The 56,636-nt window shown below is 61.5% G+C and carries 51 protein-coding genes, 2 tRNA genes and 1 other annotated feature (2 of these 54 only partly in view); of the genes, 28 read left to right on the forward strand and 25 right to left on the reverse strand.

Going from position 1 to position 56,636, the window contains the following annotated elements; genetic code table 11:
• Positions 1–553, forward strand: the end of a protein-coding gene (locus ACVDHI_RS01865) for a BCCT family transporter (RefSeq protein ID WP_201925694.1). Its footprint begins 1,472 nt before the window's first position; the window shows 553 of its 2,025 coding nt (coding positions 1,473–2,025); the start codon falls outside the window, past its left edge; it ends in the stop codon at positions 551–553.
• Positions 554–713: 160 nt separating this feature from the next.
• On the opposite strand, the gene ACVDHI_RS01870 is transcribed toward ACVDHI_RS01865, so the two are convergent.
• A complete protein-coding gene (locus ACVDHI_RS01870; RefSeq protein WP_447211621.1) occupies positions 714–1,082 on the reverse strand; it encodes a hypothetical protein in 369 nt (122 codons plus the stop codon).
• Positions 1,083–1,697: 615 nt separating this feature from the next.
• Here ACVDHI_RS01870 and ACVDHI_RS01875 point away from each other — a divergent pair.
• Complete coding sequence (locus ACVDHI_RS01875) at positions 1,698–2,798, forward strand: ATP-binding protein (protein ID WP_161653712.1); 1,101 nt, start codon at positions 1,698–1,700, stop codon at positions 2,796–2,798.
• Positions 2,799–2,814: 16 nt separating this feature from the next.
• Positions 2,815–3,810 (forward strand): hypothetical protein, encoded by a 996-nt coding sequence (locus ACVDHI_RS01880; protein WP_447211622.1) that lies wholly within the window; start codon positions 2,815–2,817, stop codon positions 3,808–3,810.
• A gap of 512 nt (positions 3,811–4,322) precedes the next feature.
• Here the strand turns inward: ACVDHI_RS01880 and ACVDHI_RS01885 are convergent.
• From ACVDHI_RS01885 to ACVDHI_RS01920, 8 genes are all read right to left on the reverse strand, one after another.
• The gene (locus ACVDHI_RS01885) at positions 4,323–4,841 is read right to left on the reverse strand and encodes a GNAT family N-acetyltransferase (protein ID WP_167825981.1); all 519 of its coding nucleotides are present in this window, start codon (positions 4,839–4,841) and stop codon (positions 4,323–4,325) included.
• Between the two features lie 165 nt (positions 4,842–5,006).
• The gene (locus ACVDHI_RS01890; protein ID WP_161653714.1) at positions 5,007–5,570 is read right to left on the reverse strand and encodes a helix-turn-helix domain-containing protein; all 564 of its coding nucleotides are present in this window, start codon (positions 5,568–5,570) and stop codon (positions 5,007–5,009) included.
• A gap of 415 nt (positions 5,571–5,985) precedes the next feature.
• Positions 5,986–6,252, reverse strand: coding sequence for a hypothetical protein (locus tag ACVDHI_RS01895; RefSeq protein ID WP_039039361.1), 267 nt, complete (start codon positions 6,250–6,252; stop codon positions 5,986–5,988).
• Positions 6,253–6,748: 496 nt separating this feature from the next.
• Positions 6,749–7,171 (reverse strand): YybH family protein, encoded by a 423-nt coding sequence (locus ACVDHI_RS01900; RefSeq protein WP_103260514.1) that lies wholly within the window; start codon positions 7,169–7,171, stop codon positions 6,749–6,751.
• A gap of 124 nt (positions 7,172–7,295) precedes the next feature.
• On the reverse strand, positions 7,296–8,570 hold the full coding sequence (gene thrC, locus ACVDHI_RS01905) for a threonine synthase (RefSeq protein ID WP_049636630.1): 1,275 nt from the start codon (positions 8,568–8,570) through the stop codon (positions 7,296–7,298).
• A complete protein-coding gene (gene thrB, locus ACVDHI_RS01910) occupies positions 8,567–9,547 on the reverse strand; it encodes a homoserine kinase (protein WP_010673589.1) in 981 nt (326 codons plus the stop codon). The genes thrC and thrB overlap by 4 nt, the downstream gene beginning before the upstream one ends.
• A gap of 13 nt (positions 9,548–9,560) precedes the next feature.
• On the reverse strand, positions 9,561–12,020 hold the full coding sequence (gene thrA, locus ACVDHI_RS01915; RefSeq protein WP_042878884.1) for a bifunctional aspartate kinase/homoserine dehydrogenase I: 2,460 nt from the start codon (positions 12,018–12,020) through the stop codon (positions 9,561–9,563).
• A gap of 57 nt (positions 12,021–12,077) precedes the next feature.
• Positions 12,078–12,211: a sequence feature (Thr leader region), on the reverse strand.
• Positions 12,212–12,280: 69 nt separating this feature from the next.
• Positions 12,281–12,988: a tRNA/rRNA methyltransferase gene (locus ACVDHI_RS01920; RefSeq protein ID WP_039039357.1), complete on the reverse strand. Its 708-nt coding sequence runs from the start codon at positions 12,986–12,988 to the stop codon at positions 12,281–12,283.
• A gap of 195 nt (positions 12,989–13,183) precedes the next feature.
• On the opposite strand from ACVDHI_RS01920, the gene aceK reads away from it, so the two are divergent.
• A complete protein-coding gene (gene aceK, locus ACVDHI_RS01925) occupies positions 13,184–14,911 on the forward strand; it encodes a bifunctional isocitrate dehydrogenase kinase/phosphatase (RefSeq protein ID WP_447211623.1) in 1,728 nt (575 codons plus the stop codon).
• A 102-nt stretch (positions 14,912–15,013) separates the two neighbouring features.
• Here aceK and ACVDHI_RS01930 read toward each other — a convergent pair whose 3' ends face one another.
• Positions 15,014–15,403 (reverse strand): META domain-containing protein, encoded by a 390-nt coding sequence (locus ACVDHI_RS01930; protein ID WP_039039356.1) that lies wholly within the window; start codon positions 15,401–15,403, stop codon positions 15,014–15,016.
• A gap of 166 nt (positions 15,404–15,569) precedes the next feature.
• Here ACVDHI_RS01930 and ACVDHI_RS01935 point away from each other — a divergent pair, with 166 nt between their 5' ends.
• Positions 15,570–16,046 carry a hypothetical protein gene (locus ACVDHI_RS01935; protein ID WP_039039355.1) on the forward strand — a complete coding sequence of 159 codons (477 nt, stop codon included), beginning with the start codon at positions 15,570–15,572 and terminating at the stop codon, positions 16,044–16,046.
• A gap of 3 nt (positions 16,047–16,049) precedes the next feature.
• On the opposite strand, the gene ACVDHI_RS01940 is transcribed toward ACVDHI_RS01935, so the two are convergent.
• Complete coding sequence (locus tag ACVDHI_RS01940) at positions 16,050–16,529, reverse strand: putative 4-hydroxy-4-methyl-2-oxoglutarate aldolase (RefSeq protein ID WP_048208766.1); 480 nt, start codon at positions 16,527–16,529, stop codon at positions 16,050–16,052.
• A gap of 107 nt (positions 16,530–16,636) precedes the next feature.
• Positions 16,637–17,035 (reverse strand): DUF3293 domain-containing protein, encoded by a 399-nt coding sequence (locus ACVDHI_RS01945; protein WP_082180751.1) that lies wholly within the window; start codon positions 17,033–17,035, stop codon positions 16,637–16,639.
• A gap of 385 nt (positions 17,036–17,420) precedes the next feature.
• Between ACVDHI_RS01945 and arcA the strand changes: the two genes are divergently transcribed.
• The gene (arcA, locus tag ACVDHI_RS01950) at positions 17,421–18,140 is read left to right on the forward strand and encodes a two-component system response regulator ArcA (protein WP_010673581.1); all 720 of its coding nucleotides are present in this window, start codon (positions 17,421–17,423) and stop codon (positions 18,138–18,140) included.
• Between the two features lie 147 nt (positions 18,141–18,287).
• On the opposite strand, the gene ACVDHI_RS01955 is transcribed toward arcA, so the two are convergent.
• A tRNA-Gly gene (locus ACVDHI_RS01955) sits at positions 18,288–18,362 on the reverse strand.
• Positions 18,363–18,456: 94 nt separating this feature from the next.
• Positions 18,457–18,530 (reverse strand) — tRNA-Gly (locus ACVDHI_RS01960).
• 201 nt (positions 18,531–18,731) lie between these two features.
• Here ACVDHI_RS01960 and cydD point away from each other — a divergent pair.
• The 4 genes from cydD (at position 18,732) to ACVDHI_RS01980 (ending at position 23,119) form a co-directional block, all read left to right on the forward strand.
• The gene (cydD, locus tag ACVDHI_RS01965; protein WP_447211624.1) at positions 18,732–20,507 is read left to right on the forward strand and encodes a heme ABC transporter permease/ATP-binding protein CydD; all 1,776 of its coding nucleotides are present in this window, start codon (positions 18,732–18,734) and stop codon (positions 20,505–20,507) included.
• On the forward strand, positions 20,500–22,245 hold the full coding sequence (gene cydC, locus ACVDHI_RS01970) for a heme ABC transporter ATP-binding protein/permease CydC (RefSeq protein WP_447211625.1): 1,746 nt from the start codon (positions 20,500–20,502) through the stop codon (positions 22,243–22,245). Before cydD ends, cydC begins: the two co-directional genes overlap by 8 nt.
• Before the next feature lie 107 nt (positions 22,246–22,352).
• Positions 22,353–22,724, forward strand: coding sequence for an Rcs stress response system protein RcsF (gene rcsF / locus ACVDHI_RS01975; RefSeq protein WP_010673578.1), 372 nt, complete (start codon positions 22,353–22,355; stop codon positions 22,722–22,724).
• 8 nt (positions 22,725–22,732) lie between these two features.
• Positions 22,733–23,119 carry a DUF488 domain-containing protein gene (locus ACVDHI_RS01980; protein ID WP_039039351.1) on the forward strand — a complete coding sequence of 129 codons (387 nt, stop codon included), beginning with the start codon at positions 22,733–22,735 and terminating at the stop codon, positions 23,117–23,119.
• A 71-nt stretch (positions 23,120–23,190) separates the two neighbouring features.
• On the opposite strand, the gene ACVDHI_RS01985 is transcribed toward ACVDHI_RS01980, so the two are convergent.
• Positions 23,191–24,186, reverse strand: coding sequence for an NAD-dependent epimerase/dehydratase family protein (locus ACVDHI_RS01985; protein ID WP_111736036.1), 996 nt, complete (start codon positions 24,184–24,186; stop codon positions 23,191–23,193).
• 316 nt (positions 24,187–24,502) lie between these two features.
• Between ACVDHI_RS01985 and tsaA the strand changes: the two genes are divergently transcribed.
• Entirely contained in the window at positions 24,503–25,207 is a 705-nt protein-coding gene (gene tsaA / locus ACVDHI_RS01990; protein ID WP_447211626.1) for a tRNA (N6-threonylcarbamoyladenosine(37)-N6)-methyltransferase TrmO, read from the forward strand.
• 70 nt (positions 25,208–25,277) lie between these two features.
• Here tsaA and ACVDHI_RS01995 read toward each other — a convergent pair whose 3' ends face one another.
• The 3 genes from ACVDHI_RS01995 to ACVDHI_RS02005 are packed head-to-tail and all read right to left on the reverse strand — an operon-like array spanning position 25,278 to position 28,461.
• Positions 25,278–26,399 carry a beta-ketoacyl-ACP synthase III gene (locus ACVDHI_RS01995; RefSeq protein WP_039039348.1) on the reverse strand — a complete coding sequence of 374 codons (1,122 nt, stop codon included), beginning with the start codon at positions 26,397–26,399 and terminating at the stop codon, positions 25,278–25,280.
• Positions 26,400–26,454: 55 nt separating this feature from the next.
• A complete protein-coding gene (locus ACVDHI_RS02000) occupies positions 26,455–27,618 on the reverse strand; it encodes a vWA domain-containing protein (RefSeq protein ID WP_323891611.1) in 1,164 nt (387 codons plus the stop codon).
• Positions 27,619–28,461, reverse strand: a complete 843-nt coding sequence (locus tag ACVDHI_RS02005; protein ID WP_041213299.1) for an AAA family ATPase — start codon at positions 28,459–28,461, stop codon at positions 27,619–27,621.
• Positions 28,462–28,624: 163 nt separating this feature from the next.
• On the opposite strand from ACVDHI_RS02005, the gene cysK reads away from it, so the two are divergent.
• The 5 genes from cysK to ACVDHI_RS02030 all read left to right on the forward strand — a co-directional run bounded on the left by cysK (position 28,625) and on the right by ACVDHI_RS02030 (position 33,419).
• Positions 28,625–29,593 carry a cysteine synthase A gene (gene cysK, locus ACVDHI_RS02010; RefSeq protein WP_010673571.1) on the forward strand — a complete coding sequence of 323 codons (969 nt, stop codon included), beginning with the start codon at positions 28,625–28,627 and terminating at the stop codon, positions 29,591–29,593.
• 443 nt (positions 29,594–30,036) lie between these two features.
• On the forward strand, positions 30,037–30,294 hold the full coding sequence (locus ACVDHI_RS02015) for an HPr family phosphocarrier protein (protein ID WP_005303128.1): 258 nt from the start codon (positions 30,037–30,039) through the stop codon (positions 30,292–30,294).
• Positions 30,295–30,338: 44 nt separating this feature from the next.
• Complete coding sequence (gene ptsI, locus ACVDHI_RS02020; protein WP_041213301.1) at positions 30,339–32,066, forward strand: phosphoenolpyruvate-protein phosphotransferase PtsI; 1,728 nt, start codon at positions 30,339–30,341, stop codon at positions 32,064–32,066.
• Between the two features lie 43 nt (positions 32,067–32,109).
• Entirely contained in the window at positions 32,110–32,619 is a 510-nt protein-coding gene (gene crr, locus ACVDHI_RS02025; RefSeq protein ID WP_010673569.1) for a PTS glucose transporter subunit IIA, read from the forward strand.
• Between the two features lie 254 nt (positions 32,620–32,873).
• Positions 32,874–33,419, forward strand: coding sequence for a cytochrome b (locus tag ACVDHI_RS02030; protein ID WP_039039343.1), 546 nt, complete (start codon positions 32,874–32,876; stop codon positions 33,417–33,419).
• A gap of 81 nt (positions 33,420–33,500) precedes the next feature.
• Here the strand turns inward: ACVDHI_RS02030 and ACVDHI_RS02035 are convergent, their stop codons facing one another.
• The 3 genes from ACVDHI_RS02035 to ACVDHI_RS02045 form a co-directional block, all read right to left on the reverse strand.
• Positions 33,501–37,256 carry an AAA family ATPase gene (locus tag ACVDHI_RS02035; protein WP_447211627.1) on the reverse strand — a complete coding sequence of 1,252 codons (3,756 nt, stop codon included), beginning with the start codon at positions 37,254–37,256 and terminating at the stop codon, positions 33,501–33,503.
• The gene (locus ACVDHI_RS02040) at positions 37,253–38,479 is read right to left on the reverse strand and encodes an exonuclease SbcCD subunit D C-terminal domain-containing protein (protein WP_447211628.1); all 1,227 of its coding nucleotides are present in this window, start codon (positions 38,477–38,479) and stop codon (positions 37,253–37,255) included. Before ACVDHI_RS02040 ends, ACVDHI_RS02035 begins: the two co-directional genes overlap by 4 nt.
• Before the next feature lie 110 nt (positions 38,480–38,589).
• Positions 38,590–39,018 carry a GNAT family N-acetyltransferase gene (locus tag ACVDHI_RS02045; RefSeq protein ID WP_010673565.1) on the reverse strand — a complete coding sequence of 143 codons (429 nt, stop codon included), beginning with the start codon at positions 39,016–39,018 and terminating at the stop codon, positions 38,590–38,592.
• 179 nt (positions 39,019–39,197) lie between these two features.
• Here ACVDHI_RS02045 and rdgC point away from each other — a divergent pair, with 179 nt between their 5' ends.
• Positions 39,198–40,109, forward strand: a complete 912-nt coding sequence (gene rdgC, locus ACVDHI_RS02050) for a recombination-associated protein RdgC (RefSeq protein ID WP_010673564.1) — start codon at positions 39,198–39,200, stop codon at positions 40,107–40,109.
• 156 nt (positions 40,110–40,265) lie between these two features.
• Here rdgC and ACVDHI_RS02055 read toward each other — a convergent pair whose 3' ends face one another.
• Positions 40,266–40,883 carry an arylesterase gene (locus ACVDHI_RS02055; RefSeq protein ID WP_202016617.1) on the reverse strand — a complete coding sequence of 206 codons (618 nt, stop codon included), beginning with the start codon at positions 40,881–40,883 and terminating at the stop codon, positions 40,266–40,268.
• 112 nt (positions 40,884–40,995) lie between these two features.
• Between ACVDHI_RS02055 and ggt the strand changes: the two genes are divergently transcribed.
• Positions 40,996–42,777 (forward strand): gamma-glutamyltransferase, encoded by a 1,782-nt coding sequence (gene ggt / locus ACVDHI_RS02060; protein WP_447211629.1) that lies wholly within the window; start codon positions 40,996–40,998, stop codon positions 42,775–42,777.
• Between the two features lie 374 nt (positions 42,778–43,151).
• Positions 43,152–44,783, forward strand: coding sequence for a YbaL family putative K(+) efflux transporter (gene ybaL / locus ACVDHI_RS02065; RefSeq protein WP_447211630.1), 1,632 nt, complete (start codon positions 43,152–43,154; stop codon positions 44,781–44,783).
• A gap of 98 nt (positions 44,784–44,881) precedes the next feature.
• Here ybaL and ACVDHI_RS02070 read toward each other — a convergent pair whose 3' ends face one another.
• Complete coding sequence (locus ACVDHI_RS02070; protein WP_042864209.1) at positions 44,882–46,183, reverse strand: sigma-54 dependent transcriptional regulator; 1,302 nt, start codon at positions 46,181–46,183, stop codon at positions 44,882–44,884.
• Positions 46,184–46,535: 352 nt separating this feature from the next.
• Here ACVDHI_RS02070 and ACVDHI_RS02075 point away from each other — a divergent pair, with 352 nt between their 5' ends.
• The 5 genes from ACVDHI_RS02075 (at position 46,536) to ACVDHI_RS02095 (ending at position 50,921) form a co-directional block, all read left to right on the forward strand.
• Positions 46,536–47,114, forward strand: coding sequence for a hypothetical protein (locus ACVDHI_RS02075; protein WP_223302574.1), 579 nt, complete (start codon positions 46,536–46,538; stop codon positions 47,112–47,114).
• Positions 47,115–47,301: 187 nt separating this feature from the next.
• Positions 47,302–48,261 carry a hypothetical protein gene (locus ACVDHI_RS02080; RefSeq protein WP_010673558.1) on the forward strand — a complete coding sequence of 320 codons (960 nt, stop codon included), beginning with the start codon at positions 47,302–47,304 and terminating at the stop codon, positions 48,259–48,261.
• A 52-nt stretch (positions 48,262–48,313) separates the two neighbouring features.
• The gene (locus ACVDHI_RS02085) at positions 48,314–48,991 is read left to right on the forward strand and encodes a C39 family peptidase (RefSeq protein ID WP_039039335.1); all 678 of its coding nucleotides are present in this window, start codon (positions 48,314–48,316) and stop codon (positions 48,989–48,991) included.
• Between the two features lie 7 nt (positions 48,992–48,998).
• Positions 48,999–49,658: a hypothetical protein gene (locus tag ACVDHI_RS02090; RefSeq protein ID WP_039039334.1), complete on the forward strand. Its 660-nt coding sequence runs from the start codon at positions 48,999–49,001 to the stop codon at positions 49,656–49,658.
• Positions 49,659–49,721: 63 nt separating this feature from the next.
• Entirely contained in the window at positions 49,722–50,921 is a 1,200-nt protein-coding gene (locus tag ACVDHI_RS02095; RefSeq protein WP_041213311.1) for a transporter, read from the forward strand.
• Positions 50,922–51,021: 100 nt separating this feature from the next.
• Here ACVDHI_RS02095 and ACVDHI_RS02100 read toward each other — a convergent pair whose 3' ends face one another.
• Both ACVDHI_RS02100 and puuR read right to left on the reverse strand, forming a co-directional pair.
• The gene (locus ACVDHI_RS02100) at positions 51,022–52,299 is read right to left on the reverse strand and encodes an NAD(P)/FAD-dependent oxidoreductase (RefSeq protein WP_103244474.1); all 1,278 of its coding nucleotides are present in this window, start codon (positions 52,297–52,299) and stop codon (positions 51,022–51,024) included.
• 49 nt (positions 52,300–52,348) lie between these two features.
• Complete coding sequence (gene puuR, locus ACVDHI_RS02105; protein WP_029314011.1) at positions 52,349–52,957, reverse strand: HTH-type transcriptional regulator PuuR; 609 nt, start codon at positions 52,955–52,957, stop codon at positions 52,349–52,351.
• A 309-nt stretch (positions 52,958–53,266) separates the two neighbouring features.
• On the opposite strand from puuR, the gene ACVDHI_RS02110 reads away from it, so the two are divergent.
• From ACVDHI_RS02110 to ACVDHI_RS02125, 4 genes are all read left to right on the forward strand, one after another.
• Entirely contained in the window at positions 53,267–54,730 is a 1,464-nt protein-coding gene (locus tag ACVDHI_RS02110; protein ID WP_010673552.1) for an NAD-dependent succinate-semialdehyde dehydrogenase, read from the forward strand.
• 232 nt (positions 54,731–54,962) lie between these two features.
• Complete coding sequence (gene gabT / locus ACVDHI_RS02115; RefSeq protein WP_039039330.1) at positions 54,963–56,252, forward strand: 4-aminobutyrate--2-oxoglutarate transaminase; 1,290 nt, start codon at positions 54,963–54,965, stop codon at positions 56,250–56,252.
• Between the two features lie 233 nt (positions 56,253–56,485).
• Positions 56,486–56,623 carry a hypothetical protein gene (locus tag ACVDHI_RS02120; RefSeq protein ID WP_164882979.1) on the forward strand — a complete coding sequence of 46 codons (138 nt, stop codon included), beginning with the start codon at positions 56,486–56,488 and terminating at the stop codon, positions 56,621–56,623.
• Positions 56,623–56,636, forward strand: partial view of an APC family permease gene (locus ACVDHI_RS02125; protein WP_039039329.1) — the beginning only. The gene runs 1,330 nt beyond the window's last position; 14 of the gene's 1,344 nt are visible here — the first part of the coding sequence; its start codon is at positions 56,623–56,625; its stop codon lies beyond the right edge, outside the window. Before ACVDHI_RS02120 ends, ACVDHI_RS02125 begins: the two co-directional genes overlap by 1 nt.

Genomic DNA, 56,636 nt, shown 5'->3' on the forward strand with positions numbered 1-56,636 from the left:
CCTCGGACTCTGCCGCGGCCTTGTCGCAGACAAGGAGCACTCGGCCAGGCGCCTCTCCCCCGCCACTGACTTCTGGAACGGCAAGCAGTGGCGCACCCGGATGGATCACCTGCTGCGCCCCTCCACCGAGCAGGAAGCCCGCGCCTTTGTGGACAAGGTCGCCCTGCCCGCCCTGACGGCCCTGAGTCAGGAGTTCGCTGCCCGGGGCATCACCAGCCGGGTCGAAGAGGATGGGCCGGATCAGTGCCATCTGCTGGTGCCCCAGCAGGGTCGCCGGGACTTCTGCTACGGGGTGCGCATCGAGGCCCGCCCCGCACCCGCCTTCAACCCCCTGGAGGCGGCCCACAACCACGATCCCGAGGCCCGCATCTTCGAGCCCATCACCTATTTTGCCGACGGCCGCGCCGGTTACGACATCCAGTACCTGACCCGGGACGAGCTGAGTGCCGACGTCTTGCGCCAGTACGAGCGCTATCTGGTGCTGAGCCAGGACGAGGGGCAGGATCTGCTGAGCAGCGCCCCCGAACATACCCAGCCAACCCAGGGAGAGTGATGACCAGGCAGGGATCAAGTCAGCTCCCCGCCCGGAGCTTATGGCCGGGCACACTGGCGGCGAGGGCTGCCCCCACCCCCCATCACAACAGAGAAAGGGGCCCCAGGGCCCCTTTCTCGTCACTGCCTCAACCTGCGTTGATTTCAGAGCCTCAACCGGCTCAGGCGGTTTTCACGCACTTCTGGATAAAGCTGTTCTTGGCCGCCCCGGCGAGCTTCTTGTCCGCTGCCGCCTTCTCGCACTGGGTCGCCTTGTCGGCGGCCCCGTTCGTCTTCACGCACTTCTGGATAAAGCTGTTCTTGGCAGCACCGGCCAGCTTCTTATCGGCGGCCGCTTTCTCGCACTGGCTTGCCTTGGCACTGGCGGAGGCATCCTTGACGCACTTGCCCACAAAGCTGGTCTTGGCGGCGCCCGCCAGCTTCTTCACCGCCGCCTGGGCCTCGCACTCTTGCTGCGCGCCAGAGGTCGCGCTCTGGGCTACCCCCATACCGAGCAACAACACTGTCATCAGGATGGTAATGGATTTCATCTGACAAGCCCTCGTTATTGATTTGAGTGTGGTTCTGGCACCGAGGGAACAAGGCTCACCTGCCCCCCTCTTCCGATTGCACTATAGTATTTCCCACAGTAGGACGGCCAGAGTACCTCCCTCTATTCCATGCCACTAATCCCACCGAATCAACCGAATAAGGCCACTCACAAAGTAGTGAGCTAGCGCAAGAAAATCTTTCTTTTCTGATAGTTGGAACACTTTTAACTAGTAGAAGAGGTTTCAACTGGCCTATTATAGCCGCTCGATGCCTATTGAACTGCGATGGGCAACTACCCTCGCTGGTCAACGAAGCATTTTGGAAGCTGTAATCCACGGGCGGTAGCGTGTTTTTACTAAGCAATCGACGCCAAGCCAAGCCAAGCCAAGCCAAGCCAAGCCAAGCCAAGCCAAGCCAAGCCAAGCCAAGCCAAGCCAAGATTGTAGGCTGAACTGAGCAAAATGAAGCCTAACTATTGAAAGATGAATACTATATATCTCTGCCACTCTTTTAATTTCAATCATACTATGTCATCAATTTCACCTTCCTATTTCAATAGGGAACTATTATCTAGCCATCAATAAAATCAAAAGCCTTTTAGTTTGGAGAATAATATGCACTTAGAAGAATGGAGAAAAAAGAACCCATTTTTCATTAAAAAAATAACGATAAATAACCTTGTCTCTAAATATAACATCCTGTGGGAATTAACCGACATAAACATATTAGTTGGAAATAATGGATCTGGTAAGTCTACCATATTCAAACTGGCACAATTGGGACTACAAGACATTCGTAGTTTCGACCAAAATAGCATTGGAGGGATATTAGGTAAGTTTGATTCTATGGAAATAGAACTAAATAATGGCAAAAAAGGTAAAGTTAAAATTAGCGATGGCCATGAAAAAAATGACTATATGCTAAAATTACTTTCAGAACTGATTGAGAATGAAAAATTCACGAGCCAATCTAGCCATGAAGAAATAGAAAAAATACGTAAAACCATAAAAAACATTGAAAATATAAAATCATCTACCAGTGATATAACCAGATACATTTTAGAAGGTCAGTCTGAATTTTTTAGCAAAAATGAAAGCGATATAAGTTATTTCAATAAAAACATATCGATAGAGTTTATTTCTACGTTTGACATGTTACTTTTATCTCAAGAAAAATATGATAAATATAGTGGAAAATTATATTCTGAGCTTGATGTAGTAATAAAGGAAGAATTAGATAAGCTGAAAGACAATATAATTCAAATTAAAGATAAAACAAAGAGAGACTTTATAAGAAAAAATAACTCAAAATCTCTCCAAGAAGTTGATGACAAAAATAATGCAAAAATAGACACTTTAAATAATGAGTTGGCTATATTTTTCAAAGAATCAGGAAAAAAAGTTCTTGTAGGTAAAAATGGTGAACTATCAATTTCTTCAAATGGCCAGCGACTTAGCACAAGAAATTTATCTTCTGGAGAGAAGCAATTAATTCTTATTCTGATAAAAACCTTAAATTGCTCGCTATTTAACCCCTGCTTAATATTCATGGATGAACCTGAAATATCTTTACATGTTGCTTGGCAAATGAATTTAATTAACAGCCTTAAGAAGATAGCAGATCAATCTCAAATAATTGTTGTTACTCACTCACCTGCTCTTGTTATGGCGAATTACAAATCAAAAATGGTCGATATAAAAGACCTGGTTTTCTAAAAAATAATACTCACAAATGAAAAACAATAACTTTATCGATATTCTTTACAGCAAGGATTTTGCTGAGGTATTCAATGTGATATTACGAGATCCGGAGGATAAGGGATGGATTCACGTTGAAAACGAACGGGATAAGGCATTTTGGATTGATGTTTTAGGCACAGACATTATTCAACGATATCAGTTCACTATGAGTTCAGGCATTGATGTCGTCGATGACGGTGCCAGAGGAAAAGCTAGATTTTATTCCCATTTAGAAAAAGCTAATATAAAGCATGTTTTTGCCATAGATTCAGATCTATCTCATTTCACACCAGACTTGGCAAACGTAAATTTAACGATCATATCTAATAAATATGTCCTTCATACCTATGGATATGGAAAAGAAAGCATAATAAATAGTGCAGAAAACCTCAACGCTTGCCTTAATATATATAGAAAAACATGCGAAAACACACTTTCTTACATAGAATTCCTTGAGACCTACTCTAATATAATATATAAACCTTTACTTGCTTATATATTTTCACTTAGTCTGCCGCCACGAGAAAGAATTTCTAGCAAAGATTTTTACGCCGCAATAAAAATAAATCCAACAGCATTTTTCAAAGAAGATAAATGGCAATCAACAATTAAAAGAATAAATGAATTCAACACTAACAATGATTTTTCAGAGCATAATGATTTCATTGGATTCATGAAAACAGCATCATCATTTGGGCTTATGAAGAACAACGCTTACCAATTTATAGACTGTCACTTCCTAGAAAACTCTGTTATCAACCCCGTTGACCGACTGATTCGTAAGGGTTTGATATCCAAAAACATCGAAATGTACAAAAAAATAATTAAAGATGGTACCGCCATTAAAGAGAAGATGGCCGACATAACAAATCACTTTGAACGAAATATTTGCCTTGACACACTTCGGCATACATTAAGTAGTTATCGAGAGAATATGTTGTTCCAGCTTATGGAGAAACAAAAGGATCATTTAATGACACTTCACTGAACAAAAAATTAAGGACACCCACCTTTCTGAGCCAGCCGTTACCTGGCTGGCTATATCTCTCATCACACACTGATCTTCCTGGAACCCGATAAATACCTTGTACACGAGTGACATTTACCCAGTGGGGTCGCGTGTTCAGACATTGCAATGCTTGACACCAAACAAATGCCAAGGGAGTAAAACGGGATCTATCGGATTAACAAGGTGGCTGATGGCATCGCCGCTGACCATAGTGCTGGGCGAATTGCTGGCAATGACCTCTGTCGCCCACCACTTGGATACCCAGCCGCCAAAACAGCGTCACCGAAATCCAGGACACCCACCTTTCTGAGCCAGCCATTACCGGCTGGCTTTATTTTTTATCCCACCTATTCCAGTCATCCACTTCGTATCGGGCAAGCAACATTTACCCGGCGGGCCGCATGGTCAGAGACAGCAGCAAAAAAGCGGGTGTCCCTATTTTCCCTCCATTTATCCTCTTCTATTTGTCCACCTGGGCGCCGTCATACGGCTCACAATGCTTTGGTCATAAACCGGCTGTAGGGATCCTCACGGTAATGACCAAAGGGGCCGCACTCCTCAAACCCGAAGGCGTGATAGAGGTGATGCGCCGGTGCAAAGAAGGGTTGGCTGCCCGTCTCCAGGCTAAGGCGGGTCAGACCGCGCAGATGGGCCTCTTCCAGCACATGAGCCAGCAGTTGGCGGGCAATGCCACGGCGGCGGTAGCGGGCGGCGGTGCGCATCGATTTGATCTCGCCATGTCCCGCCTCCAGCCGTTTCAGGGCCACACAACCGGCCGCCTCTTCCCCGTCCCACAACGTCCAGAAACTGACGTCCGGTGCGCGCAGCGCCGCACCATCGAGGGCGTGCGTACTCTCGGGGGGCGAGATGGCACGCATGTCGTTCAAGTGCTCTTCCAGCAGTGCCATCACGCGCGGGTCGGTCACATCATCCAGTCTGATTTGCATCCCTTCTCTCCTCTCTCTTGTTGCCCTTGTTGCGTGCCGGACCTTGCAGCGCGCCGCTCGCAGCGCTGACGGGGACTCGGCACATTGTCATTCCCGGATATACCGACGTCTGCATGACTCCCCGCACGCCCCCTCTTTGGTGCGTGCCACGGGCCGCCTTTGGCGGGTAATGCGTAGTCCTTGGTCGGTACTTGGTGCCCTGTTGAGCAGGTACTGCGTATCCCTTCTTTAGTTGGTACTGCGTACCAGGGCGACCAGATAGCGGGCGGGCGTGCTGCCCGGATTCATAAAGCGGGTGCCCCCCTCAATGCTCATGCAGAGACAATCGCCGGCGCGAAGCTGCCACTGCCCCTCGGACGATTCAATCTGCATCTCGCCTTCGAGCAGCCAGATCTGCTGGTGCCAATGGGTTGGCAGCGGCTGGGGTGCATACTGCACGCTCTGCCCGGCGGGGAAGTGCACCTCCACCATCTGCAGCGGCGCCTGCGGCAATGCCGTCAGATGGCGGCGCTGATAACCGGATTGCGGATCGGTCCAGACCGGCTGATCTTCAACGCGGCGGCAGGGCGAGACCGACTCCTCGGGCTCATGAGTGAAAAGCGAGGCGAGCGGCACGCCCAGCGCGGTGGCCAGTTTATCGAGCACCACGGCGGTCGGGCTGCTCTGACCGCGCTCGATATTGGAGATATTGGAGCGACTCACCCCGGAGCGCTCGGCCAGTTGCTCCAGCGACCAGCCCTGTTGTTCCCGCAGCCCGTGCAGCCGCGCCGCCAGCATCTGTTGAAAATCCATGTAAAAATCCAAAATAAAGGAGATTAATCCAAAATACTGGATTTTCATCACAAGTCGAGTTCTTTTTTATTGGGTGCCTGTGTTCCTGCCGCCACCAGTCACTCGTCGATGAGCCCCCCCCCACGTTACGGTGCTTGGCGTATCAAACAGCCTCCTCGGTAACCGGAGAAGGCGCTACCGCCTGACTCTGTGGCGCGCTCTGTTCGGCGGCATGGCCACAGATGATGGGCAGCAGCGGCCAGCAAGGCGGGCGTCCCGGGTTGGCACTCCCAGATTGGCAGCTCAGGTCAGCACTCGTCGGGCTATATCAGGGCCATATCAAGGCCATAGCGTCGCCGCGCTGGGTGAGCGGACACAAAAAAACCATCCCGCACGGGATGTTTTTTATTGGATGGCTAGCAAGGCAAGGACCTTCTTACCACCGCCCCTGGGGTGGCTGCTGGTTGCGCGACTCCACCATGGCAATGAGGATGGCCATCAGGCTCGATATCAGCATCAGCCCAATGGCGATGGGAAACGTCACCAGGATGTAAGAGAAACGCCCGATCTCTGCCGCCGGAGAGTCCGATAGCATGATCATTGGCAGGGGGAAGACCAATAACAGGGCCAGGTAAAACATGATCCTGGCGATCATCAGGGGGGTATTGAGGGACTGGGTCACTATTTTTCGGTACGGCCACATGATGGTTTGCTCCCTGCACTGTGGTGTTGTTGTTGTCGATAAGCCGCGCCGTCGAGGCATCTGCGGCCCTGCTCGTCCATGAAGGGTGTCAAGCAGTCCCCTGATTAGCAGCCACGGCAGGCCGGGTCAACGGGCCCCGGGGGGCTGGAAATGACCCACAGACAGGGTTGTGCTGCCAGGGGCGAGCATAACAACGAGAGTGCAAATCAAATGTGCAAAAACGTCGCAGCAATCACTGTCGGCGCACTTTCTGCCAGCAGGTTGTGAGGCACAACCAAAACGGGGAGTTGCGCCGTGGGCTGCGCTGTGATGCCCCCTCCCAGGCAGAGCGGTGCCCTGCGTGCGGCTCGGGCTCCCCGGCCTGGATGGCTTGGCTCTTGCTACTCAATCTGGCTACTCAATCTGACTAACCGATCTGACAGCACGGACTTGATGGTGAGCCTTGATTACGCACGCTATACACGCACTCTGGCTACGTCGAGCCAGTGTGACTGCGCTAGTCGGTTGCAGGCCGATCGCCGGGCTGCTGCGCTCCCAGCAGCGTGGTGCCGTAGGAGTTGTCCACCGTGCAGCGCCACTGCCCGCCGGGCTCTTTGCGAAACACATAGGTAGCGCGCCGGGTTTCAGCAATCCACCCCTCTCCGCCCGGATATCGCAGCCGGGTCTCCATGATCACCAGGGCATTGTCTGCCCCCTCGATCACCTCCATGGCCCCCTGGGTCACCTCAAGCTGACCGTCAAAGTAATCGGAGATGGCAGTGAAGGCGCGGCGGATGGCGGGAATGCCGCGCACCACCATGCCGGGTTTGACCACCAGGGCGGCGTCTTCGGCGTAGAAGGCCATCAGGGCGTCGAAGTCGCGCCGGGAGATGGCGGCGTCACAGGTCTCGATCAGGGTGCGAAGGGGATGCGGGCTCATGCCGTGCTCCTTGTTTCAGGGGGATCTGGGCGGGCTACCCGCCCAATACCGGACATCAATACCGGACATAAAAAATCCCCCGCTTTCGTGAAAAAGCGGGGGATCGTCAGCGTCTCATGACGGCTTAACCGAGCAGGAAGGCCTTGAGGCGGCCAAAGTCAGCGGGCAGATCGTGGGACAGGAGCGGCAGCGCGGCGTGCTTGGCGAGCGGGCCCGGCAGCGGTACATCCAGATTCAGGATCTCGTCCACCGACTCTTTGAACTTGGCCGGATGGGCGGTGCAGAGGAACACACCGACCTCGTCTTGCCCAAGCTGCTCGTTCAGCAGATCCCAGGCAATCGCCCCGTGGGGCTCGCACAGGTAATCCAGCTGATGCAGGCGTTTGAGCGCGTCGCGAGTCTGGGCATCATCACGCATCCCTGAGCCCAAGGTTTCCAGCGCCCAGCCCTTGCGACGGCACAGCTCTTCCACCCGCGGCCAGTTGTTGGGGCGGCTCACGTCCATGGCGTTAGACAGGGTCGCGACTGTCTGGTGCGGCTCCCACTGGCCGGTTTTCAGGTAACGCGGCACGGTGTCGTTGGCGTTGGTGGCGGCGATAAAGCGCTTCACCGGCAGCCCCAGCGCCTTGGCGATGAGACCCGCGGTGAGGTTGCCAAAGTTGCCGGACGGCACGCTGATGACCGCCTTGGCGCGATCGGCTTTCGGCAACTGGGCCACGGCTTCGAAGTAGTAGCAAACCTGGGCCAGCAGGCGGCTGATGTTGATGGAGTTGGCGGAGTTGAGGCCGATGGCGGTCTTGAGCCCTTCATCGTCGAAGGCATCTTTGACCAGCGCCTGACAGGCATCGAAGTCGCCGTCGATGGCGAGGGTGCGGATGTTGCCGCCTAAGGTGCAGAAGAGCGCCTCCTGCAAGGGGCTTATCTTGCCCTTGGGGTAGAGGATCACCACTTCAATCCCCTCCAGGCCGTAGAAGGCGTGGGCCACGGCGGCGCCGGTGTCGCCGGAGGTGGCGGTGAGGATGGTGATCTTGTCATTGGTTCTGAACGCAGCCAGACACTGGGCCATGAAGCGGCCGCCGAAATCCTTGAACGCCAGGGTCGGGCCGTGGAACAGCTCGAGGGCATAGGTGCCGTCTTTGAGCTTCACCAGGGGCGCCGGGAAGGTGAAAGCAGCGTCGATAAGCTCGCTCACCTTGGCAGCCGGTACTTCGTCACCCAGCAGGTGGCTCAGGATGCGGGCCGAGCGCTCGGCCAGCGGCAGATCCAGCAGGGCATCCACGTCGGCCAGCGGCTCCAGGGTCTCTGGGAAGAACAGCCCCTGCTCGCGGCCCAGACCCTGACGCACCGCCTGCGCGAAGCTCACCTGTTCACTCTTGTCCTTGATGTTGTAAAGATTCATAGCTCGCTTCCTGTTACCCGTGCCCCGGCCATGTCCAGTTTGCAGACCCGGGCAAATCCATCTTCATTGCGCACGAAGTGCGCTTCCATCCACTCTTTCATGCGTTCGGCCTGGGCCAGATCCTTCATCACCACGAACACGGTGGGACCGGACCCCGAGATGCCGGTGGCCAGCGCCCCGTTCTGGGCCCCCTGGGCCCGCACCTCGTTGAAGCCTTCAATCAGGGCCGCGCGATAAGGCTCGGCGATCACGTCTTTCAGGACGCTGGCGGCCAGCCCTTCCTGGCGGCTGTAGCTGGCATGCACGAAGGCGGCCAGCCGGCGGCCATAGGTGAGGCAGTCCTGGCGGCGATACTGGGCCGGCAGGATGGCGCGGGCGGCGGCGGTGGAGACCACGGTGCCCGGGTAGCAGACCACCCAGTACCACTCGTCAAACACCGGGATGCCCTGGCTGATGACGCCCCCCTCCTCCAGCACCAGTTGCATGCCGCCCAGATAACAGGGCGCCACGTTGTCGTAATGGACGGAGCCGGAGATCTTCCCTTCCATCTCCCCCATCAACAGCAGCAGGTCGTGTTCATTGAGAGGCGCACCGTGGAAGGCGTTGAGCCCTTCCAACGCCGCCACGACGCTGCAGGCGCTCGATCCCAGGCCCGAGCCCACCGGCAGGTTCTTCTCCAGCACCATTTCCAGCGGCTTGAGACCCAGGCCGCGCTTCTCAAGCGCCTCGCCATAGGCGACCCAGCAGTCGTGGAGGATGTTCTTTTTCGGGTCGTCCGGCAACTTGTGGGCGTAACGGCCCACGGAAGAGAGAGCGAAAGGCACCTCTGCCGATTTGACCTGGACGCGATCCCCCAGCAGAGAGCCATCCACGGGGGCGAGCGCCGCCCCCAGGACGTCAAAGCCCACACTCAGGTTGGCGCTGGAGGCCGGGGCATAGGCCACCACGCTGCCGCCGATTTCTACATTCGGGTTCATCTCTGAACTCATGTTACAGCTCCTGCTTCCAGTTCTGGGTGCGCAGCACGTCGGCGAAGACACCGGCGGCGGTCACTTCGGTCCCTGCGCCATAGCCGCGCAGTACCAGGGGGATGGGCTGGTAATAGGTGGAGAAGAAGGCGAGCGCGTTCTCCCCGTCTTTTACCTTGAACAGGGGCTCGTCGCCACCCACCGCCTTGATGGCCACCTTGCACTTGCCACCCTCGATGGAGCCGACGTAACGCAGCACCTTGCCTTCACGCTGGGCCGCCGCGAACTGGTCGCGGAACCAGCCGTCGGCCTCGGGCAGGCGGGCCATGAAGGCCTCCACGTCGCCGCTCACATCAAAGCCCGGCGGCAGTGCCTGCTCCACCTCCACATCGGAGAGTTCCAGCGCCATGCCGGCCTCGCGGGCCAGGATCAGGAGCTTGCGAGCCACGTCCATGCCGTTCAGGTCATCGCGGGGATCCGGCTCGGTGAAGCCGTTGCCGCGGGCGATTTGGGTAGCCTCAGAGAAGGCCATCCCCTCATCCAGCTTGCCGAAGATGAAGGAGAGCGACCCGGACAGGATGCCGTCGAAGGCGCGCAGCTTGTCACCGGCCTTGATGAGGTTTTGCAGGTTCTCGATGACCGGCAGGCCCGCGCCCACGTTGGTCTCGTACAGGAACTTGCGGCGGGTCTGGCGGGCGGTGCGACGCAGCGCCTTGTAGTAATCCAGCGACCCGGTGTTGGCCTTCTTGTTCGGGGTGACCACGTGGAAGCCGGCCCCGAGGAAGTCGGCGTACTGGACGGCCACGGCTTCACTCGAGGTGCAATCCACGATCACCGGGTTGATGAGGTGGCTCTCTTCCACCAGCTTCTTCACCGCCTCCAGGCTGAAGCTGCCTTGTGCTTCCACCAGCTGTTCACGCCAGTTGGCGAGGGCCAGACCATCCTTGTTGACCGCCATCTGGCGGCTGTTGGCAATACCCACTACCCGCAGGCCGGTGCCCTGCTCGGCCAGTACCGGCTGCTGGCGGGCAATCTGATCCACCAGGGCTGCACCGACGCCGCCTACCCCGACCACGAAGAGATCGATGAACTGCTGGCTGCCAAAGAAGTTCTGGTGGCACGCCTTGATGGCTTCCGCCACCTTGCCGGAGCGCACGACCGCGGAGATGGAGCGCTCGCTCGACCCTTGTGCGATGGCGACGATGTTGATGGAGGCCTGGGCCAGGGAGGTGAAGAAGCGCGCCGCCATCCCCTTGGAGGTGCGCATGCCGTCACCGATGAGGGAGATGATGGCCAGATCGGTCATGATCTCGAGCGGGTCCAGCAACTGGTTTTTGAACTCCAGCTCGAACTCGCGCTCCAGCACCTTGCGGGTCTTGTCGCTGTCGTAGCTGTGGATACAGAAGCTGACACTGTACTCGGAGGACGACTGGGTGATCAGCACGATGCTGACCCCGGCGCGGGAGACGGCGGAGAAGATGCGACCGGCCATGCCCACCATGCCCTTCATGCCGGGACCGGAGACGTTGAACATGCACATGCCGGAGAGATCCGAGATGGCCTTCACCTTCAGATCGTCATCCCCCTGATCGACCCCGATGAGGGTACCCGGACCCTGAGGGTTGAAGCTGTTCTTGATGAGGCAGGGGATGTGGAACTGGGCCACGGGGGCGATGGTCTTCGGGTGCAGCACCTTGGCACCGAAGTAGGAGAGCTCCATCGCCTCTTTATAGGAGAGGGTTTTGAGCAGGTAGGCATCCGGTACCAGGCGCGGGTCGCAGTTGTAGCAGCCCTCCACGTCGGTCCAGATCTCGCAGCACTCGGCATCGACGCAGGCGGCCAAGACGGCGGCGGAATAGTCGGAGCCGTTGCGGCCCAGCAGCACGGTCTCGCCCTTGTCGCTGCCCCCGGTGAAGCCCGGCATCAGGTAGAGACAATCAGAGCGCAGGCCCTTGGCGGCGAAGCGCACCCGGGAGGCTTCGATGTCCACATGGGCTTCGAGGTAGCCGCCATCGGTGACCAGCAACTGCTCGGGCACGATGAGATCCAGCTCGATGCCGCGCACCCGCAAGAGCTCGTGCATGAAGGCGATGGAGAGGTTCTCGCCACGGCTCAGGATACGGGCCTGGACGTTGTCCGGGCACAGCCCCAGCAGACGGATACCCTGCATCAGCCGCTCCACCTGATCCAGTTCACTGGTCAAACGAGCCTGCAGCGCCTTGTCATCCAGCGCGGGATAGGCGGCCTTCAAGCCGGCCAGCAGACGGGAGAAGATACCGTTGATCTCGAACAGGGTACTGCTTGCATCCATGCCGCGACTGGTCTGTTCCACCAGGGCGACCAGGTGATTGGTCACCTTGGCCGGTGCCGACAGCACCAGGGCCACCTGGGATTGGCCATGGGTATTCACCGCGATATCGGCAACCCGCAAGAAACGCTCTGCGTCGGCCAGTGACGACCCGCCAAATTTCAACACTCTCATCGCTATCTCCCTGTATTCCCTGCAAATTGATCTGCTAATAGGTCTAAAAACAATCCAACAAAAAAGGCCCGTACTGGGTGGGTACGGGCCTTTTTCTGATTTCTGTGCTTGTTCGTCAGCGCATCAACCGGCCCCAGTGCCACCTGTGGTGGTACCGGTAATAATGGTGGTGGTGATGATGTTGGTGAATAGCTGCATGACGAACACTCTTGAACGAATCTGGTTGTTAGCAATACCGCGCCCGGCGAGGGGCTGTCAACCTAAACCTCCTTGCCAAACTTGCGGGCAAGGTCTTTGCAGAGCAGATGGAGCATATTGAGATCCCGCTGCGGCAGCATGGGCACTCGGTCCATCACCCATTGATGCAGTTTTTCATCCTGCGAAACTCCGAGTTCACCAAGCAATTCTGCTGTTTTTGATTTCAGCACGCGAACCTGCCCGGCACTCTCGAAATTTTCTGCTACGTCCTGCTCGTCGCTCACTTTCTGGTCATCGAGCAGCGGACTCAGCTCATAGGCATACAGCATGATCGCCTGACCCAGGTTCAGGGACGGGTATGAGACCTTGAGAGGCAGGTAGCTGATGAGATCCACCTGGGCAAGCTGTTCGTTGGAGAGTCCGGACTCCTCGCAGCCAAACACGATGGCCACCTTCTCGAGGGAGGGCTTGGCCCGGATCTGGTCGCGAATGTCCGCCGGGGTGAGGTAGTGCTGGTAGCGGCCGCGCTGCCGGGCGGTGGTGGCGACCACCAGATCCATGTCCGCCAGGGCCTCTTCCAGGGTGTCGAAGGCTTGCGCATCCGTCAGGATCTCCTGCGCCCCGTGGGCAACCCAGCTCGCCTCCTCCTCTTCGTGCACCCGGCTCCCCACCAGTCGCATGGCATCGAAGCCCATGGTCTTCATGGCGCGGGCAGCAGCCCCCACGTTGGCGGCACGGGCGGGCGACACCAGCACAAAATAGAGTTTCATCGGGTTCTCTCCAGGATGGGGCCGACGCCGCGAACTGCGGCGAACCGTCGGCAAAACAGGGGCGCAATCTACCGTTTATCCCGAAATATTGCCACTTGAACAGATGTTTGGATGTTGCCATAGTGGCCTTGGACGCGAGTCCGCCGCCTCAGGGCACTGACGCCATGGGCCCGACAGATCACAAGGAAGAGAGAGATGCAGCAGCCATTGGAGCAGGCGGTCGCCGAGACGATCCTGCAACGTTTTGAGTCGTTTTACAGCCGCTTTCTCGAGATAACCCAGGGCAGCAAGAGCCGTTTCGAGAACAGCGACTGGCTGGGGGTGCAGCTCGCCGGTCGAGAGCGCATCCGCCTCTATGATCACCATGTCGGCGCCACCACGGCGCAGATCAAACAGATGATGGGGGAGCAGCTGCCGACCCAGGCCCTGCTCAAGCAGGTGAAAGGCGCCTTCAGCGATCTCCTGCCCCGCTGCGAGAACTTCGAGGTGGCGGAGTCTTTCTTCAATTCCGTCTATCGCCGCATCTTCCGCCATCGCAACATCCGCGACGAGAACCTTTACATCCACCCCTTCGTGAGCCGGGGCGACAAGCCTGACCTGGGATCCTTGCTGCGTATCTATCGCACCGATCTCTCCCACCTGCCCCAGACCCTGAGCCAGCTGCTCGGGGATTACAGCTTCACCCTCCCTTTCGAAGACAAGCAGCGGGACATCATGGACATCCACCGCCATCTGGCAGAGAGCGGCCCGGCCATCCTGCACGAGGAGCCCTTCGCCATCGAACTGCTCAGGGAGGTGTTCTATCGCAACAAGGGAGCCTATCTGGTGGGGCTCATCCGGGTGAAGGGCGAAGTCTATCCCTTCATCCTGCCCTTGCTCAGCACCGGTCAGAGCATCTATGTGGACACCGTCATCTTCGAGCCGGAGCTGGCTTCCATCGTGTTCGGCTTCGCCCGCGCCTACTTCATGGTCTATGCCCCGGTGCCGGCGCTCTTTGTGGCCTTCCTTCGCCAGATCATGCCCCGCAAGCCGGACTATGAAATCTACAACGCCATCGGCTGCCAGAAACACGGCAAGACCGAGCTCTATCGCCACTATCAGCAGCACCTGGCCCAGAGCCGGGAGCAGTTCGTCATTGCGCCCGGCATCAAGGGGATGGTGATGAGCGTGTTCACCCTCCCCTCCTACGATGTGGTGTTCAAGGTGATAAAAGACGAGTTCACCCCGCCCAAGGAGGTGAGCCACGAGCAGGTGAAGGAGAAATACCGGCTGGTAAAACAGCACGATAGAGTGGGCCGCATGGCAGATACCCAGGAGTTCACCAACTTCGAATTTCCCCTCGATCGCATCTCGCCGGAGCTGTTGACCGAGCTCAAGGCGGTGGCGCCTTCTGCGCTGACCCTCACCGCCGACAAGCTGGTGATCAAACACCTCTACACCGAGCGCAAGATGATCCCCCTGAACCTCTATCTGGAGCAGGCGGACGAACAGCAGACCCGCCTCGCTCTGGAGGAGTACGGCAACGCCATCCGCCAGCTCGCGGCGGCCAACATCTTCCCCGGCGACATGCTGTTCAAGAACTTCGGGGTGACTCGCCACGGCCGGGTGGTCTTCTACGACTACGACGAGATCTGCTATATGACGGAGTGCAACTTCCGCCAGATCCCGCCGCCGCGCTACCCGGAGGACGAGTGGAGCGCCGAACCCTGGTATTCGGTGGCACCCAACGACATCTTCCCGGAGGAGTTCGCCACCTTCCTGCTGCAAAAACCCCAGGTGCGGGAGATCATGATGCAGTTGCACAAGGAGCTCTTCGATGCCAACTACTGGAAGATGCTGCAGAGCAACATCAAGGAGGGGATGTTCGAGGATGTCTATCCCTACCGGCGCAAGAAGCGGTTTCGCTTCCAGCGAGGGGGATGACCCGGCATCAGGCACAAAAAGGGACGCCATGGCGTCCCTTTTCACATTCTTCTGCACGCTGGCGCAGGGGCCGCCTGCGACAGCCTTTGACGAGATCCCGGCTTATTTCACGGCGTCAAAGGTCAGCAAGGTGGCCTTGTCGGCATCCTTTAGCACCAGCTGTTTGCCGCTGATCTGGAAGCTCGCCACCTTCTCCAGGGTCTGCAGGTAGTTCATCTCCTTGCCGGCCAGATCCCCCGCACACATCATGCGCGTCGAACCCATGGCGCCCAGCGTCAACACGCCGTCACCCTGCTCTGTGATGCCGCCAAAGTAGCGGTTGCAGCCGCCCTTGCCCGCCACCTTGTCACCGGCGACCTGCAGGGTGAAGGTATCACCGCTCGCCCCTTGCAGTTGCCAGGTCGATGCCTGCAATTGTGCCAGCGTGGACCCCGTAGTCATGGCGCAGCCTCCCAGGGCCAGAGCGGCCAGCAGGATCAGTTTGTTGTTCATCAGTTCACCTCGTGATGGAGCGTGTCGTAACGACACGGAGTGAGGGGCCTGTGTACCATGACTGCGGCGTCAATCAAAACTCTTTTATTGTGATCGGGGTTCCCTTTACTCCCCGCTGGCATGTGCCATGCTTGTAGTCCTGTTCGGACCCAGGGAGGGGAAACGAATGGTCAAGTCTCTCGTCATCGCCATGGCATCCAGCCTCGTCTTTTCGGCTCAGGCCGCCGACTGGAGTTTTCTCCAGACCGAATCGGACAACCCGCTCTACGTCAAAAGCTATTCCGGCGTACTGCTCGGCAACCAGAGCCATCTTGGCGACAACTTCGACCTCTGGCTCATCAATACCGGCTATCAATACCCGCTTCAGGATGACATCAGCCTCTACATGGAGGCCGGCCCCGCCATCGGCCCCCAAAGCGGGCAGGCCGGGTTCAATATCAGCTCTGGGGTGCGCTATCGCCTCTCCCCGTCACTCAACATCGGCAGCCAGCTCAAGCAACTGGAGGTGAGCAAGGCCAGCACCCTGGTTGAGCTCAACAGCAGCCTGCTGGTGACACCCTCCCTGGCCATCACCGCCAATTACGGACTCAGTGCCTTCAGCACGGAACACTTTCTCACTCTGGGCGTGGGCTTCAACTTCTGAGGTTCAGAGGAGCCTGGCGCCGCTCACCAGCACACCGTTGAGGTCGGCGTAGACATAGTCGCCGGGCGCTATGGTCACACCGGCAAAAGAGACCACGGTGTCCAGCGTGCCCAGGCCCCGTTTTTCGGTCTTGACCGGGCAGGGGGCCAGGGCCTTGACCCCCAGCGCCAGGGTCGCCAGCGTCCCCACATCCCGCACGGCACCATTGATGAGGATCCCCTCCCACCCCTGCTCCACCGCCTTGATGGCCAGCTGATCCCCGAGCAGCGCCCGACGCAGGGAGCCGCCCCCGTCGATCACCATCACCTTGCCATGGCCGGGACGATTGACCAGATCACGCACCAGGCTGTTGTCTTCAAAGCAGGAGAGGGTCACGGCCTCGCCGTAAAACAGCGCCTTGCCGCCATAGTCCTGAAACAGGGGGTCAGCGATCCTAAGGGCGTCGCCATGTTCATCGCAAAGGTCGGGCAGCAGGTCCAGCATGATCATCATCCTTCCATGGAGTGAAATGTGTCCGCTCATTCTTTCATCATGTCGGGGCGCTGACAATCCACCGGCCGGGTGCCCTGTGCGGATGGCGGGGGGCCATGTCAGCCCGAAGGCCTGAGCCGCCAGCGGGACGCAAGCGCCCCCAGATGACAGGGCGGCCCTTCCAGCAACACGGGCACCAGCCAGAGCTCTCCTTCACGCACCCAATAGAGGGCATTCTGGCCAAATCGGGCGGCCAGCCGGATCGCCTCTGGCAGCGAAAGCGGCAACAACAGCGACGCCTCCTGCCAGCGCTCATCCTCATCGCTCCCCCAGACCTCTCCCATGACGGGACACTCGCCCACTTGCCGGACAAGGGCTCGCTGGCGACGGGCATTGCGGCGCAGCCCCACCCACCTGCTGGCCGGGTTCCAGGCCGTGACAATGGCGTAGGCTGGGCAGCTGGGAGGCGCAAAGGGGGCGATGAAGCACACTTTTCTGTAGTTTTCCCACAAAGTCATGTCAACCACATGTTACATCCCATTACATTTATTAAGGGCGAAAAAGCGGGTCAGCCCAAGTATGATGCAGCGAACTCGGGGATTGACTTATATCAAAGCTGAGTTAAAAAGTTGCTATCTGACGGCAAAGAGTGTTGTTATGCGCCTGTTAACTGATAAAATGCAGCAACTTTTGTAATGGACTACCTCTCCGGGCTTCTCTTGTTCAGACTTGTTGAGAGCCCATGTACGGCACAGGGATGCTTGCCGACATAGTTACCAAATTCGCGATGATTCGACCTGATATTCATACCCAGGATGACGTAATAAATTTTCAGGACCGGTCGGATAACGCCAAAGAGTGTTAAAATTTCGATAATTAACTGATAAGAATCTGGGAATACTCATGCAAACACCACATATTCTGATCGTCGAAGACGAGCTGGTCACCCGCAACACCCTCAAGAGCATCTTCGAAGCCGAAGGCTACATCGTGCTGGAAGCCAACAACGGTGACGAGATGCACCAGGCCCTGACCAGCCACACCATCAACCTGGTGATCATGGACATCAACCTGCCGGGCAAGAACGGCCTGCTGCTGGCGCGCGAGTTGCGTGAAGATGACAACATCGCCCTGATGTTCCTGACCGGTCGCGACAACGAAGTGGACAAGATCCTGGGGCTGGAGATCGGCGCAGATGACTACATTACCAAGCCGTTCAATCCCCGTGAACTGACCATCCGTGCCCGCAACCTGCTGAGTCGCACCATGAATGTGGCCGCCGGTGGCGAAGAGAAGAAGCTGGTGGAACGTTATCTGTTCAATGGCTGGGCTTTGGACATCAACAGCCGCGCCCTGGTCAGCCCGGCTGGCGACATGTTCAAGCTGCCCCGCTCCGAGTTCCGCGCCATGCTGCATTTTTGCGAGAACCCCGGCCAGATCCAGACCCGTGCCGAGCTGCTCAAGAAGATGACGGGCCGCGAACTCAAGCCCCACGACCGCACCGTGGACGTGACCATCCGCCGTATTCGCAAGCACTTCGAGAGCGTGGGCGACACCCCGGAGATCATCGCCACCATCCATGGCGAAGGCTATCGCTTCTGCGGCGAGCTGGAGCAGGAGTAATCCTCCCCACTCCCGAGTTGAAAAGGCGCCCTGTGGCGCCTTTTCCATGTCTGCGCCTTTCAGCTTGGGCGCTTTGGCACTCTCGCCGGCATCAAAAAACAGACAACAAAAAGCCCACTCACAGGAGTGGGCTTTTTGTGTGAAGACTGGAGCGGGCAGCGGGAATCGAACCCGCATCATCAGCTTGGAAGGCTGAGGTAATAGCCATTATACGATGCCCGCTAGGCATCAAAACGTACTTGGTGTGATGGGGAGTCCCCACGACAGACAGCCATCTGGCTGATATGGACAACGGCGCGTGCCGCCATCTGGAATGTGGAGCGGGTGATGGGAATCGAACCCACGTATGCAGCTTGGGAAGCTACCGTTCTACCATTGAACTACACCCGCGTCAGTGGCCTCTACTATATGCATTTTGCCGCCGAGCGCAATCACCGCCCTCGCATTTTTTGCCATAAATCAAGCTGTTCGGCCAACTAATGAGCATGAAGCCGATTTTTCACACAATGATGTTCATCCGCCCGGTTCTGCAAGGTTGCCAAGCCGTGGGGGCGACGATAGTCTTGCGCCACTCGTTTGAGGAGGGTGGTAATGGACAAGAACAGACAGAAACATCTCTATGGCTGGTTGCGCAAACAATCGGGCCATGGTCGGCGCTGGATCGGCATCTCCATCGCCTTCGGGCTGGGTCAGGGCGTCCTGATGGTGATGCAGGCCTGGTTGCTGGCGACCCTGCTGCACGGTTTCATCATCGAAGGCTCCACGCCGGAGCACTCCGCCCCCCTCTTCATCAGTCTGTTGCTGGTGACCCTGACCAAGGCGGCCCTGGCCTATGGCCGCGAGGTGGCGAGTTTCAAGGCGGGAAGTGCGGTGCGCCAGGCCATCCGCGAGCTGGTGCTCACCCGCCTCGCCAGGCTCGGCCCTGCCTATATCCAGCGTCGCCCCGCCGGTAGCTGGGCCAGCCTGCTGCTCGAGCAGATCGAAGAGATGCAGGACTTCTTCTCCCGTTATCTGCCCCAGATGGCCATCGCCGTCTTTATTCCCCTGGTGATCCTGGTCTCCGTGTTCCCGGTCAACTGGGCGGCGGGCCTCATTCTGCTCGGCACGGCCCCCCTCATTCCTCTCTTCATGATCCTGGTGGGGGTGGGCGCCGCCGATGCCAACCGCCGCAACTTCCAGTCGCTGGCACGCCTCTCAGGCCACTTCCTCGATCGCCTCAAGGGGCTGCGCACCCTGCAGCTTTTCATGCGCACCCGGGCGGAAGGGGAGGCCATCCGCGATGCATCGGAAGATTTTCGCGAGCGCACCATGGAGGTGCTGCGCCTCGCCTTCCTGAGCACGGCCGTGCTGGAGTTCTTCGCCGCCATCGCGGTGGCCCTGGTGGCCGTCTACTTCGGTTTCTCCTACATCGATCACCTCAACTTTGGCAGCTATGGCGTCAAGGTCACCCTCTTTACCGGCCTGTTCGTGCTCTTCCTCGCCCCCGAGTTCTACGCGCCGCTGCGGGAACTCGGTGCCCACTATCACGCCAAGGCACAGGCCATTGGCGCCGCCGAACAACTGCTGGAATTTCTCGAGGCCGACGTGAGCGAACCCGCCTCCGGGACGCTCCCCTTCCATGCGGATGGCCCCGTCAAGGTAGAAGCCCGCAGCCTGGAAGTGCTGAGCGCCGAGGGCAAGGTGCTGGTCGGTCCCCTCGATTTCACGTTGGAAGCCGGCACGCGCACCGCCCTGGTCGGCATCAGCGGCGCGGGCAAGAGCTCCCTGGTCAATGCCCTGCTCGGTTTTGCCCCCTATCGCGGTTCCCTGTGCGTCAACGGAGTGGAGCTTCGTACCCTGGACATCAGCCAGTGGCGCCAGCAGCTAGGCTGGCTCTCCCAGAATCCCCAACTCTTCCACAGCACCCTGCGGGACAACCTGCTGCTGGCCAGACCATCCGCCAGCGACGCCGAGCTGGAAGCCGCGCTCAAGCGCGCCCAGGCCTGGGAGTTCGTCAATGAGAAAGGGCTGGACTATCGGGTCGGGGATCAGGCGGGCGGTCTCTCCGTCGGCCAGGCCCAGCGCATCGCCCTTGCCCGCACCCTGCTCAAGACGACCCAGATGATGGTGCTGGATGAACCCACTGCCAGCCTGGATCGCCATTCTGAGCGGGCCGTCATGAGCGCCCTCGAGCAGGCCGCACAAGGTCAGACCCTGCTGATGATCACCCACCGCCTCGATCAGCTCAGCCAGATGGACAACATCCTGGTGCTGGCGCACGGCAAGCTGGTGGAGCAGGGACGTTTTGCCGCACTCGGCGAGGCCCAGGGCCCCTTCGCCCGCCTCCTGTCGCAATCCCAAGGTTTCGGAGACTCTCTCGATGACTGATCTATTGCCGTTCCTGCGCCTTTATCGCCAGCACTGGCTCAGCCTCTCCATCGGCCTGCTGCTGGCCCTGGTCACCCTGGTGGCCGGCATGGGCCTGCTCTCCCTCTCCGGCTGGTTCCTCTCCGCCGCCGCCGTCGCCGGGCTGGCGGTCGCCACCCGAGACACCTTCAACTACATGACCCCTGCGGGGGGCGTGCGTTTCTTCTCCATCGTGCGCACCGCCAGTCGCTGGGGCGAGCGGGTCGTGAGCCACGACGCCACCTTCCGGGTGCTGACCCGGCTGCGGGTCTGGTTCTGGCAAAAGCTCTCCCCTCTCTCCCCCGGCTCCCTTGCCGGTTTTCGCCAGGCTGACCTGCTCAACCGTCTGGTGGCCAACATCGATGCCATGGATCACGTCTATCTGCGCCTCATCACCCCCATTGGGGCGGCGCTGCTGAGCTGCGCCGGGCTGGTCTTCTTCCTCTCCTTCTTCGATGGTCGCCTGGCGCTGACGCTGGGAGCCATTCTGCTCTTTGGCATGCTGGCCTTGCCCCTGGTTTTCTATTTTGCCGGGCGCGCACCGGGCCGCCAGCTCATCGCCGAGAAGTCCAACCTGCGTACCCGCATGGTGGACTATCTGGACGGCCAGGCCGAACTGCAGATGTTCGCCGCCGCTCCCGAGGCGCTCACCGGATTGCAGCAGGCGGAGCAGGCCCTGATCAGGGCCCAGGCCCGCATGGCCCGCGTCAGCGGTCTGGCCGCCTTCTCGGTGCAGTTGCTGAGCGGCTGGACTCTGACCCTGATGCTCTGGCTGGCCGGTCACGGCGTCGGTGGCAGTTCCCCTGACCCCATCACGGCACTCATGGTGTTCGCTACCCTGGCGAGCTTCGAGGCGCTGCTGCCACTGGCCGGTGCCTTCCAGCACCTCTCCACCAGCCTCACCTCCGCCCGCCGTCTCAACGAGATCCTGCAAGAGGCCAAAGCGCCGGAGTGGGGAGCACAGCAAGCCCCCGCTGCCCGGGGTGCCGTGCAGATAAGCGACCTGCATTTCACCTATCCAGGCCAGGATGCCCCCGTGCTGCAAGGGTGCACCCTGCAACTGCATGCCGGGGAGAAGCTGGCGCTGCTGGGGCAGACCGGCTGTGGCAAGTCCACCCTGATGGGGTTGCTGACCCGGGAGTGGACGGCCCTATCGGGGGAGATCCTGCTCGATGGCAAGCCCCTCACCGATTACAGCGAAGAGGCGCTGCGCGCCTCCTGCTCCGTGGTGAGCCAACGGGTCCACCTGTTTGCCGATACCCTGCGTGGCAACCTCACCCTGGCCGCCCCCGGAGCCAGCGACGAACGGCTCATCGAGGTGCTCACCCAGGTGGGGCTCGGAACTCTGCTGCGCGATGAGGGTGAGCAGGCCGAACAGGGGCTGGATGCCTGGCTCGGGGATGGCGGGCGTCCGCTCTCCGGCGGGGAGCGCCGCCGCATCGGCATCGCCCGCGCCCTGCTCCACGATGCACCGCTCTGGCTGCTGGACGAGCCCACCGAAGGGCTCGATACCCAGACCGAAAGGGAGATCATGGATCTGCTGCTGACCCTGGGGGCGGATCGCACCCTGCTGCTCATCTCCCACCGCCTGCTGGGGCTGGAACGGATGGACAGGGTAGCCCTGATGGAAGAGGGTCGCATCCGTCTGTGTGCCCCCCACCAGGAGCTGCTGGAAGATGATCACTACCGCAGCCTGCACCGGCGACTGGCCCCCGCTTGATCCGGGGTCGTCTCGCTACAATCCATTGATATGGCTAAAAATGGGGCTGGTCGCCATCGGCGACTGCCCCCTATAATGGCCCACTCGCCACCCAACAAGATGCCGATATGAAACGCCTGATCCTGATGATGCCCCTGATTGCCTCCGGTTGCGCCGACTTCGCCTTCAACAGCAATCTGGACAAGGAAAACTTCGACGAGTACTTCAAGCCGGGGAGCGTGCGGATCTACGAGCAGAGCGAGCTCGCCGACCTCAACTACCTCTACCTCGGCACCGTCGAGGGGGAATCCTGCCAGAGCGATGCCAATCAGGCGGTGCCCAATGCCGGTGAAGCCCGCACCCTGGCCCGCCGCCGCGTGGCGGACATGGGGGGCAACGGCGTCAGCTTCGACAAGTGCGCCGAGTTCAGCGACGTGCCCGGCTGCCTGAAACAGGTGATCTGCTACGGTCAGGCGCTGAAAGTGGCCGAAGAGAAGTAAGACCTGCCATGGCGATCGCCATCGTGCGACTCGGCAGCCCCCGCCTCGAGGATGAGGGGCTTCGCATCGGTACCGTGCGTCGCCCCCCTCGCGGCGTGCCCAAAGCGGCGTTCGCCAGCCAGGATTGGTACGACGTCTGGTTCCCCAATCTGGCCCCCAGCGCCGAGACCATGAAACTCGGTCAGACTGCCGACACCCCGGCCCGGTGGACCGCTTTCTGCAAGCAGTACAAGGCCGAGATGGCCGCCCCGGCCGCGAAGCACGATCTGGCCCTGCTGGCCGCCCTCTCCCACACCACCCATTTCTCGGTGGGATGCTACTGCGAACAGGAGTCCCGCTGCCATCGCAGTGTGCTGAGGACCCTGCTGGCCGACGCAGGTGCATTGCTGCGCTGAGCGCCCGTCATGGATGAACACCCCACATGAGAAGAGGGCACCCCGGGGTGCCCTCTTCTTTATGATGTCGGCTAGTACGCATTCGATGACAAGGAAACCTCCACTCGTCGTCGCAAGGCCTGTTCCTCATCCGGGGTCATGCCCGGCAGCGGCCCCCGGGGGTTGCTGGCAAGCCATACCACCAGATCGTCAACCGTCTCCTCCAGGGGGCGAAAGTTCAGCCCATGGACGATGGCGGCCTCGGCGCTGATGGTGCCATACCCAGCATACTCGGGCAGCTCGTTTGGCAGCAGCGTGGGATAGCTTTGCCAGGGCGCCACCCCTGCCGCCATCAGGTCACGCCAGGGAGCCCACTCGAGCTGCAAGGGGGTCGCTGGCGTCAGCCGGGCAGCGAGGCGCTCCACCCAGTCGTTCAGTGCGATGCCGGGCTTGATCAGGTTGAAACACCCAGCGAGTCGCTGCTCGGCAGCCCGCAGCACGAACTCGGCGCAGTCGCGTACATCCAGATATTGCAGCCTGTCCTCCCCCTGCCCCGGCAAGAGCCAGTGCCCGCCCCGCTGCACCCGCCTCACCCACCAGGCAAGACGAGCGGTCGGGTCAAAGGGGCCGCAGAGCACGCCGGGGCGCAGGGTGCACAGGCGATCTCCCCAGCGGGCACGATACACCGACTCGCACAGCACCTTGAGGGGGCCGTAGTCGGTGGGCGCTCCTGCTATCTCGTGCAAGGGGGCCGACTCATCCATGCCGGGTTGGGAAAAATCGCGATAGACACTGATGGTGGAGATGAAGATGAGCCGATCACAGCGCCCCAGCAGAGCGTCAGAGAGTCCTTCGGCCTGTTCGGGGCGATAGCAGCAGGTGTCGATGACCAGATCCCAGTGCCGCCCCTCGCCCCGCAAGGGGGCCAGGTCCCCGTCTCTGTCCCCGTGAAGCTGGGTCAGCTCCCGCCAATCCGGGTGCTGGCGGTGGCCGCGATTGAACAGCGTCACCTCGTGCCCCCAATCCAGGGCCAGCGTGGTCAGGTGGCGACCCAGAAAGCCGGTGCCGCCGATAATCAACAATTTCATCCCTGTCTCTCCTCTATGGCGCCCTCTCCTTGCAGCCCCTCCACGGGCAGCCGAAACGGCCATGGCCTGGCATGGTGAGCACACGTCCCAGGCACGCCCTGATGCCGCCAGGCATATCGTCATGGTGCGGGCAGCAGGCTCCTTGCCCGCTCCCCCGCCACCCCTTTTGCCGCCCCACCCTACGCAAGTTGGCACCAGGACACAGCCCCCGGGCACCGGGTCTGGGATCGGGATCACAGGGGCCGCGTCCTGGTGCTCCCCCTGCGTTTTCGGCGTGCCTGTGCTACATTGCCCGGGTTTTCAGCCAGGATCCGCCATGAAGTTCGATATCGATACCCTAGGGATCATCCGCTCTCCCTACAAGGAGAAGTTCGCCATACCCCGCCAGCCCGGCCTGGTCAGCGCGGCTCGCGCTCGCCTCGAACTGCTTCCTCCCTATGATCAGCCCGATGCGCTGCGCGGCATCGAGCAATTCTCCCATCTCTGGATCAGCTTCGTGTTTCACCAGACCATGGATCAGGGCTGGCACCCGACGGTGCGCCCGCCGCGCCTCGGCGGCAACGAGCGGGTCGGGGTCTTTGCCACCCGCTCCACCTTCCGCCCCAACCCCCTCGGCCTCTCCGTGGTCGAACTGCACGGGGTGGGACGTGAGCGCGGCAAGCTCTGGCTCGAGCTGGGCGCCGTGGACTTGCTCGACGGCACCCCCGTTGTCGACATCAAGCCCTATGTCCCCTATGCCGACAGCCTGCCCCACGCCCGTGGCGGTTTCGCCCCCGATGCCCCCCCCCCGCCGCTGGCGGTGAGCTTCAGCGCACAGGCCGAGCAACAGCTCGCCCCCTGGCTCAAGGCCCACCCGGAGCTGCGTGAACTGGTGAGGGAGGTGCTGGCTCAGGATCCCCGCCCTGCTTACAAGAAGGGCAAGCCGGATGACAAGGTGTACGGTGTCAGATTGTTCGATGTGAACGTGCGATTTCAGATAAAAGAACCGCAATGTCAGGTACTGGCCATCGAACCCGCTTGAAAAAAGCCTCTCGGGCAGCATGAAAAAAGCCACCCTCTCGGGTGGCTTTTTTATGGGCAAAACAGGGTGCTCAGCGCCGCTGCAGCAGCAGGCTGCCGATGGAGTAACCGGCCCCAAAGGAGCAGAGCACCCCGCGAGCCCCGCTCGGCAGATCCTGGTTGAAGAGGTGGAAGGCGATGATGGAACCCGCCGAGCTGGTGTTGCCGTAGCGGTCGAGGATGACAGGTGCCTCCTGCTGGCTGGCGTCATGGCCCAGCAACTTGCGACCGATGAACTGGTTCATGGTGAGGTTGGCCTGATGAAGCCAGAGCCGGCTCAAGCCATCGGCCGCCCATCCCTGCTCCGCCAGCTGGGAGGCTATCTGATCGCACACCAGGGGCAGCACCTCCTTGAACACCTTGCGCCCCTGCTGGCGAAACAGCTTGTCATCGCCGTAGCGGGTGCGCGGGCTGAGCCGGTTCAGGAAGCCGAAGTTGTTGCGGATGTTGTTGGAGTACTGGGTCACCAGCTTGCTGGCCACCAGTTGCCAGGGGTTGGCCACCTGGCAATCGGCCTCCCGTTCCAGCAGCACGGCGGTACAGGCGTCACCGAAGATGAAGTGACTGTCCCGATCGCGGAAGTTGAGGTGACCCGAGCAGATCTCCGGATTGACCACCAGCGCCAGCCGGGCGGTGCCTGCCGCCAGCATGTCCGCGGCGGTCTTGATCCCGAAGGTGGCGGAAGAGCAGGCCACGTTCATGTCGAATGCCAGGCCGCTGGCGCCGAGATAGTGCTGCAATTCGATGGCCAGCGCCGGGTAGGGGCGCGGCATGTTGGAGGCAGCGACGATGACAAGATCGATCTCCCCCGGTTCACGACCGGCGGCAATCAGCGCCTGCTCGGCGGCCGCCACCGCCATCTCCACCATGATGGAGGGCTGATCGTCCGGGCGCTCCGCCATGAGCGGTTGCATGATGTCGGGATCCAGCACCCCCTCGCTGCTCACCAGATAGCGGCTCTTGATGCCGGAGGCCTTCTCGATGAACTCGCAGCTCGAGTGCTGTTTGGCAGGCAGCTGCCCTGCATCGATGGCGGAGGCGTTCTCCTCGTTGTAGAGATCCACGTACTGGTTGAAGGCCGCCACCAGCGCTTCATTGCTGACGGCAAAGGGAGGGGTATAGAGGCCTGAGCCACTGATTACGATAGAGGTCATCTTTGCTCCTGGCCGGGTGCAATCCCGGCTTGTCTGTTTTTTAGGGTTCAGAGGATCACAGCTGGTCGATGGCCGCAGCCAGACCCGCCAGGGTCAGCGGGTGCATCCGCCCGCCGATCAATTCGTTCATCAACTTGATGGAGGGGTGCCACAGCCACTCCTGCCTTGGCAGCGGATTGACCCACACCATCTTGGGGAAATGTTGTTGCAGGCGCCCGAGCCACACCTGGCCGGGCTCCTCGTTCCAGTACTCTACGCTGCCACCTGGCCAGGTGATTTCATAGGGGCCCATCTTCGCATCCCCCACCACCATCACCCTGTAGTCGCTGCCGTAGGTGCGCAGCAGCCGCAAGGTATCGAACCGATCATCATGGCGCCTGGCATTGTCCTGCCAGACGAAGTCGTAGAGGCAGTTGTGAAAATAGAAGAACACCAGGTGCTTGAACTCGTGGCGCAGGGCCGAGAAGAGGCGCTGCACCTCGGCCACGTGGGCATCCATGGAGCCCCCCACGTCGAAGAAGACCAGCAGTTTGACCCCGTTGTGGCGCTCGGGCCGCAGTTTCACATCGAGCCAGCCTTGCCTGGCCGAGCTTTGGATGGTGTCGTCGAGATCCAGCTCGTCGGGATTGCCCCGGCGCACCCAGCGCCTGAGCTTGCGCAGGGCGAGCTGGATGGCGCGCTGCCCCAGGGGCGAGTCGTCACTGAAGTTGCGAAAGTGGCGCGCCTCCCACACCTTGGTCGCCCGCCCGTGCTGGCCCTCTCCCCCCATGCGGATCCCTTCCGGGTGATAGCCGCCGTGACCGAACGGGCTGCTGCCCCCGGTGCCAACCCACTTGTTGCCGCCGGCGTGGCGCGCTTTCTGCTCGCTTAGCCGCTGGTTGAGGGTCGCCAGCAGCTGGTCAAGCCCGCCGAGGGATTGGAGCAACGCCTTCTCCTCCGGGCTTAACAGTCGCTCGAACTCCTGGCGCAGCCAGTCGTCAGGCAGGCTCTCCGGCAACAGGGGGATGGCGGCCAATCCCTCGTAATACTCGGCGAAGGCGCGATCGAAGCGATCGTAGTGCGCCTCATCCTTCACCAGCAGGCAGCGGGATAGCTGGTAGAACTCGTCCATGTCGAGGCTGGCCAGTCTGGCTGCCAGCGCCCCGTGCAGGTCGAGCAACTCCCGCAGGCTGCAAGGAAGCTTGTGGCGGCGCAGGTGAAGGAAGAAGTCGATGAGCATTCAGCCGCCGCGGCGCGCCAGGAAGGCGAGCTTCTCGAAGAGGTGCAAGTCCTGCTCCGTCTTGAGCAGGGCACCGTAGAGAGCGGGCACCAGCTTGCCGGGCTCACGGGTGCGCAGGGCCTCGGGGGCGATGTCGTCGGCCAACAACAGCCGGATCCAGTCCAGCAGCTCGGAGGTGGACGGCTTCTTGCGCAGCCCCTCTACCGCACGCAGCTCAAAGAAGAGCGTCATCGCCTCGTCGAGCAGCCGCTCCTTGAGGTTTGGGTAGTGGAGCTTGACGATGGCCTGCATCTCGGCCTTGTCGGGAAAGCGGATGTAGTGGAAGAAACAGCGGCGCAGGAAGGCGTCCGGCAGCTCTTTTTCGTTGTTGGAGGTGATGATGACCACGGGGCGCTGGCGCGCCTTCACGCGCTCGCCGGTCTCGTAGACATCGAACTCCATCCGATCCAGTTCCAGCAGCAGATCGTTGGGAAACTCGATGTCCGCCTTGTCGATTTCATCGATGAGCAGCACTGGCCGCTGCTCTGCGCTGAAGGCCTGCCACAGCTTGCCCCGGCGGATGTAGTGGCCTATCTCCCCGACCCTGGGGTCACCGAGCTGGGAGTCTCGCAGCCGGGCGACGGCATCGTATTCGTAGAGCCCCTGCTGGGCCTTGGTGGTGGACTTGATGTGCCAGCTGATGAGCTCGGCGCCCAGGGATTCGGCCACCGCCTCCGCCAGCACTGTCTTGCCCGTACCGGGCTCACCCTTGATGAGCAGCGGCTTCTCCAGCACGATGGCGGCATCGACGGCCATCTTCAGTGCCTGTGATGCGAGATAGCGATCGCTTCCTGCAAATCCCATGAGATCCCTTCCATTGGATGCCCAGGCAGCGGAAGCCCCCTCGGCAAGAGAGAATAAGTTCTATATGTTGTAATAACATATTGTTATAACGATTCGTCACTTCTCATTCAGAAACCACAGGGTAATCTTGTTTCATCGCCTTAACAAACACAGGGATAGCACCATGAGCAAAATTTTTGAGGACAACAGCCAGACCATAGGCAACACCCCGCTTGTTCGTCTCAACCGTGTTACCAAGGGCCGCGTGCTGGCCAAGATCGAGAGCCGCAACCCGAGCTTCAGCGTCAAGTGCCGGATCGGTGCCAACCTCATCTGGGATGCCGAGAAACGCGGCGTACTGACCAAGGGCAAGGAGATCATCGAGCCCACCAGCGGCAACACGGGCATTGCCCTGGCATTCGTGGCTGCGGCCCGCGGCTATCCCATCACCCTGACCATGCCGGCCACCATGAGCCTGGAGCGCCGCAAACTGCTCAAGGCCCTGGGTGCCAACCTGGTGCTGACCGAAGGCCCCCTCGGCATGAAGGGCGCCATTGCCAAGGCCAACGAGATCCTCGAGTCCGAGCCGGGCAAGTACGTGCTGCTGCAACAGTTTGAAAACCCGGCCAACCCGGAAATCCACGAGCAGACCACTGGCCCCGAGATCTGGGACGCCACCGATGGCGAGGTGGATGTGTTCGTGGCGGGCGTCGGCACCGGCGGCACCATCACCGGGGTCTCCCGCTACATCAAGAAGACCAAAGGCAAGGCCATCGTCTCCGTGGCGGTCGAGCCCAGCGAATCTCCCGTCATCAGCCAGAAACTGGCGGGTGAAGAGATAAAGCCCGGTCCCCACAAGATCCAGGGCATCGGCGCCGGCTTCATCCCGGGCAACCTGGATTTGAGCCTGCTGGACCGCGTCGAGCAGGTGAGCAGTGACGAAGCCATCGAGATGGCCCGCCGCCTGATGGAAGAGGAAGGGATCCTGGCCGGTATCAGCTCCGGCGCTGCCGTGGTCGCAGCCAACCGTCTGGCCGAGCAGCCGGAGTTCGAAGGGAAAACGATTGTCGTCATCCTGCCGAGCGCCGCCGAGCGTTACCTCTCCAGCGCCCTCTTCGCCGGTGTGTTCAGCGAGCAGGAATTGCAGCAGTAGTTGATCAGCCAACACCAAAACGACGGCGCTCCGAGGAGCGCCGTTTTCATTATGCGCTAAACTCTCTAGCCACCAGTGCCACTCGGCCCCTTATTTTTTGGGGTAAAATAACAAACTTGGATATGACAAAAAAAGCAGACATTCTGTGATAAATCTCATATCCTGTGCGGCGTCACGAGGTGTTTGCTGGCAAGGTATCACAAGGTAACAAAGTGTTATTTTTCGTTATAAAATAATTTCAGGCCAGGCCTGACGCGGCTTGCAGCCTGATAGCGAAAAAATACCTGGCCACGACGCCGAATACTGCACAGAAAATTGACCTGGATTAAACCATTGCAGGTCTGATTTCGTTACTTTACAACATATCCATACTGACACGGTGAGACAGGAAGCCTCATTGGCGACCATCTCTCCAAACAATATCAATAATATGGGGTGAAACCATGTACGAGAAGTCTGTTGTTATTACTGCTGAAAACGGCCTGCACACCCGTCCTGCAGCTCAGTTCGTGAAAGAAGCCAAAGAATTCCAAAGCGAGATCACTGTGGTCTCCGGTGGCAAATCCGCCAGCGCCAAGAGCCTGTTCAAGCTCCAGACCCTGGGTCTGACCAAAGGCACCAACGTGACCATCCAGGCTGACGGCCCGGACGCTCAGAAAGCCGTTGAGAAGCTGGTTGCCCTGATGGACGAGCTGGAGTAATCCAGCTTTACTCCTCCCCCACAGTCGTTTTAATAGGAAGGATTATGATATCTGGCATTCTTGCGTCCCCCGGTATCGCATTCGGCAAGGCGCTTCTTCTGAAAGAAGATGAAATCGTTATCAATCAGGGCAAGATTCCCGCCGAACAGATTGATGCCGAGATCAACCGCTTCCTCGAAGCCCGCACCAAGTCAGCCGCACAGCTGGAAGCCATCAAAGAGATGGCCGGTCGCACCTTCGGTGAAGAAAAAGAGGCCATCTTCGAAGGCCACATCATGCTGCTCGAAGATGAAGAGCTGGAAGGGGATATCAGATCCTTCATCAAAGAACACAAAGCCTCTGCCGACAGAGCCGTTCACGAGGTGATCGAACAGTACGCCAAGATGATGGCCGATCTGGATGACCCCTATCTGCGTGAGCGCGCCACCGACTTCCGTGACATCGGCACCCGTCTGGTCAAGAACGTACTGGGCATCGCCGTTGTCAACCTGAGCACCATCGACGAAGAGGTCATCCTGGTCGCCAAAGACCTGACCCCGTCTGAAACCGCTCAGATCAACCTGAAATACGTGCTGGGCTTCGTCACCGACATCGGTGGCCGTACCTCCCACACCTCCATCATGGCACGCTCCCTGGAGCTGCCGGCCGTCGTGGGCACCAACGACATCACCGAGCGCGTCAAGAACGGTGACATGCTGGTGCTGGATGCGATCAACAACCAGGTCATCATCAACCCGACCGCCGACCAGTTGAACGAAGCCAAGAAGTTCCAGGCCCAGTTCCAGGCAGAGAAGGACGAGCTGGCCAAGCTCAAAGACCTGCCTGCCATTACTCTGGATGGCCACCAGGTCGAAGTGTGCGCCAACATCGGGACCGTCAAGGATACCGAGGGTGCCATCCGCAACGGCGCCGAAGGCGTGGGTCTGTACCGTACCGAGTTCCTGTTCATGGACCGTGACGCGCTGCCGACCGAAGACGAGCAGTTCAAGGCTTACAAGGAAGTGGCCGAAGCCATGCCGGATCAACCGATCATTGTCCGTACCATGGACATCGGCGGCGACAAAGAACTGCCCTACATGAATTTCCCGAAAGAGATGAACCCCTTCCTGGGCTGGCGTGCCGTGCGTATCTTCTTCGATCGCACCGACATCATGCACGCCCAGCTGCGGGCCATCCTGCGTGCGTCTGCCTTCGGCAAACTGCGCATCATGTTCCCGATGATCATCTCCGTCGAAGAGTTCCGCAGCCTGAAGGCTACCGTGGAGACGCTGAAAGCCGAACTGCGTGCCGAAGGCAAAGCCTTTGATGAATCCATCGAAGTGGGTATCATGATTGAGACCCCGGCCGCGGCCGTGATGGCTCATCATCTGGCCAAGGAAGTGGATTTCTTCAGTATCGGTACCAACGACCTGACCCAGTACACCCTGGCTGTCGACCGTGGTAACGAGATGATTTCCGCCATGTACAACCCGCTGTCACCCTCCGTCCTGACCCTGATCAAGATGGTGATCGACGCTTCCCATGACAATGGCAAGTGGACCGGTATGTGCGGTGAACTGGCTGGTGACGAACGCGCCACCCTGCTGCTGCTGGGTATGGGTCTGGATGAGTTCTCCATGAGCGCCATCTCTGTACCGCGTATCAAGAAGCTTATCCGCAACACCAACTTCGAAGATGTGAAGGCCATGGCCGACCAGGCGCTGAGCTTTGCCACCGCCGCCGAAATCGAAGCGTGCGTAGATAACTTTATTAAGCAGAAGGCAGTCTGCTAAGATCGGCTGCAAACAGCGACAATCATCTCTAGGAGCTTTTACTATGGGTCTGTTCGACAAACTGAAGAAACTGGTTTCCGACGACAGTTCTGACACTGGCGGCATCGAAATCTTTGCTCCGCTGTCCGGCGAAATCGTCCCCATCGAAGATGTGCCTGACGTCGTCTTCGCCGAGAAGATCGTCGGCGACGGCATCGCCATCAAGCCAGCCGGCAACAAGATGGTTGCTCCGTGCGACGGCACCATCGGCAAAATCTTCGAGACCAACCACGCGTTCTCTCTGGAGTCCGACTCTGGTATCGAGCTGTTCGTTCACTTCGGTATCGACACCGTCGAGCTGAAGGGTGAAGGTTTCACCCGTATCGCTCAGGAAGGTCAACAGGTCAAGCGCGGTGACACCATCATCGAGTTCGATCTGGCCGTTCTGGAAGCTAAAGCCAAGTCTACCCTGACACCTGTGGTCATCTCCAACATGGACGAGATCAAAGAGCTGGTGAAAATGACTGGCGCCGTGACCGTGGGCGAAACCCCGGTGATCCGCATCAAGAAATAATGCGCCCTGGCCTGACGCCAGTGACCGCCAAAAACCGAAGCCTGGTGCTTCGGTTTTTTTTTGCCCCTTCCATCTCCCGATATTCCATGGGCTCCCGCACAGGTCAGCATGACGGCAAACAGGCAGAAATGTTATCGAGATCAACACGGGCATAAGCAAGCCGAGTACCCTCAAGAGGGATACCTGCGGGTCCTTTGGCTCGATATGAGACGGGATGAAAAGAGATAAGCCGCTTAAGTGGCGAGGAGACAACGATGCTGAGAAATTCCGAACAACGTTATGGCAGCCTGAGCATAGGGCTGCACTGGTTGACCTTGCTGCTGATGATCGCCGTCTACGGCCTGATGGAGTTCAGGGACATCTTCCCCAAAGGGTCGGCCGGACGCGACCTGATGAAGGAGTTTCACTTCATGGTGGGTCTGCTGATCCTGGCGCTGGTGGTCGTGCGCCTGCTGGTGCGCGTGGGTAGCCCTTCACCGCGTATCGTGCCCGAGCTCTCCCCCCTGATGCTCACGCTGGCCAAGCTCGCCCATCTGGCGCTCTATGGCTTCCTGATCCTCACCCCGCTGCTGGGCTGGCTGCTGTTGAGCGCAGGGGGCAAGCCCATTCCCTTCTTCGGCCTGGCACTCCCCGCCCTCATCGCCCCCGATGACGGCCTGAAGGGTACCATCAAGGAGTTGCACGAGACGCTGGCCAACATTGGCTATGCTCTGATTGCCCTGCACGCAGCGGCAGCCATCTACCACCACCATGTGCTCAAGGACAACACCCTGACCAATATGCTGCCCGAGCGCAAATAACCAGCAACGGGTTGCACACCAACAAAAAGGCCCCTGTGACAGGGGCCTTTTTGCTCATGGAGGGTCATGGGCGACACGTCGTCAGCCGGGCAACACCACCCGGCTTTCACCGCCACCGAGGGCCTCCACCCGCACCTGCACGCCGATCCGCTCCACCAGGGTCTGCACGTGGGAGATGACCCCGATCTGGCGGCCGGCCGCCTGCAGGGAATCGAGGCTGGCGAGCGCCAGATCCAGACTGTCGGGATCGAGGGTGCCGAAGCCCTCGTCGATAAAGAGCGATTCGACCTGGGTCTGGCGCGACGACAGGCTGGAGAGGGCCAGCGCCAGCGCCAGCGACACCAGGAAGCTCTCGCCGCCGGAGAGGGAGTCCACCGAGCGCACCTCGTCCCCCATGTCGAGATCCACCACCTGCAGCGCCAGATCGGTGCCGGGCACCCGCTCCAGCCGATAGCGGGGGGAGAGCTCGGCGAGCTGGGCGTTGGCCTCCAGCAGCAGCCGCTCCAGCGTGAGGCTCTGGGCGAAGGTGCGCAGCTTGGCGCCGCTGGCCGAGCCGATAAGATCGGAGAGCCGCTGCCAATGATCCGCCACCGCCTGCTGGGCAGCCAGCTCCTCCTGCAAGGTGCCCGCCTTGAGGGCCGCCGCCTCGGCCTGGGCCAGCGTGCTCTTGCACTGGAACAGCTGCTCGTCGAGGGCGCGGCAGTGCGCCTCCAGCGCCGTCAACCGGCTGGCGAGCTCCTCTGGCGCCAGCGCGGCCAGCTCGGGGTGATGCTCGCGGTAACGATCCCGCTTGCTCTCCTCCAGTGCCAGCGCCCGCTGCCGCTCGGTCAAACGGGTACGCGCCTCGGCGCGGGCATCCTCCAGCGCCTGCAAGGCGGCGCGGCGCCCCTTGAGCTCATCCGGGCTCATGGCCAGCAGGCGGCGCAGATCATATTCGGCGATGCCGAGGCTGCTGGCGTGGGCAGCCCAGCGCCCCAGCACCTCCCGTCGCCGCCGGCTGCTCACCTGCTTCTCCTGCTCCAGATGGCTGAGACGGGTCTTGAGCTCGGTCTGGCGCTCGCGCAGGGTGCGGGCCGCCCCCTGCATCGTCTCCAGCTCGCTGGCCAGTTGTTGCAGCCGCTGCAGCCAGCGGCTCTCGACCAGGGCAATCTCCTCGCCCCCCAGGCAGGTGGCACGGCTGGTGACCAGCCCCTGCCGTTGCTGTTCATGCTCCTTGTAGTCGCGCTCGAGCTTGTGCAGCAGCTCACGCTGGGTCTGCAGACGCGCCTCCTGAGCGCTCAGGGCCGGGGTGAGGCTGGCGATCTCGCCGGTCAGCCGCTCCCACTCGCTCTGACCGTGCAGCCAGGCCTCGCAGGCCCGCTGCCACTCGCGCCACTGCTGGCTGCCCAGCCACTGACGCCAGGGCTGGCCTCCCATCTGCTCGTCGAGCCGGCTGCCCCCCTGCTCAAGGCGCTGGCGCAGGGTCGTTTCCTGCTCGCCCATCGCATTCACCTCCCCTTCCAGAGCGATGCGCTGGCGATCGGCCTCCTGCCACTGCTGCTCGAACTGCTGGTGCTGGCTGGCCAGCTGGCTCAGCTGCTGGCGCACGGCCTGCAACTGCTGCAGCCCCTGCTGGGCCTCGCGCAGTTGCTGCTGGCTGCGGGCCAGTCCCTGCTCCAGACTCTGGCCGCGGCCGAGCAGGGTACTCATCAACTCGTTCCACTCGATCGGGCTCTGACGCAGCGGCAGCGGATGGCCCAGCAGCTCGGCACCGCCGAGCTGCTGCCAGCGCTGGGTCAGCTGCTCGGCGCGCGTCTCCAGCTCAGGTAGATGCTGCTGACGCACTGCCAGCTGGCGGGCCAGCTCCTGGCGTTCGCTCTCGCACTGAATGTATTGGTGATTGAGCCGCTCCCACTCGAGCTCCAGGCTGCGGACGCGCTCCGCCAGCTGGCCGAGAATACCGGCCACCTGCGGCTGGCTCTGGTGATAGGGGTGCTCCTCGGCGCCGCAGAGCGGGCAAGGTTCACCGTCGCGCAGGATGTGGCGATGCTGCTCGAAACTGGCGATGGCACGTGACTGCTCCAGCGCGTGGCGTGCCTCGTCCCGTTGCAGGGCGAGCCGCTCGCGGGCCGGCGTCAGCTCGTCACCGAGGATGGCCAGCTTGCCGAGCGCCTGCTCCAGCTGGGCGATCTCCTGCTGCAGGCGACCATGCTGCTCACCGTGATTGCGGCCATAGTCCGCCAGCTCCAGCAGCTGGCGCAGCTGGCCCAGTTGTTCGGTCTGCCCTTGCCACTGCTCCTGCGCCTTGGCCAGGCGCCCCTCCCATTGCTGCTCCTGCAATTCGTGCTGCTGTTGCTGCAGCCGCGCCTGCTCGCGCTGCCAGTAGTCGCGCTCCTGCTGGCCCTGCTCCAGCTGGTGCTGCAACTGCCTGAGGGCGCGCAGCTTGTGCTCGCGCAGGGTGAGCAGTTGCTGCAGCCTGTCGGCATCCTCGGCCCAATCCTGCATGGCAGTGAGCAGGGGCTGCCACTGGCGGGCCACCGGCGCCAGCTCCTTGTGCTCCTCAAGCCAGGCGCCCCACTGCAGGTGCTGGGCCTTGAGCTGCTCCACCTGCTGGCGCTGCTGGCGCCAGCCCTGTTCCAGAGTGAGCAGCACCTCCCGCTCCTGCGACCCCTCCTGCTGGATCTTCTGCAGTTGCTGCTGCTTTTCCCGAATGCGGGTGTCGAGCTCCTGCGCCCGTTTGAGTTCGGGTTGCAGGGCTCCCCACTCGCGCTCGGCGGCGATCTTCTCCGCCAGCAGTTGCTGTTCGGTGAGGGCACTCTGCTGGGTCTGCTCCTCCAGCTTGCCCAGCTCCGGCCCCAGCTCGGCGATCACCTTCTCCTGCTGCTGCACCTCAAGAGTGAGGCGGGCCAGCTCGTCGTGATCGGCGCGGGCCACCTGGGCCTGCTCGGCGCGGGCGAACTCCTCCCGCTCGGGGGCGGCCGCAGCGTGGGCCACCTCCGCCGCGGCAAGGGCCGCCTCTCCCTCCTGACAGGCCTGCAACTGGGCGGCGATGCGGCCGTTGAGATCGCGCAAGTCCTGCATCAGCTGCTGTTGCTGCTGCTCGTGTTTGAGGCTGGTGGCAAGGCTTATCTGCTGGCTCACCCACTGCTCGCGGGTCGCCTCGTCCATCAACGCCACGTCACCGAGCCGCTGGCTGATGGCAGCCAGTTTCTGCTGCTCCTCCCGCGCCCGCTCATGGGTCTGGACCGAAATGGCGGAGTAGAGCTCGGTGCCGGTCATCCGTTCGAGCAGGGCCGAACGCTCGTCGGCGCTCGATTTGAGGAAGGCGGCAAACTCCCCCTGCGGCAGGATGACGGCGCGGCGAAACTGCTCCCAGGAGAGTCCTACCAGCTCGTCGATGCGATCCTGCAGCTCCCGCTTGCTGCCACTGAACACCTGGCCCGACGCCACGTCGGTCAGGCTGCGTTCCTGGGCCTGAAAGCGCCCCTCGGCACGGTTGCGGGCCCGGCGCACCGCCCAGCGGGCCAGCCAGATGCGGCCGTCGCAGCCGCGAAACTGCACCTCGGCAAAACCGCTGGCGTGACCGCGGCTGAGGATGCCGCGCACGTCGTTGGCCTTGAGCTTCTCCTCGTCATCCATGCGGCCCACTTCGGCGACGTTCTTGCGATTGGCGATAAAGCGCGGCATCTCGTCGTAGAGTGCCAGACAGATGGCATCGAGCAGGGTACTCTTGCCCGCGCCGGTATTGCCGGTGATGGCAAACAGGCCGGCGGCCCCCAGGGCGCCACCGGCAAAATCGATGGTGAATTGACCGGTCAGGCTGGCCAGATTCTCCCCTGACAGCGACAAGATTTTCATTGGCTGGACTCCTTCACCTGCTCCAGGATCTCTTCAAACGACGCCACCAGCTCGGCCTCCGGCTCCCCGTCGAACTGACGCTGATAGCAGAGGCGAAACACCTCGGTGGGGGAAAGTTCATCGAGCCGGCGCTGGCCGGCACCATCCGCCAGCCCCTGGCCCGAGCCTTGATAACTGGTCGTGATGCGGGCAAGGCGCACCGGCTTGTCGCCGATGGCGGCCAGTACGCGCTCGCGGATGCGGGCCTCGGGTTTGGGCAGCAGCAGCCGCACCTCGAGGAAGGGCTGCGCCTGCTGCGGACAAGCGGGCAGCGCCAGCGCCTCGATGGCCTTGAGCGCCTCGTCGAGGCCGCTCTGGGGCAGGCGGATCATCTCCACCGCCCGGGGCACCGGGATCCGCTCAAGGCGGGCCAGCTTGCCCCCCTCAAACGTCACCTCCAGCACCTGATGGTTGTAATTCGCCTCGGCCAGCGAGAGCGGCAGCGGCGAGCCGCTGTAGTGCACCCCCTCGGCCGGGCTCTGGGCCAGGTGCAGGTGACCCAGCGCCGTGTAGTCGGCGGCGGCAAACAGTTCGGCAGGCAGGGCATGCTGGTTGCCGCCGAGCACTCGCCGCTCGGAGAGCTCAGAGAGCTGGCCCGCCGCCAGATAGGCGTGGCCCATGGCGATGAGGGCCTGATCCGGATTGCAGCGCGCCCGCCCCTCGCTCAGCACCGCTTCATAGACCTGGCGCACCCCTTCGATGAGTCTGTCCTGCCCCTCCCTGAGCCCGTCGGGGCGCAGATCGCTGCTGCGCAGAAACGGCACGGCGGCGCACCAGGCGGCCACTTCGCCATCCTTGCCTCGCAGCGGCACCAGCAGGCGCTCGGTCTCGAGGCGCCCCTCGTCGTCCCGACTGATGCTGCCCACCAGATGCAGGTCGAAGGCCCGCAGCAGCTCGTGGGGGGCATCCAGCTTGGAGGGAGAGTCGTGGTTGCCGCCGATCAGCACCATCTCCAGTGCCGGGTGCTCGGCCCGCAGCCGTGCCAGAAAGCGGTAGAGCTGCTGCCAGGCGCTGGCGGGAGGGTTGGCGGTATCGAACAGATCGCCCGCCACCAGCAGGGCGTCGATGTCGCGGGTCTTGATGGTGTCGGCCAGCCAGTCGAGGAAGGCGTCGTGTTCGAAGCGGCGGTCGTGGCCGTGAAGCTGATGACCGAGGTGCCAGTCGGCGGTGTGCAGGATCTTCATGGAAAACGGCTCGATAAGGAGAAGAGAGCGGGGGCGAGGGCGCCCCGGGATGGAGACAAGATGAGGATGGTGCCCCCCGTTTTCAACCGGGGCAGCCCCAGACGTCAGATTCAGACGGCTTGGTAATGCATCTGGTACTGAAGATGGCCGGTGAGGGGATCGGGCACCTCCCCCCCGATTTCAAAGCCGTGGCGGCGGTAGAAACGCACCGCCGGCTCGTTCTCCACGAAGACCCGGGTATGCAGCTCGGCACATCTGGATCTGGCTTCCTGCAACAGGGCGTGCCCCACCCCCCGCCCCTGCCTATCGGGGCGCACGAAGAGTGCAGCCAGGTAATCATCCACCAGCGCCATGAAGCCGAGCAGGTCCCCTCGCTCCTCGAACACCCAGATGCGGGCGTGATCGAGGTAGCGGGTACGCAGCTCCTCCTGAGCCTGCCACCAGCAGGAGGCATCGACGAAATCGTGGGCCTGCAGGGAGGCCAGGAGCCAGATTTCGACGATCTCTTCCATGTCTTCCGGCCGACTCTGTCTCAACATGGTCGCCTCCTTGTCAGCAATGTGAACACTCGCAGTCTAGGGGAGTTGGGCCCGCTCCCGGGGGATCAAGGTGGGGCCCTGTGAGGTCGATCGCCCTTTATTTAGCGAGAATGATTGGCTGATCACAAAGCGCCTCTCTAGTACAATGCCCGCCGGACAATCTAGAGACCGAGGACGCCATGTGGTTTAAAAACCTGCAGATTTACCGCTTTACCCGCCCCTTCGACCTGACCGTTGAGCAGCTGGAAACCCAGCTGGAAGCCTGCGCCTTCACCCCATGCGGCAGCCAGGACATCTCCCGGTTCGGGTGGGTCAAGCCCCTTGGCAAATTCGGCTCCACCCTGACCCACGCCGCCTCTGGCCACATCCTGCTGTGCGCTCGCAAGGAAGAGAAGATGCTGCCCGGCACCGTGGTCAAGGAGATGCTGGCGGAGAAGGTAGAGGCCATTGAATTCGAGCAGGGTCGCGCCCTCAAGAAGAAAGAGAAGGAGGCGCTGAAAGAGGAGATCATGCACACCCTGCTGCCCCGCGCCTTCAGCCGCACCAGCCAGACCTTCGCCTGGATAAACCCTGCCGACAACCTGATGGTGGTGGATGCAGGCTCCGCCAAGAAAGCGGACGATCTGCTGGCGCTCTTGCGCAAATCCATCGGCTCCCTGCCGGTGGTGCCGGTGGCCCTCAAGAACCCGCCCGAGATCACCATGACCGAGTGGCTCAACGAGGGCAACCTGCCCGCCGCCTTCACCCTGGAGGATGAAGCCGAGCTGCGCAGCGCCATGGAGCACGGCGGCATCATCCGCTGCAAGCAGCAGGATCTGATGAGCGAGGAGATCAAGAACCACCTGGCCAACGACAAGCTGGTGACCAAGCTGGCCCTCAACTGGGGCGAAACCCTGAGCTTCGTGCTGGGGGACGATCTCTCCATCAAGCGCCTCAAGTTCAGCGAAGAGCTGCGCGAGCAGAACGACGACGTCACCAGCGAGGATCCCGCCGCCCGCCTGGACGCCGACTTCGCCCTGGTCACCGCCGAGCTCTCCCAGTTCATCCCGGCCCTGTTTGCCGCCTTGGGCGGTGAAGAGCAGTCCATCTAAGCAAATTGGCTCAGCCTGATTGCAAAAAACCGCCTTCACGGCGGTTTTTTCATCTCCATCGGCACCGTCGCCGCGGGCTGGTCCCCTCCGGGGTAGCGCGCCGCGCCCCATTGATTGCGGTAGCATGGCGCACTGCCCCGGCAGCATGACACCTCGCTAGAGTGCCCCCCTTTCCTGCAACAGTCGATGAAATCGCTGCGCCAGGGTGCGGTAACCCTCGGCATTGAAATGCACCGCATCGGACTTCAGGGCCGGGTCTCGCAGCAACTCACCGATGCTGTCGTTGTCCAGCACCAGCCCGTACTGCTCTGCCAGCTCCTCGTAGAGGGGAGCGCCATCGGCAAACAGGGATTTTCGGGGCACCCCGACAAGCAGGATCTGGGCCCCGCTCCCCTGCACCGCCTCTATCATGGCAGCGAGATTGGCCTTGAGGGCCGCCTCCCCGCTGCCACGCAGGATGTCGTTGCCCCCCTCCAGCAGGATGACCAGAGCGGGTCTGTGCCGGGCCAGCAACCCGGGCAGGCGGGCCCTGCCGGCCTGGCTCAGCTCTCCGGACACCCCGCCATTGACCACGGGATGGCCGCTCAGGGTCGCCAGCACGCTGGGGTAGCTTTGGGACGGGCTCACCCCGCGCCCCTCGGTCAGACTGTCCCCGAAGGCGAGCAGGGTCTCCCCCTGGGCCAGCGGTCTGAAGGTCGGCTCCCCGCAGGCCGCCAGCAACAGGCAGAGCAGCCCCGCCATGCAAGGTTTCGCCAGCGTCCCCCGGTGTGTCATGAGCGCCTCCTTGATAGTTTTGTAACCATATGAGTATTAAGACAAACTTTTAATCAAGCTCCAAGTGTGACACATTTCGGCAGGTGAACAAGAAACCGACAAGGAGCCTGTCATGTCCCTCAAACCCCTCGGCCTGCTGGTCGCCCTCGGCCTGCTTGGCGGCTGCGCCTCCCAGGATGGCTTTCACTATGTCCCTCCTCCCCAGACCCTGATCGCCCCGGAGGCGGCCAGCGGCTGGATTGACAAACCGGGCTGGCAGGGCCGTGACTTCATGGTGGCGGCGGCCAACCCGCTGGCAGTGGATGCGGGCTACCAGATCATCAAGGCGGGGGGCAGCGCCGTCGATGCAGCCATCGCCGTCCAGCTGGTGCTGACTCTGGTGGAGCCCCAATCCTCGGGTATCGGCGGCGGCTCCCTCATGCTGGTGTGGGACGGCAAGCAGGTGGCGGCGGTGGATGGCCGGGAGACAGCCCCCGCCGCTGCCACCGATCAGCTCTTCATGAAGGCGGGCAAACCCATGGCCTTCTATGAGGGGGTGGTGGGCGGGCGCTCCGTCGGCGCCCCCGGCACGGTGCGTGCCCTGGCCCTGGCGCACGAGCGCTATGGCAAGCTGCCCTGGGCCACGCTGTTCGAACCCGCCATCACCCTCGCGGAGCAAGGGTTCGTGATAAGCCCCCGCCTCGCCACCCTGCTGGCAAAAGATCCCTATCTGGCCGGGGATCCGGACGCCCGTGCCTACTTCTATCAGGCGGACGGCACTCCCAAGACGGCAGGTACCCGGCTCACCAACCCGGCCCTGGCAAGGGTGCTGCGTACCCTGGCAAGCGACGGCCCCGGCGCCTTCTATCGCGGCCCGCTGGCCGAGGCCATGGTGGCCAAGGTGCACGCCCACCCGACCAACCCCGGGGTGCTGAGCGCCGCCGATCTCGCCAGCTACCGGGCCAAGCTGCGGGACGGGCTCTGCTTTGACTATCGCCAGAGCGAGATCTGCGGCTTCCCGACCCCCTCCTCCGGCACCATCGCCCTCGGCCAGATTTTCGGCATGCTGGAGAGCCGGGACATGGCCGCCCTCAAACCGGTACAGGGGGAGCAGGGTCAACTGGCCGCCTCCAGCGAGGCCATTCACCTCTACAGCGAGGCTGCACGCCTCGCCTTCGCCGATCGCAACCAGTATGTGGCCGACGGCGACGTCGTCGACGTGCCGGTGACAGGTCTGCTGGACAAGGGCTATCTGGCGCAGCGGGGGCACCTTATCGGCAACCGCTCCATGGGCGTCGCCCAGCCCGGCAACCCGCCACGGGCGCTGGCCAGGGGCCGGGACGCCACCCCGGAGCTGCCCTCCACCAGCCACATCTCCATCGTGGACAAGAGCGGCATGGCGGTGGCCATGACCAGCTCCATCGAGGATGGCTTCGGCTCGCGGCTGATGGTCAACGGCTACCTGCTGAACAACCAGCTCACCGACTTCTCCTTCACCTCGGTGGACGCCGCCGGCCTGCCGGTGGCCAACCGGGTGGAGCCCGGCAAGCGCCCCCGCTCCTCCATGTCGCCCCTGCTGGTGTTTGACAAGGCAAGCGGCGAGCTCGAGATGAGCCTGGGCTCCCCGGGAGGCTCGGCCATCATCAACTACGTGGGCAAGGCGCTGCTCGGCACCCAGGATTGGGGGCTCGACCTGCAGCAAGCCATCAACCTGCCCAATTTCGGCAGTCGCAACGGCCCCACCGAGCTGGAGCAGGGGCGCACGCCCGACGCCGTGGTTCAGGGGCTCAAGGCCAGAGGGCACGAGGTCCTGCTTAACGAGCAGACCTCCGGGCTGCAGGGCGTCCAGCGCCATGCCGGCGGCTGGCTGGGGGCCGCAGACCCCAGACGTGAGGGGGTCGCCAGGGGAGAGTGATGCCTCTTCAGCACCCTCGTTCACCATGGAGGAGGCCCGCCTCCTCCATGCCGTGTGCTCATAGGTGTTCTCCCTTGCCTCCCAATATCATCACCGATTGATTATTCCTGCCAATTTTTCTTTAACTGCACACTCTTTTCACCCAATCGCAATGCATTAAAGATGCTTTTCATCAAAATCAACGAAAAAACTGGAACAGTGTTGCTCATGGCATATAAATGCATTACTTTTCAATAGAAACGGCATCTGTTGCCCTCAAGATTTCCCCTTGATACGGCCAACTTCTGTCTCTTTCGCCCCCTGCTCATTGACAGCTGCCCTCTTCGCCTTCGGGTGATCTGGTAGCCCCTGACTGCCATTAGCGAGGTGACGACATGGACCACTCACTCCCCCTTATCACCACCCTGGTAGGCGGCCTCGTGCTGGCCTACCTCTTCGGCATGCTGGCAAGCCGCCTGCGCATCTCCCCCATGGTGGGCTACCTCGCGGCCGGCGTGGTATGCGGCCCCTTTACGCCGGGCTATGTCGCCGATCTGCGGCTCGCCCCCGAGCTGGCCGAAATCGGCGTCATCCTGCTGATGTTTGGTGTCGGCCTGCACTTTTCCGTGAAAGACCTGCTGTCGGTGAAACACATCGCCATCCCGGGAGCCATCGTCCAGATAACTCTTGCGACCCTGCTCGGCCTTGGCCTCTCCCAACTGCTCGACTGGACCGTGACCGCCGGCCTGGTGTTTGGCCTGGCCCTCTCCACCGCCAGTACCGTGGTGCTGCTGCGCGCCCTGGAGAGCCGCGGCCAGCTCGACACCAACGAGGGACGCATCGCCATCGGCTGGCTCATCGTGGAGGATCTGGTGATGGTGCTGGCCCTGGTACTGCTCCCCATCCTCGCCAACCTGCAGCAAGGGGGCGAGGCACTGACCCCGGCACAGGTGATGGCGGATATCGGCCTGACCCTGGCCAAGGTGGCTGCCTTCATCGCCCTGATGGTCATCGGCGGGCGACGCCTCATCCCCTGGCTGCTGGCCCGCACCGCCGCCACCGGCTCCCGCGAGCTGTTCACCCTGGCCGTCCTCTCCTGTTCCCTGGGCATCGCTTTTGGCGCCGTCAAGCTGTTTGGCGTCTCCTTTGCCCTCGGCGCCTTCTTCGCCGGCGTCGTGATGAACAGCTCCCATCTGAGCCACAAGGCGGCCAACGACACCCTGCCCCTGCAGGACGCCTTTGCCGTGCTCTTCTTCGTCTCCGTGGGCATGCTGTTCGACCCCGTCATCCTGCTGCGCGAGCCCCTGGCCGTGATGGCCACCCTGTTCGTCATCGTGATCGGCAAATCGGTGGCCGCCTTCGCCATCGTGCGGCTCTTTGGCCACAGCCAGCGCACGGCGCTGACCATCTCCGCCAGCCTGGCCCAGGTGGGGGAGTTCTCCTTCATCCTGATGGGTCTCGGGGTCATGCTCGAACTGGTCCCCGGGGTCGCCCGGGATCTGGTGCTGGTCGGCGCCTGTTTCTCCATCGTGCTCAATCCGCTGGTCTTCAACCAGGTGGAGCGTTGGCTGAGGCGCCATCCCGAGCCACGCACCGATGAGTCACCTCACCTCTGCCCCTTGCAGGGCCATGTGGTGGTAGTGGGCGCCGACGAGATAGGTCAGCACCTCATCTGGCAGTTGCATGAACAAGGCAGGGAGATGGTGGTGATCGACACCGATGAGCGACTGCTGGCCCCTTGGCGCGCCATGGGGATCACCTGTCTGGCGGGCCATCCCATCCAGCAGGATCTGCTGACGGCGGCACTGCCCAACGCCAGTTGGCTGCTGATCACCCTGGATGACAGCCTGCTGGCCGGTGAGATAGCCATCAGGGCGCAGGAATACGGCGCCCTGATGCGCATCGCCGCCTGTGCCCACCAGCACGAGGAGGTGCATCATCTGCGCGTGCGCGGCGTGCATCAGGTGGTCAAGAGCGAGGAGGAGGCTGCGCGGCGACTCTGTCACCTGGCCATGGAGATGGCCTGAAGCTCATCGGAAGTCACGAGTCCCCACGACGGGGCTAGACAAGAAGCCCGGGCCTGCTGCCCGGGCTTTTTGCATGACGGGGCGATACTGCCGTCCCCTCACAGCAGATCGTGCTTGTCCAGCAGGCGATAGAGGGTGGCCCGGGAGATGTCGAGCGTGCGGGCCACCTCCTCGAGCTGATCGGGGAAGCGGGCCAGCGTCCGTTGCAAGGCCTGACGCTCCGCCGCTTCGCGCACCGCCTTGAGCGAGCCGTCGAGCAGCAGGCTGTCCATGTTGGTCAGCTCCATGTCATCGGCTTCGATGAAGGGGCCGCTGCACATGACCGCCGCCCGCTGCACCCGGTTGCGCAGCTCCCTCACATTCCCCGGCCAGCCATAGGACTGCATGGCCTGGCGCGCCTTGCGGGTGAAACTGAGCACCCGCCCGCCCCGCACTTCCGCCAGAATGTCATCGGCAAGGAGCTGGATGTCTTCCGCCCGCTCGCACAAGGCCGGGGTACGCAGGCGCACCACGTTGAGCCGGTAGTAGAGATCCATGCGAAAGCCGCCGCTGGCCACCGCCTGCTCCACATCGATATTGGTGGCCGCGATGATCCGCACATCCACACGACGCGACAGGTGGCTGCCCACCGCCTCTATGCACTGCTCCTGCAAGAAGCGCAGCAGGGTTGCCTGATCCTCCAGCGGCAGCTCCCCTATCTCGTCGAGAAACAGGGTGCCGCCATCGGCGGCCTCTATCTTGCCTATCTTGTGGTGCTGTGCCCCGGTGAAGGCCCCCTTGACGTGGCCGAACAGCTCGGACTGGATGAGCTGATGGGGCATGGCCCCGCAATTGACCGCCACGAAGGGGCTCTCCTCCCCGAACGTGCTGTAGTGCAGCTCCCGGGCCACCAGCTCCTTACCCGTGCCGCTCGGTCCCGTCACCAATACGGGCAGGCGGCAATGCTGCAACCGCACGATCTGGTCGCGCAACTGGCGGATGGGGGCGCTCTCCCCCTGGATGAAACGCAGCTGGGGTTGCAGTCTGGGGCGGTGTCGCCGGATGAGGCGCGCCATCCCCAGGGCATGTCCCAGGCTGTGGGAGAGCCTGTCTCTGTCCAAGGGAAAGGTGTGAAAATCATGAAAACAGGCTGCCAGCAAATTGCGAAGGGCTTCGCTGGCGAGACAGTCCCGCTGGATGAGGCCGATCCACAAGGCGCCGGAGTGCTGCGCTATCAGGTTGTAGAGGGCTTCGTGCTGCTGATGCTCGATCACCACCAGCACCAGGGGATAGTCCTTTTCCTGCAGTTTTTTCTCTGCCACCACCAGGGAGCTTGCCTGCTCCACCTGCCACTCACCTTGTTCCAGCAGGCTTTCCAGTACGGCACATGAATTGATGAGCAACAATGCCGTTTCTGTCATAGGGACAACTCCTTGTTATCACCACTGCACGAGGGAGTCTGACGCTGACGACTTATCCAGATAACTCCCTTTATCATCAAATGGCGCCGTTTAATATGGCCAGACGATGATAACTATAAACCATCCCGCCTTTAGACTGATGGCACCACAATATTGAGACGGCAAAAATATCGGTGAGAAAAAATAAACCCTTTGATAAATAAGCGCTTACTTGGCGACATAATATGTCGCTCTCAACATTGAGACATAAAAACAATCATATCAAATAAAAAACAGTTAAAAATCAAAGTATTGCCAATTGGCATGGTCGTTGCTCTCTCCAATAAGCCCTCCTGGCAGATGGAGACAGAACATGAAGACATATATTGCATTGGCAACATTTCCTTTTCTGGCATTTGCCACCCCCTCATTGGCACAAAACCGGGTCGATCTCGGTGCTCAGGCATTGAGCAATATTCGTGGTTCCATGGGCGTCAATATGGTTGCCGGTAATAACAACCAGCAAGGCAATCTTGCCGCCATCGCCATTTCGGGTCCGGCCGTCATTCAATTTGGCCAGCTGAATCAATCCACCACCAATCTGAACGGCAGCCAGAGCGTCGCCATCCTGGGCTCGGCCCTGAGCCAGAACCGGGGACTGGTCGGCATCAATCAGGGGGCGGGTGAGGGCAACCAGCAACTGAACGCCTTCGCCCTGTCCCTCGATGACAGCGGCCTGGGTGTCGTGACCGACATCAATCTCAGCTCCAGTGTCGCGAAGACCCCAGGGGGAAAGCCCCCCGCCAACACCACTACCAGCATCTATCTGGATGACACCGCCCTCACGGGCAGCAAGGGGGTCATTCAGGTGAACCAGGTCACGGGACAGGGAAACCAGTCAGTCAACATGGTTTCCCTGCCCCTGGCTGGCGCAGTAACGGCATCCCCATGATGCCGCAGGGATAGGAAGCCAGGCCCGGGGGTATCAGCCGATGGGCATATCTTCCGCTGAAAGTTCAATGGAGAGACTCATTATGCGTGGACTTATTTATAGCTCATTAGCCGCCGCGGTCATCATGGCCATGTCGGGCACTGCATCCGCCGATTACCGCGGTGACAGAGATGAGACAGGGGCAACCTTGACCAAGAAGGTCAAGGCAGAAGTCGATGTGGAATACGAAGGCAGGGTCAATGTCGGCGGCTACATCAACGTCAACAAACTCGGCATGGCCGTCGTGGACAACCAGCAGTCCAGTTCCATGATAGGCACCGCCAATACAAGAACGGAGAACACGAGCAAGATCGACGGCTCGTTCAAGGGTGCATCCGGTAACATCGGCGCCAACGTCGCAGCCGGTGACTCCAACGTACAGGGCAACAGCGCTTCCCTGGCCGCCTATGACGAGGTCGATGCCGAGTTCATCATGGGTCGTGGTCAACAACAACACGGCGCCCCTGGCGGATCGTCGGATGCCGAGGTCTTCTCCACCCAGAGCGCCAGCAACAACTGGACGACCAATCACGGCCATCAGAACAAGGCCGGTGTGGGCGATGGGGCCTTCAAGGATGCCGCAGGCAACATCGGGGTCAACGTGACCTCGGGCTCGGGTAACGTCCAGGCCAACAACATGGCAGCCTCCGTGTCCACCGGCAACATGGCCGTGGCCACCGTGGCCAACAGCCAGAGCGTCTCCAAGAACATGACCGAAAACCAAAGCCTGAGTGCAACCAAGACGGTTGACAAGGCAGGTGTGTTCCTCGGTCTCAAGGCTTGGGGCGATTACGAGGGGGGCGGTACCGGTCATGATGTCAAGAAAGGACATGGCCACGACAATGACAACGACAGGTACGGCAACAACAACCCGAAAGATGATGGCAAGTTCGAGTTCAAAGAAGAGGGTGACATCAAGCTCAGTGGGTACGCCGTCGGGTATATTCCCGTGGTCAATACCTACACCAGCCGCGAAACCTTCAACCGGGCAACCATCGATGGCGGCGCCTTCAACGGTGCCGTGGGCAACATCGGGGTGAACGTCTCCTCGGGGACCAACAACCTGCAAGCGAACAATCTCTCGCTGGCCGCAGGGTTTGCCAAGTAAGTCGATACGAGGGGGCCCAGTGCCCCCTTTTTCCCTGACACTGGAGGTCTGAATGCGCTGGCTGTTGCTGTTGCTGTGCTGTCCTGCCGTCTGGGCAGGCTCGGTGCCACTGGGGGAGCATCTCCCGGCGCTGGGGGATCTCAACAAACCGGTGCAGAGCATTCTGGAGCGCCGGTACGCCAACATCGAGCGCCAACATACGGATTTCAGTTGCGGGGCCGCCGCCGTCGCCACCATCTTGCGCTACGCCTACGGCCATGCAACCAATGAACGCTGGGTCATGGATGGCATGCTTGCCATGGCAGACCCGGAGCAGGTCAAGCATTACGGCTTCTCCATGCTCGACATGAAGCAGTACCTGCAAATGCTCGGCATGCGGGTCAGAGGGTATCGACTGGGCGATGAAAAACTGCGCCAGGTGAGGGTGCCCACCATCGTCCTGCTCAACATTCGCGGCTATCAGCACTTTGCCGTGCTGCGGGCCATCGATCGCCATGATCGCGTCTATCTGGCAGACCCGGCCCTCGGCAACCGGGTGATCACGTTCAAGGAGTTCAAGGAGAGCTGGAACGGCATCCTCCTCGCCGTCATCGGCGCTGGCTATCGTCCCGATGCCCCCCTTGCCAACCCCTCTCCCCCGCTCTCTGTCAGAGGCAAGGATGGGCTCTTCGCCCCGGTCAATGAAACATCCCTGCTGGAATTCGGTTTTCAGCACAAAGAGCTAATGTGAGGTCATCATGAATACCCGACCCGCCCTATGCCTCCTCTGCAGCCTGGGTGGCATCGCCTCTCCGCTGCTGGCAGCACCGGACCCGCTGGCCCATCTGTCAGACCACTTTGCGCCCGAACTGGCGGACGGGGAGCTGGCCCACCTGCGCGGCCGCTATGTCAGCAGCCATGGCATCAGCTACTTCGGCATCGAGTTCATCTCGTCACTGACCACGGCCCAGGCCCAGCAGACGGCGGCCATGAACCTGGCGCTGAGCATTGTGCAAAACAAACCCAAGCTGGATGTGCGCGTCAAGGATGAGGTCAAGCCCGCGGCCACGCCCGCCAAGGAGGCCCAGGTGCAGGGGGCCGGGCTGGTGCAGGTCGTTCAACTGGAGGGGAGTGGCAACAGCTCGGTCAACCAGGCCGGTATTGAACTGACCACCCCGACCATGACGGGACACCTGGTTCAGGCGGGCAGCTACGAGCACCAGGGCGATCTTGGTACCGCCACCTATCGGGTCTCGGGGAATTATGCCGGCTTGCAACTACACTCTTCCGACGGCCGGGTCCTGCTGGAGCAGAGCCTGCGCGGTACCGACTTCAGCCGGGGGCTGCTGCAGTTCAACAAGGTCAGGGGGGACGGTTTGCAGACGCTCAATCAGACCCGCATCTGGTTTTCGCGCTGAGAGCAGGTGAGTTCCCGGGGCTGAACTATAAGAAAGGATGATAAACAACAAGGACGTATCCCGATGAAACAGTCTCGCATGCTGTTGATTGCCCTCGCCCCCTTCGCCTGCTGGGGGGCCACGGCCGAAGAGGAGGCCCTGCAACAACAGCTGGATCTCCTGCGCCAGCAACTGATCCAGCAAAATCAGGCCCTTCATCAGCTCCAGGCCCGCCTGGAGGCCGTCAAGGCCGCCGGTGCCACGACGGCAACCGCCGGGGTCGGAGCCGGGGCCGCCGTCGCCTCCACCCAGCAGGACGCCTCACGGCGCACGCCGGAGGTCGGCCGCAGTACCGAAGACCTGATGATCGAACAGCACAATGTGTTCGACCGCGCCCTGACCGTCGATGTGGGCCTCTCCTACCAGCACTACAACCGCAAGGATCTCGCCCTGCGCGGCTTCCTCGCCCTGGACGCCATCTTCCTTGGCGAAATCAACCTGGATCGGGTGCGCTCCGATCAGTGGACGGCGGATGTCATCACCCGCTACACCCTCAACGATCGCTGGCAACTGGAGCTGGCCCTCCCCTACATGTTCCGCAACACCAACTACCAGAGCACCGGCAAGGAGAACTCCAGCCGCGACTTCGAGGAGCAGAGCGTCAGCGATGGCGGTCTGGGGGATCTCAGCCTCGCCATCTACTACAGGGTCATGGCAGAGAGCGAGGATTGGCCGGATCTGGTGTGGAACTTCCGGGCCAAGGCGCCGACCGGCAAGGATCCTTACGGCATCGAGATCAACACCTCGGAATCGGGCAACCTGGTGACCCCCAAGGAGCTCGCCACCGGCAACGGGCTCTGGCAGCTCTCCACCGGCTTCTCCCTGGTCAAGACCATGGATCCCGCCATCCTGTTTGCCAGCCTCAACTATGGCCACAGCCTCAAGCAGGACTTTGACGATATCTCCTACCAGCCCGGCAACCAGCCCGGCAGCATCCAGCTGGGGGACTGGTATGAATATGGCCTGGGGGTCGCATTCGCCCTCAACGAACGCTTCAGCCTCTCCTTCAACATCAACCAGCGCGTCACCATGGAGTCCGAGCAGGGGTCCGAAGGCTTTGCCATGGAGAAGGTCACCGGCTCCGATGCCAACGCCGCCAGCTTTGGCATGGGGTCGACCTGGGCCATCACCGACAACCTCTCCATGGCGGTCAACTGGTCTGCCGGGCTCACCACGGACGCACCGGACTACACCATCGGGATCCGCTTCCCCTACCGCTTCTAGCCCCGTCAGGACCCCGGCAGGTTGACGGCAAAAAACGAGGGAGGCATAACGCCTCCCTCTTCTTGTTGCCGCCAGCCTGCCTGGCGGGCCATCGGTGACATCACACCCCCAGGCGATCGCGCAGGGTGTACCAGGCGGCGCCGGCGGCGGTGAAGGGGATGCGCAGCAGGCGGCCACCCGGGAAGGGGTAGTGCGGCAGCCTGGCGAACGCATCGAAGCGCTCCGCCTGACCGCTCAGCACCTCGGAGAGCAGCTTGCCCGCCAGATGGGTACAGGTGACGCCGTGACCGCTGTAGCCCTGCATGTAGTAGATGTTGTGACCGATGCGGCCAAACTGCGGCAGGCGCGACAGGGTAAGCAGGAAGTTGCCGGTCCAGGTGTACTCCACCTTGACGTCGGCCAGCTGCGGGAAGGTCTTGAGCATCTTGGGGATGATCAGCCGCTCGATGTCCGCCGGATCCCGCGCCCCGTAGACCACGCCGCCGCCATAGATGAGCCGGTGATCGCCGGAGGTGCGGTAGTAGTCGAGCAGGTAGTTGCAATCCTCCAGGCAGTAGTTTTGCGGCAGCAGCGAGCGGGCCCGCTCCTCCCCCAGCACCTCGGTGGCGATCACCTGGGTGCCGCAGGGCATGCTCTTGCCGGCGAGCTCGGGCACCAGGTTGCCGAGATAGGCGTTGCCGGCCACCACGATAAAGCGTGCCTTCACCGCCCCCTTGGCGGTCTTGACCAACGCCGGCTGACCCGGCGTGATGCTGGTGACGGCGGACTGCTCGAAGATAAGCCCCCCCTGCATGCGGATGGCTTCCGCCTCCCCCAGCGCCAGGTTGAGGGGATGGATATGGCCGCCGCTCTTGTCCAGCAGGGCGCCGACGTAACGATCGCTCGCGACCACCTCGCGCACCCCGTCGGCATCGAGCAGCTCCAGCTGGTCGTTGCCCCACTTCTCCCAGCGCGCCTTCTGCGCCTTGAGTTCGTGAAGCTGCTTCTCGGTCTCGGCGGCAAAGACCCCGCCCTCCTGCAGATCGCACTGGATGTTGTAGCGCTTGATCCGCTCGCGGATGATCTGGCCCCCCTCAAACAGCATGGAGCCGAGCAGCCTGGCCTGATCCGGCGGGCAGTTCGCTTCGATGGTGTCGATGTCGCGGCTGTAGGAGTTGACGATCTGGCCGCCGTTGCGGCCGCTGGCGCCAAAGCCGACTCGCGCGGCCTCCAGCACCACCACCTTGTACCCCTTCTCCACCAGATGCAGCGCACTGGAGAGGCCGGTATACCCCGCCCCGATGACGCAGACGTCGCACTCCAGCTGCTCGGTGAGCGTGGGATAGGGCGCGTGTTTGTTGGCACTGGCTGCGTAGTAACTCTTTACATGTTCGGTCATGATCCCTGTTTCCTTACCGGTTCGTTTCCAACACAACGGGTTGTTCACATTAAAAGCTGGCCGGGGTGTGAGCGCTGACGATGCGGCAGACCTGCCCCGAGGGATTGCTGAAACTGTGGGGCTCGCCGGTGTCGATGACATAGCTGTCCCCGGCGCACAGTTCATAGGTCTGGCCAGCCAGGGTCAGCAGCACCGACCCTTCCAGCACGGTGCCCACCTCCTCCCCCTGATGCTTCACCACGCCGCCGGTGTCGGTGCCGGGGGCATAGGTCTCCAGCATGAAGCCGAGCTGGCGCCGATTGTTGCCGTTGTGCACCAGCTTCATGGAGACCCCCTGGCTGCCGAGCTCGATGAGCTGCTCCGCCTTGATCACCACGCTGGGCGTGCTCGCCACCTCCTCTTCGGCGAAGAAGCGCGACAACGGCAGCTCGTAGACGCTCAGCAGCTTTTGCAGGGAGGCCACCGAGGGGCTCACCTTGTTCTGCTCTATCATGCAGATGGCGCCGTGGGTCAGGCCGCTCAGCTCCGCCACCCGGCGCTGGGAGAGCCCGAGCTCCCTGCGGATCCGGGCGAGCCGCTCCCCCATGTTTCTCTCGTGCTCCGCCAGGGGGTTGTCCGTCATGGTCCGCCACCGGACCTCGCCACGGGATTGCTCCATCGCCCATCTCCTTCCATGGTCATTCGAATACCTGGTGCAGCCTGGTCAATATAGTGAGTCAGGCACGTCAGCCCCGTTCACTATCCTGCACAACCCAGGGTGTTCATTATTTTGCACACCCTGCGCGATGAAAACCGCTACAATCGCGCTCACAGCCCCATTTCTAGCATGTGACGCCCAGTTCACTCAAATATATTTAACACTTGAAAAACATTTCGGCTCATTTTATGGTCGTTACGTGCTTATTATTCTATACGGCGGTGCCCACATAAACGCGCCACCCAGACCCACTATCGAGGCCCCTTACTTATGTCAGCATCACAACCTGCTCTCTCCCTGATCAAATCCCTGGCCTATGTCGACGGCCGCTGGTGCGAGTCCCTGGGCGGGCGCCGGTTCGAGGTCCTGAACCCGGCCACCGGCCAGGTCATCACCCAGGTGCCCGACATGGACGGGGAGGACACCCGCCTCGCCATCGCGGCCGCCCACGCGGCGCAACCCGCCTGGGCGGCCCTCACCGCCAAGGAGCGCAGCAGCAAACTCTACGCCTGGTTCGAGCGCATCATGGCCAACCAGGAGGAGCTCGCCCGCATCATGACCTGCGAGCAGGGCAAGCCGCTGGCGGAAGCCAAAGGAGAGGTGGCCTACGGCGCCAGCTTCATCCAGTGGTTCGCGGAAGAGGGCAAGCGTGCCTATGGCCGCACCATCCCCGGCTTCTCCGCCGATCGGCGCCTGGCCACCATCAAGCAGCCGGTGGGGGTCGTGGCCGCCATCACTCCCTGGAACTTCCCCATCGCCATGATCACCCGCAAAGCGGGTCCGGCGCTGGCCGCCGGTTGCACCATCGTCATCAAGCCCGCCGCCGAAACGCCCCTCTGCGCCCTGGCGCTGGCGGTACTGGCGGAGCAGGCGGGCATTCCCGCCGGGGTCATCAACATCGTCACCTCCCATCAGGCGAGCGCGGTGGGCAACGAGCTGTGCAGCAACCCCGTGGTGCGCAAGCTCTCCTTCACCGGCTCCACCCGCATCGGCAAACTGCTGATGCGCCAGTGCGCCGACACCATGAAGCGCCTCTCCCTGGAGCTGGGCGGCAACGCCCCCTTCATCGTCTTTGACGACGCCGACCTCGACGCCGCCGTGGCCGGGGCTCTGGCCTCCAAATACCGCAACGCCGGCCAGACCTGTGTCTGCGCCAACCGCATCCTGGTGCAGGCCAGCGTCTATGACGCCTTCGCCGAGAAGCTCGCCGCCGCGGTCAAGGCCTTCAAGGTGGGGGACGGCATGGGCGAGGGCGTCCAGATCGGGCCCCTCATCAACCCGGCCGCCGCCAGCAAGGTGGCCGAGCTGGTGCAGCAATCGGTCGCCGCCGGTGCCCGGGTGCTGGTGGGGGGCGACGCCCACCCCGCCGGTCCCCTCTTCTATCACCCCACCATCCTGACCGGGGTCACCCGGGGCAACCCCATTCTGGACGAGGAGATCTTCGGGCCCGTCGCCCCCCTGGTGCGCTTCGAAACGGAAGCCGAGGCCATTGCGCTTGCCAACGACACCCCCTATGGCCTGGCCGCCTACTTCTATGGCCGCGACATCGCCCGGGTGTGGCGAGTGGCCGAGGGGCTCGAATACGGCATGGTGGGGATCAACGAGGGGATCATCTCCACCGAACTGGCCCCCTTTGGCGGGATCAAGGAGTCGGGGCTGGGCCGGGAAGGGGCGGCCGAAGGGCTGGAGGAGTACCTGGAGACCAAATACCTCTGCTTTGGCGGCATTCGCTGAGGGGAGTGAAGGGGCAATCGCATCGTTAAAACAGATGCGTTATGACACAGCCCATCGCTTTTACAGATAGAAAGAGGGGGCCGCCGGTCACGACCGAGCGCCTTGTGGGCCCTGAGGGCACACCCGGGGCCCCCTTTTGCGAACAGGCCGCCCTGCCCGAGGGCAGTTGGCGGCACACATATGGCCAAATGGCACAGGAACAGCGGGGGCCCATGCCCCTCAGGGAGGAAAAATGAGTCATTCAAGCAACAACCAGCAGTGGCAGGCCCGCCGCGAAGCGGCCGTGGTCCAGGGGGTCGGCACCCTGCTGCCGGTCTTCATCGACCGGGCGCACAACGCCGAGCTGTGGGACGTGGAGGGCAACCGCTACATCGACTTTGCCTCCGGCATCGCCGTGCTCAACACCGGCCACAACCACCCCAAGGTGGTGGCGGCGGTGCGCGAGCAGCTCGAGAAGTTCAGCCACACCTGCTTCCAGGTCACCCCCTACTCCGGCTATATCGAGCTGGCGGAAAAATTGAATGCCCTGGTGCCCGGCCCCACCCCCAAGCGCACCCTCTTCCTCTCTACCGGCGCCGAGGCGGTGGAGAACGCCATCAAGATCGCCCGCGCCCACACCGGTCGCAGCGGCACCATCGCCTTCAAGGGGGGCTTCCACGGCCGCACCATGATGGGCATGGCCCTCACCGGCAAGGTGGTGCCCTACAAGACCGGCTTCGGCCCCTTCCCGGGGGAGGTCTATCACCTCCCCTTCCCCGCCGATTACCTGGGAGTGAGTGAAGACGATGCCCTGGCCGCGCTGGATCTCTGCTTCAGCGCCGACATCGAACCCACCCGGGTGGCCGCCATCATCATCGAGCCGGTGCAGGGGGAAGGGGGCTTCTACCCCGCCTCCGCCAGCTTCATGCAGCGCCTGCGCCAGGTGTGCGACCAGCACGGCATCCTGCTCATCTGCGACGAGATCCAGACCGGTTTCTGTCGCACCGGCAAGACCTTCGCCACCGAATACAGCGGTGTCGAACCCGACATCATGACGCTGGCCAAGAGCCTGGCCGGCGGCTTCCCGCTCTCTGCCGTGGTGGGCAAGAGCGAGGTGATGAACGCCGCCAAGCCCGGTGGCCTGGGGGGCACCTATGCGGGCTCCCCCATCGCCTGCGCCGCCGCCCTGGCAGTGCTGGAGGTGATCGAGGAGGAGCGCCTGAACCAGAAGGCCCTGGCCCAGGGGGAGCAGATCAAGGCACGCCTGCACCAGCTGGCGACACGGTTTGACTGCATCGGCAACATCCGCGGCCCCGGCGCCATGGTGGCCATGGAGCTGGTGAAGGAGGGGGATGCCGAAAGACCGGACCCGGATCTCACCAAGCGGCTGGTGGCCGAGGCGGGCAAGCGGGGGCTGGTGCTGCTGGCCTGCGGCGTGCGTGGCAACGTGATCCGTTTCCTCGCTCCCCTGACCGCCCCGGCAGCCATCGTCGACGAGGGGCTGGACCTGCTGGAGCAGGCCCTGTCCGCCTCCCTGGCCTGATCCGGAAGAGCGCGTTCGCCCACGTGCAAAAAAATGCGTTTTTGCTCCCTTGATATGCTTGTCAAGGGGGCATCACGAATGCACAATGCGCCGCCGTATTCAAGGACCGTCCGCTCATCGGAGCCCGGTTCTTTTTTTGCGCCAAACAAATCCATAACGAGGCCGGAACAGACCGGAAATGATAACGAGGTGGCACGCCATCTCACGACACCCGCTTCTTAGTGAGGAACTCCATGGGGCATATCATCGCTTTCCTGCCGGCCCGCGCCGGTCTGCGCCATCCGTCCGCATCCCGGACTGGCGCCCCCACCGTGCAGGATGACCTCACCGTCAGCCTGATCCCGTCAGCCAGCCTGCGGGGGATCGCCTGATGCACCCGCACCC

The organism is Aeromonas sp. 25-248, from assembly GCF_053005425.1.

Bases quoted from the DNA above. Each gene is read 5' to 3' on its own strand.
- ACVDHI_RS01870 (WP_447211621.1), bottom strand. From the start codon at position 1,082: ATGAAATCCATTACCATCCTGATGACAGTGTTGTTGCTCGGTATGGGG.
- ACVDHI_RS01875 (WP_161653712.1), top strand. From the start codon at position 1,698: ATGCACTTAGAAGAATGGAGAAAAAAGAACCCATTTTTCATTAAAAAA.
- ACVDHI_RS01880 (WP_447211622.1), top strand. From the start codon at position 2,815: ATGAAAAACAATAACTTTATCGATATTCTTTACAGCAAGGATTTTGCT.
- ACVDHI_RS01890 (WP_161653714.1), bottom strand. From the start codon at position 5,570: ATGGATTTTCAACAGATGCTGGCGGCGCGGCTGCACGGGCTGCGGGAA.
- ACVDHI_RS01895 (WP_039039361.1), bottom strand. From the start codon at position 6,252: ATGTGGCCGTACCGAAAAATAGTGACCCAGTCCCTCAATACCCCCCTG.
- ACVDHI_RS01900 (WP_103260514.1), bottom strand. From the start codon at position 7,171: ATGAGCCCGCATCCCCTTCGCACCCTGATCGAGACCTGTGACGCCGCC.
- thrC (WP_049636630.1), bottom strand. From the start codon at position 8,570: ATGAATCTTTACAACATCAAGGACAAGAGTGAACAGGTGAGCTTCGCG.
- thrB (WP_010673589.1), bottom strand. From the start codon at position 9,547: ATGAACCCGAATGTAGAAATCGGCGGCAGCGTGGTGGCCTATGCCCCG.
- thrA (WP_042878884.1), bottom strand. From the start codon at position 12,020: ATGAGAGTGTTGAAATTTGGCGGGTCGTCACTGGCCGACGCAGAGCGT.
- ACVDHI_RS01920 (WP_039039357.1), bottom strand. From the start codon at position 12,988: ATGAAACTCTATTTTGTGCTGGTGTCGCCCGCCCGTGCCGCCAACGTG.
- aceK (WP_447211623.1), top strand. From the start codon at position 13,184: ATGCAGCAGCCATTGGAGCAGGCGGTCGCCGAGACGATCCTGCAACGT.
- ACVDHI_RS01930 (WP_039039356.1), bottom strand. From the start codon at position 15,403: ATGAACAACAAACTGATCCTGCTGGCCGCTCTGGCCCTGGGAGGCTGC.
- ACVDHI_RS01935 (WP_039039355.1), top strand. From the start codon at position 15,570: ATGGTCAAGTCTCTCGTCATCGCCATGGCATCCAGCCTCGTCTTTTCG.
- ACVDHI_RS01940 (WP_048208766.1), bottom strand. From the start codon at position 16,529: ATGCTGGACCTGCTGCCCGACCTTTGCGATGAACATGGCGACGCCCTT.
- ACVDHI_RS01945 (WP_082180751.1), bottom strand. From the start codon at position 17,035: ATGACTTTGTGGGAAAACTACAGAAAAGTGTGCTTCATCGCCCCCTTT.
- arcA (WP_010673581.1), top strand. From the start codon at position 17,421: ATGCAAACACCACATATTCTGATCGTCGAAGACGAGCTGGTCACCCGC.
- cydD (WP_447211624.1), top strand. From the start codon at position 18,732: ATGGACAAGAACAGACAGAAACATCTCTATGGCTGGTTGCGCAAACAA.
- cydC (WP_447211625.1), top strand. From the start codon at position 20,500: ATGACTGATCTATTGCCGTTCCTGCGCCTTTATCGCCAGCACTGGCTC.
- rcsF (WP_010673578.1), top strand. From the start codon at position 22,353: ATGAAACGCCTGATCCTGATGATGCCCCTGATTGCCTCCGGTTGCGCC.
- ACVDHI_RS01980 (WP_039039351.1), top strand. From the start codon at position 22,733: ATGGCGATCGCCATCGTGCGACTCGGCAGCCCCCGCCTCGAGGATGAG.
- ACVDHI_RS01985 (WP_111736036.1), bottom strand. From the start codon at position 24,186: ATGAAATTGTTGATTATCGGCGGCACCGGCTTTCTGGGTCGCCACCTG.
- tsaA (WP_447211626.1), top strand. From the start codon at position 24,503: ATGAAGTTCGATATCGATACCCTAGGGATCATCCGCTCTCCCTACAAG.
- ACVDHI_RS01995 (WP_039039348.1), bottom strand. From the start codon at position 26,399: ATGACCTCTATCGTAATCAGTGGCTCAGGCCTCTATACCCCTCCCTTT.
- ACVDHI_RS02000 (WP_323891611.1), bottom strand. From the start codon at position 27,618: ATGCTCATCGACTTCTTCCTTCACCTGCGCCGCCACAAGCTTCCTTGC.
- ACVDHI_RS02005 (WP_041213299.1), bottom strand. From the start codon at position 28,461: ATGGGATTTGCAGGAAGCGATCGCTATCTCGCATCACAGGCACTGAAG.
- cysK (WP_010673571.1), top strand. From the start codon at position 28,625: ATGAGCAAAATTTTTGAGGACAACAGCCAGACCATAGGCAACACCCCG.
- ACVDHI_RS02015 (WP_005303128.1), top strand. From the start codon at position 30,037: ATGTACGAGAAGTCTGTTGTTATTACTGCTGAAAACGGCCTGCACACC.
- ptsI (WP_041213301.1), top strand. From the start codon at position 30,339: ATGATATCTGGCATTCTTGCGTCCCCCGGTATCGCATTCGGCAAGGCG.
- crr (WP_010673569.1), top strand. From the start codon at position 32,110: ATGGGTCTGTTCGACAAACTGAAGAAACTGGTTTCCGACGACAGTTCT.
- ACVDHI_RS02030 (WP_039039343.1), top strand. From the start codon at position 32,874: ATGCTGAGAAATTCCGAACAACGTTATGGCAGCCTGAGCATAGGGCTG.
- ACVDHI_RS02035 (WP_447211627.1), bottom strand. From the start codon at position 37,256: ATGAAAATCTTGTCGCTGTCAGGGGAGAATCTGGCCAGCCTGACCGGT.
- ACVDHI_RS02040 (WP_447211628.1), bottom strand. From the start codon at position 38,479: ATGAAGATCCTGCACACCGCCGACTGGCACCTCGGTCATCAGCTTCAC.
- ACVDHI_RS02045 (WP_010673565.1), bottom strand. From the start codon at position 39,018: ATGTTGAGACAGAGTCGGCCGGAAGACATGGAAGAGATCGTCGAAATC.
- rdgC (WP_010673564.1), top strand. From the start codon at position 39,198: ATGTGGTTTAAAAACCTGCAGATTTACCGCTTTACCCGCCCCTTCGAC.
- ACVDHI_RS02055 (WP_202016617.1), bottom strand. From the start codon at position 40,883: ATGACACACCGGGGGACGCTGGCGAAACCTTGCATGGCGGGGCTGCTC.
- ggt (WP_447211629.1), top strand. From the start codon at position 40,996: ATGTCCCTCAAACCCCTCGGCCTGCTGGTCGCCCTCGGCCTGCTTGGC.
- ybaL (WP_447211630.1), top strand. From the start codon at position 43,152: ATGGACCACTCACTCCCCCTTATCACCACCCTGGTAGGCGGCCTCGTG.
- ACVDHI_RS02070 (WP_042864209.1), bottom strand. From the start codon at position 46,183: ATGACAGAAACGGCATTGTTGCTCATCAATTCATGTGCCGTACTGGAA.
- ACVDHI_RS02075 (WP_223302574.1), top strand. From the start codon at position 46,536: ATGAAGACATATATTGCATTGGCAACATTTCCTTTTCTGGCATTTGCC.
- ACVDHI_RS02085 (WP_039039335.1), top strand. From the start codon at position 48,314: ATGCGCTGGCTGTTGCTGTTGCTGTGCTGTCCTGCCGTCTGGGCAGGC.
- ACVDHI_RS02090 (WP_039039334.1), top strand. From the start codon at position 48,999: ATGAATACCCGACCCGCCCTATGCCTCCTCTGCAGCCTGGGTGGCATC.
- ACVDHI_RS02095 (WP_041213311.1), top strand. From the start codon at position 49,722: ATGAAACAGTCTCGCATGCTGTTGATTGCCCTCGCCCCCTTCGCCTGC.
- ACVDHI_RS02100 (WP_103244474.1), bottom strand. From the start codon at position 52,299: ATGACCGAACATGTAAAGAGTTACTACGCAGCCAGTGCCAACAAACAC.
- puuR (WP_029314011.1), bottom strand. From the start codon at position 52,957: ATGGAGCAATCCCGTGGCGAGGTCCGGTGGCGGACCATGACGGACAAC.
- ACVDHI_RS02110 (WP_010673552.1), top strand. From the start codon at position 53,267: ATGTCAGCATCACAACCTGCTCTCTCCCTGATCAAATCCCTGGCCTAT.
- gabT (WP_039039330.1), top strand. From the start codon at position 54,963: ATGAGTCATTCAAGCAACAACCAGCAGTGGCAGGCCCGCCGCGAAGCG.
- ACVDHI_RS02120 (WP_164882979.1), top strand. From the start codon at position 56,486: ATGGGGCATATCATCGCTTTCCTGCCGGCCCGCGCCGGTCTGCGCCAT.